Genomic DNA, 55,581 nt, shown 5'->3' with positions numbered 1-55,581 from the left:
TTCGCGCGCAACTTCCTCGATCAGGCCGCGCCGCTGGCCGAAGGCAGTCATGCGGATTCGGTCAGCTACCGTGTGCAGAATGGCGAGCTCAAGGTCACCCTGGAAAACGGCAGTGTCACCGCGCTTAAACAACCCGAGAAGTTTGTTGGCTTCCAGGGCGAAGCAGTCGAGCCGACTGCGATTCTGCTGAAGAACAACGGGCTGCACGTCGAAATCCAGATCGATCCGAACAGCTCCATCGGCCAGACCGATGCCGCTGGGGTTAAGGATCTGCTGCTGGAAGCCGCCGTCACCACCATCATGGATTGCGAAGACTCAACCGCCGCGGTCGATGCCGACGACAAGGTTTTGGTCTACCGCAACTGGCTGGGCCTGATGAAGGGTGATCTGGTCGAAGATATGGAGAAGGGCGGCAAGCGCATCACCCGCCGCCTGAACGAAGATCGCGAGTACACCGCCGCTGATGGCTCCAACCTGAAGCTGCATGGCCGCTCGCTGCTGTTCATCCGTAACGTCGGTCACCTGATGACCAACCCGGCGATCATCGATGGCGAAGGTCACGAGATCCCCGAAGGCATCATGGACGGTGTGGTCACCAGCCTGATCGCCAAACATGACCAGCAGCGCAAGGGCAACTCGCGCACCGGCTCGATGTACATCGTCAAACCGAAGATGCACGGCCCCGCTGAAGTCGCGTTCACCGATGAGTTGTTCGGCCGCGTCGAAGACCTCATCGGTCTGCCGCGTCATACGCTGAAGGTCGGCATCATGGACGAGGAGCGCCGTACCAGCGTCAACCTCAAGGCCTGTATCGGCGCGGCGAAAAACCGTGTGGCCTTCATTAACACCGGCTTCCTTGATCGCACTGGCGACGAGATGCACACCATCATGGAAGCCGGCGCCGTGCTGCGTAAGGGCGACATGAAGAGCACCGCCTGGATCCAGGCCTACGAGCGCAACAACGTGCTGGTCGGTCTGAACTGCGGGCTGCGTGGCAAGGCGCAGATTGGCAAGGGAATGTGGGCCATGCCGGACCTGATGGCCGCCATGCTCGAGCAGAAGATTGGTCATCCCAAGGCCGGTGCCAACACCGCCTGGGTGCCGTCGCCGACGGGTGCGACGCTGCATGCGCTGCACTACCACCAGGTCGATGTGCAAGCCGTTCAGGCTGACTTGGAAAAGGTCGATCTCGCCGCCGAGCGCGACAAGCTAACCAACGATCTGCTGACCATCCCGGTCGCGCCCCAGCGCAACTGGTCGACCGACGAGATTCAGCAGGAACTGGACAACAACTGCCAGGGCATCCTCGGCTACGTGGTGCGTTGGGTCGAGCAGGGCGTCGGTTGCTCCAAGGTGCCGGACATCCATGACGTCGGCCTGATGGAAGACCGCGCCACGCTGCGTATCTCCAGCCAGCACCTGGCCAACTGGCTGCATCACGGTGTGGTCGATGAAGCGCAGGTGCGCGAGACCCTGGAACGCATGGCCAAGGTGGTCGATCAGCAGAACGCCGGCGATCCGGCCTATCGCTCGATGGCTGCCGACTATGCGGGTTCGGCTGCTTTCCAGGCGGCCTGTGACTTGGTGTTCAAGGGCCGCGAGCAGCCCAGCGGTTATACCGAGCCGCTGCTGCATGCCTGGCGTCAGCGCTTCAAGCAGCAGGTCGGTTGAACGGCATCAGCAAGACGGTCGGCGGTCAGCATGAGCTGATCGCCGACGCGATTTGATGAGCCCCGGGCGCTTTCAGCGTCCGGGGCTTTCGAGCAAGAGGGGCGGGCTAACATGACTTGCTAGTCAGCTTCTCGGACTGAGGTGATTCTTCATTTCAGCCATGCGTGGGACCGGGCTTTCCCGGATGTAAGCGGTTCACAACAAAAAACAAGGAACCCAACAATGAGTCAGACACTGCTGTCCATTCTGGCCTTCGTGCCGCTGGTGCTGGCGGGGGTACTGCTGATCGGCTTTCGCTGGCCGGCCAAGTACGCAATGCCGCTGGTTTTCGTGCTCACTGCGTTGATCGGCCTGCTGGCCTGGGACATGACCTTCAACCGGGTCCTGGCTTCCACGCTGCAAGGCTTGATTCTCACCGCCGCGATCCTCTGGATCATCTTTGGCGCCATCCTTCTTCTGAACACGCTTAAACACTCCGGGGGTATCGCGTCGATTCGTCGGGGCTTCGCCAATGTGAGCCCGGACAAGCGCGTCCAGGTGTTGATCGTGGCCTGGCTGTTCGGCTGCTTCATCGAGGGCGCCTCGGGCTTTGGTACCCCAGCAGCGGTCGCTGCGCCGCTGCTCGTCGCACTGGGCTTTCCGGCGCTGACGGCGGTGGTGCTTGGGATGATGGTGCAATCCACACCGGTGTCCTTCGGTGCGGTGGGTACGCCAATTCTGGTGGGTGTCGCGGGTGGTCTGGACCAGGCCACGCTCGGCGGTCAGCTGGCAACCGTGGGCAGCAACTGGGAAGTGTTCTTCCAGCTGATCTACTCCCGTGTGGCGATCATCCATGCGCTGTGCGGCATCCTCATGCCGCTGATCATGATCTGCATCATGACGCGCTTCTTCGGTCGCAACCGCTCCTGGGGCGAAGGGCTGGCGATGGCGCCGTTTGCCATTTTCACCGGTCTTGCGTTCGTGATTCCGTACGCTGCGGCGGGTGTGTTCCTCGGTCCGGAATTCCCTTCGATGATCGGCGCCCTGGTCGGTCTGGCTATTGTGGTTCCGGCGGCGAAGGCGGGCTTCCTGCTGCCCAAGACCAGCTGGGATTTCGCCCCGGCCAGCGAGTGGCCGGTTGAGTGGATGGGCAAGATCGAGATGAAGATCGATGACGTTGCCGGACGCACACCGATCTCCGTGCCGATGGCCTGGGCGCCTTACCTGCTGTTGGCGATCTTCCTGGTGATGTCGCGGATCTTCCCGGACCTCAAGGCGGCGTTGATGTCGGTGAGCTTCGGTTGGCGGGACATCCTCGGTGAAACCGGTGTGTCCGGCACGCTGGAGCCGCTGTATCTGCCAGGCGGGATTCTCTGCATGGTAGTGCTGGTGACCTTCTTCCTGCATCGGATGAAAGCCGCTCAGCTGGGCGCTGCCATCGCCGAATCGAGCAAGACGCTACTGGGCGCTGGCTTCGTGCTGATCTTCACCATTCCGATGGTGCGGATCCTGATCAACTCCGGCGTCAACGGTTCGGATCTGGTCTCCATGCCAGTGGCCATGGCACAACTGGTGGCCAACAGCGTAGGCGGGGTCTACCCGTTCTTCTCGCCTGCGGTTGGCGCACTGGGTGCTTTCATTGCCGGCTCCAACACAGTGTCCAACCTGATGCTGTCGCAGTTCCAGTACAACACCGCTGGGCTGCTGGGTATCTCCGGCGCGTTGATGGTAGCGCTGCAATCAGTAGGCGCTGCGGCTGGCAACATGATCGCTATCCACAACGTTGTCGCGGCTTCGGCCACGGTCGGCCTGCTGGGACGTGAGGGCATCACGCTGCGCAAGACCATGCTGCCGACGCTGTACTACCTCGTACTGGCTGGCACTATCGGCCTGATTGGCTTCTATGTGATGGGTATCAGCGATCCGCTGGTGGGCATCGCGACCGCTAGCTGACAGCTGCGTACGTGAACCCGGACGGGCGGCCTAGGCCGCCCGTTTTGTTTTGCCCTGAAATCTTTCGCAGGTGCGGGGTCTATCACCGAGGCGCCAGGGTTTGGCGCTCATCGCGTTCTGGTATAGCGTGCAGCGCAACCGAGACTGATCGAGGTGAATAATGAAAAAGTGGCAATGCGTGGTGTGTGGGCTCATCTATGACGAAGCCGAAGGCTGGCCGGACGACGGCATCGCGCCAGGCACTGCCTGGGAAGACGTGCCCGAGGACTGGCTGTGCCCTGACTGTGGCGTCGGCAAGATGGACTTTGAAATGATCGCGATCGGCTGATATGAACGACTCGAACCCAAACGCACCGCTGGTCATCATTGGCACCGGGCTGGCGGGCTACAACCTCGCCCGGGAATTCCGCAAGCTGGACAGTGAAACGCCGCTGTTGCTGATTACCGCTGACGACGGCCGCTCCTATTCCAAACCCATGCTCTCGACCGGCTTCGCCATGAACAAGGATGCCGATGCGCTCGGCATGACGGTGGCGGGCCCGATGGCCATTCAGCTCAACGCCGAGATTCGCACCCATACTCGAGTGACGCGTCTCGATCCGGCCAACCGTCGCGTTTGGATCGGCAACGAGCCCGTTCCCTACCGCGATCTGGTGATCGCCTGGGGGGCGCAGACCATTCAGGTGCCGGTCGACGGCGGTGCACAGGACGCCGTCTTCCCGATCAACGATCTGCTCGATTACGGGCGCTTCCGCGAGGCCGCACACGGTAAGCGGCGCGTATTGATCCTCGGGGCCGGGTTGATCGGCTGCGAATTTGCAAATGACTTGCTGCAAGGCGGCTATGAGGTCGATCTGGTCGCGCCGTGCGAGCAGCTCATGCCGTCACTGCTTCCGCCCGAACCCGCGGCTGCGGTCCGCCGAGGGCTTGAGTCTCTGGGTGCGCGGTTTCACCTGGGGCCGGTGCTCGAGCGGCTGGAACGTAACGGTGACGTCCTGCAGGCGCAGCTGTCAGACGGCCAGCGCCTGGAGTGCGATCTGGTGGTCAGCGCGGTGGGATTGCGTCCCCGTATCGAGCTGGCCGAGGCGGCAGGCTTGAAGGTCAATCGCGGCATTGAAGTGGACCGCCTGCTGCAGACTTCGACCGAGCATGTGTATGCATTGGGCGATTGTGCAGAGGTCGACGGGCTCAACCTGCTCTATGTAATGCCGTTGATGAGCGGCGTCCGTGCACTGGCCAGAACGCTCGTTGGCCAACCGACGCCGGTCACCTACGGACCGATGCCTATCACTGTGAAAACACCGGTATGCCCCCTTGTGGTGTCCCCTCCAGCTGCCGGTAGTCACGGCAGCTGGAACGTTGAAGGCGAGGGCAACAACCTCAAGGCAACCTTCCGTGGCCCTGACGGCAAGCTGCTCGGCTACGCACTCACCGGAACGGCTGTGCAAGAGCGTCTGGCGCTGAACAAGCAGTTGCCACCTGTGTTGGCGGAACTGCCTCAGGTTCTGTCGTTAAAGTCTTCGTAATGATTCGGCAAAGCGCTGGCGAGGACTGGCGCGAGTGCTAGCAGCGTGCCATGCTCCCAGAGGCCGCTGCCGCAGCCTAGAGCTGTTGCAGCGCTTCGGACGCTGTTCGGAGAACAGCGGATCACAACAACAAGAAAGTCTTAGAGGCTACCTATGCGCAAACCGGAACTCGCAGCCGCTATCGCCGATAAGGCCGATCTAACCAAGGATCAGGCCAATCGTGTACTCAACGCCGTGCTGGATGAAATTACCAGCGCACTCAACCGAAAGGACAGCGTGACCCTGGTGGGTTTCGGCACCTTCGTACAACGTCACCGCGGGGCCCGTACGGGCAAGAACCCGCAAACGGGCGAACCCGTCACCATCAAGGCCAGCAACACCGTGGCTTTCAAGCCGGGAAAGATGCTGAAAGACGCGATCAATTAAAATCGCGCCGCCCGGGGCCGCCCAGGCTCCGGGTCAGCCTGACTGAACAGTCCACTCCAGACCCTTCTGTTCTCCTGCTTTCCCCGCTCAGACCAGCCGCTACAATGCCGCTTTTCTTGCCAATGGTCGGCCAATCATGAAATTTCGCTTTCTTCTCTGGATGCTGGGTCGCCTGATGACCAAGGCCAGCCGCAACAACCCCGATTTCCAGAAGCAACTCGGTGACAAAGACCTGACCTTCCAGCTGCACACACTGGACGGCAAGGTGGCTCGGCATTACAGGGTCAAGGATCAGCGCGTCACCAGTCACGGCGGTCCAGCAAACGAGTCAGCATTCGCCATCGGCTTCAAGGACAGCGCCTACGGCTTCGCCACCATGAACGCGAAGAACAAGCAGCTTGCGTTCATGCAAGGTATTCAGAACAAAGACATCCAGATCCAGGGCAATCCAGCGCTGGTGATGTGGTTTCAGGGCCTGACCAAATACCTCAAGCCTCGGAAGAAAAAGCCGGAAGCGGCGTGAGGTGGGGTGGCTTTTATTGCCTATAGCCAAAAGGCCTTGTGCCGCCTCAGCGCGGCGTGACGCGGGTAATATCGCCGCATCTGCTGTGGCTCCGCTCACCAACTGCCGTAGGGTACGCCGAACTTTTCGACGTATCGTTTAGATGCCTTAGGTTGTGGATAGTAATTGCCGCCGGATTTCCCAAGGTGCGGCCCAAGTGGCTCTATTTCGGCTTGCCCGCGAGCGATCTTTACTGGAGATCCGCAACTGTCTATCGCCCATGCCTGTACAACCCCTCCAGGAGCTAGCCCAAGATACAGGGCCGCCATATAACGCGCGGTGCGCTCGGGTGTCTCTTCGCAGCGTCGATGCGTGGAGTCGTACATGATCTGCCTGGCTTCTTCGCCTATATCGATCCAGGCTCGGTAGGTTTGTGGCTCAACCGCAGATTGCCAGCGTACATAGATCCGTTTCGGTAGGTCTGCACCTGCGACTGCCCTACTGTTTCCTCCTACGCCGCCGACCCAACCCCGAGCAGTCTCCGTCGCATCTCCAGGGTTCCCATTCCCTATAACGCCGCCGCTTCCGTGGTCGAAGGTCCGACCGTTGACGTCTTCGACCAAGCTGGCTTCGACCCAGCCGGTCATGTAATTGGGCCCAAAGAACTCCAGGCTCCACCATCTGGCTTTGGGGTCGTTCTCCCCGGGCGAGGTATTGCTGGTTTGGCAACCGAAAGTAAGCGTCGCCGATAGTGCGACGAGGAGAATTTTTTTCAAAATAAGGACCACTCAGATACGTGAGAATGGTGACGACGAATCCCATCAGTAGTTGGAGCATTGATGTAAACCAAGCTTGCCCCGGTATGGGTGCGTTTACCGAGAGGGTTGTTCCAGTGTGCGGATATATGGATGTAACGGTTTCTCAGCATTGCCTCTTCAGCGGCGGTCGTTTGGTAATCACCAACTGAGAAGCGCGCGTAGAGCGGATCAAGTTCGGTTGGCAGAGCGTAGTAAGGATCGTGCTGATCGATCTCATCGAACTGAACTCCACCCCGCTTAGCCAGTTCATACATGACACGTAGATACACTCGCGATAGCTCTCCCCTGACTTGGCGTCTGAGTTGCAGTCCGGCATAGATTCGCTGTTGGCGAGGCGCCAGGCGATCCTGCGAGTCGATGGGAAGCAGTTGAGCTTCTGGCGTAACGATCTCGAGCATAGAAGCTGGCCAGCCATCGCTAATCAGTCGCTGTTTGGCTAACTCAGCGTCCCGGTAAATTGATGATGCTGTAACATCAACGCCTTGTGCAGTTGTCAGTGCCTGCATCGGGGCGATGAGCACACGCTCTTCAGTTTCGGTCAGATACCCTCCGCCGATGTCGGAGTGCGCGCCGGGCAAGACGATTTCGGTGTGATCCGGTTTTACGGTACTCAGCGGAAAGTTCGCGCGTATCTCATCACGGGCTACTAGGTGCACCACGTTGCTGAAGTGCTTAGGAGAGAGGTAAAGGTTCAGCCATGGAGTTATCGAACTTCGAATGTAACCGAGGTTGGTCAGTCCTCCGACTGACGCAACGGTATCAAAAAGGCCGATGAACCCCATGTTTATGTCTTGCTGATAGCGAGCCCTGAACGTTGAGCTAAACGCTTTGGTGTTATCAAGTGCTGTTCGCAGCGGACCTTGGTTGCCTCGAACTATTTCGTTGGCGAAGTGGCGCGCCGCCGCTGCGCCGCGGCTAAAGCCGAAGCTATCGAAAGTTAAGCCGCTGATCTCGCAATTTGGGTTCTGGCCGATTATCTCGTCAACTAGGCCCCGAATTCGACTAAAGGCTTCCTGCACTTTCCCGGACACGCCTGTAGCCCCTCTCCCAGCGCCAGCACCTATGAGACTGTCATCCTTTCCTACATCGGTGCCGATGCCCTCGATATATAGCTTTCGATAGGCCTGTTTCTGCGGTCCGGTTCCTACAAGTGATGGTGGAGCGGAGTAAAGCTCGCTGAGCTTTTTGATATTCGTTATGTCATTCCCATAACTGCTATCCGGGTTGGCCATGTACGGCTTGCAGCTGGTGTCCAGGTCTTCCTTCTGGATCGGATGCTGCGCGCCGCAGGCCAGGCCGAGGGCAGTGTTGGTGGCGTTGTTGCCTGTGCCGTCGAAGAACACGCCGATGCGTAGAGCCAGCTTGATCTTCTCGGCAGGCTTGACGGGTTCCCTGGCGTGGCGTTCGTATTCGGACCAGCGCTCGGCGTGTATATCGACCGGTTCGATGTTGCGCAGCTCGGCTTCGCGCTTGGCTTGAGGAATGTTTGGGACGTAACCGCTCATGCTTCTACCTTCCCTGGCAAGTGAGGCTGGATGATCTGGGTTGACACGCCGTTGAGCTACATCCTGTTGGTCACGGCGCGGGCGTCAGTAGGAACCACCGTTAGGGATGATTCAAGCAGCCGGTTCACAAAGCGCACGGTCGGCCTGGTGGTTTCGGGGTGGCAATGGCATTTCAGTGCGATGCAATCGGACCCTGCTGCGCCAGCCATGCGCGGGCTTCGTCGAGCAGCCAGTCACGAAAGGCGTTCAAGGCCGCCGACTCTACGCGACGTTCCGGGATCATCAGGTGGTAGGCCTGGTTCTCACGCCGGAACGAGTGTGGGTGCGCAATCACCAGGCGTCCCTCGGCCAGTTCGCGCTGGATCAGGAACGGCGGAATCAGCGCCACGCCCATCTGGTGCTCGGCGGCCTGGGCGAGCATCGAGAACAGCTCCAGGCGGGGGCCAGTCATATCCCGGGCGACTTTCATGCCCAGCGAATCGAACCACTGGCGCCAGGCATAGGGGCGTGTGGTCTGTTGCAGCAATGGCATCTCGCCAATGGTCTGTGGCGCCAGCGCATTCGCACCGTCCAGCAGGGCCGGGCTGCACACTGGCACCGACTGCTCCGGCATCAGGGAATAGGCGACCGTACCGGACCAGTCGCCGTCACCGAAGTAGATCGCCGCATCGAATTCGGTATCGGCGAATAGGAAGGGGCGGGTGCGGTTGGTCAGGTTGACGGTGATTTCCGGGTGCAACGCCTGAAACTGCCGCAGCCGTGGCAGCAGCCATTGCGTGCCAAAGGTCGGCACCAGCGCCAGCTCGATGGTCTGCGCGCCTTGCTGGCCCATTACCGAAAGCGTATCGCGCTCCACCGCATCGAGCTGCGTGGCGACCCGCCGTGCATAGGACTGCCCGGCCTCGGTCAGTTTCACGCCGCGGCGGGAACGGCGAAACAGCTCCAGCCCGAGGAATTCTTCCAGCCCGCCGATCTGTCGGCAGATTGCACTCTGGGTCAGGGCCAGCTCTTCGGCAGCACGGGTAAAGCTCTGGTGGCGCGCGGCCGCTTCGAAGGCGACAAGCGCGGCTGTGCTGGGAATCTTGCGACGCATTATGCGGCTGTCTCACTAATGGGCGGGTATTCAGTACATTTAGCATAGCCTGTAGTGAGTAAATCGCACAGATCATTGCGAATTACTCGTTTGCCGGCTGGCGCCATAGCTTCTAGGATCAATGCATTCGAATGCTGCACCGGGCGCTGAGTCCGGTTCACCGTCTACGACAAGAGGACCACCCATGGCTGGCAAAGCAAGCTTCAACTGGATCGACCCACTGCTGCTCGATCAGCAGCTCACCGATGAAGAGCGCATGGTGCGCGACAGCGCTCAGCAGTTCGCCGCCGACAAGCTGGCGCCACGGGTGCTTGAAGCCTTCCGTCACGAGCGCACCGATGCGGCAATCTTCCGTGAGATGGGCGACACCGGCTTGCTCGGCGCGACCATTCCTGAAGCGTACGGTGGCAGTGGTTTGAGCTACGTGTGCTACGGCCTGATCGCTCGTGAGGTCGAGCGCATCGATTCCGGTTACCGCTCGATGATGAGCGTGCAGTCGTCGCTGGTGATGGTGCCGATCAACGAGTTCGGCAACGAGGAAACCAAGCAGAAGTATCTGCCCAAACTGGCCAGCGGCGAGTACATCGGCTGCTTCGGTCTGACCGAACCGAACCACGGCTCCGATCCGGGTTCGATGGTCACTCGCGCAAAGAAGGTCGACGGTGGCTACCGCCTGTCCGGGGCGAAGATGTGGATCACCAACAGCCCGATCGCCGACGTCTTCGTGGTCTGGGCGAAGGACGACGAGGGCGCGATCCGCGGGTTCGTGCTGGAGAAGGGCTGGGAAGGGCTGAGCGCTCCGGCGATTCACGGCAAGGTCGGCCTGCGCGCTTCGATCACCGGCGAGATCGTCATGGACAACGTGTTCTGTCCGGAAGAGAACGCCTTCCCCGATGTGCGCGGCCTGCGCGGTCCGTTCACCTGCCTGGATTCGGCCCGTTACGGCATCAGCTGGGGCGCGCTGGGCGCCGCCGAGTTCTGCTGGCACACCGCCCGCCAATACACGCTGGACCGCCAGCAATTCGGCCGCCCGCTTGCGGCCAACCAGCTGATCCAGAAGAAGCTGGCCGACATGCAGACCGAGATCACCCTGGCCCTGCAAGGCTGCCTGCGCCTTGGCCGGATGAAGGACGAAGGCACCGCTGCGGTGGAAATTACCTCGATCATGAAGCGCAACAGCTGCGGCAAGGCGCTGGACGTAGCCCGCCTGGCTCGGGACATGCTCGGCGGCAACGGCATCAGCGACGAGTTCGGCGTGGCGCGGCATCTGGTCAACCTCGAAGTGGTCAACACTTACGAAGGCACCCACGACGTGCATGCGCTGATCCTCGGCCGCGCGCAGACCGGCATTCAGGCGTTCTTCTAAGCGGTGCCGTAGGGTGGATGGCGCTACTTCATCCACCTTCGGCTACGCCGACAACTTCAGCTCCGCTTGGTGGATGGGTAACGCGTCAGCTACGCGCCCCGATCCACCCTACGTTTTCCTCGCACAGCTGCAGGCCCATTTCCCGCGGTGGCGATAATCTCTTGAGGCTTCATCATGCCCGGCGCCCTTTCCCATATCCGCGTCCTCGACCTGTCGCGTGTGCTCGCTGGCCCGTGGAGCGGGCAGATTCTTGGTGATCTTGGCGCCGAGGTGATCAAGGTCGAGCGGCCCGGCACCGGAGACGACACCCGTCATTGGGGCCCGCCGTACCTGAAAGATCAGGAGGGCGAGAATACTTCGGAAGCGGCGTATTACCTGTCTGCCAACCGCAACAAGCAGTCTCTGACCCTGGATTTCACCCAGCCTGAGGGTCAGCGGATTATCCGTGAGTTGGTATCGCGGTGTGATGTGCTGCTGGAGAACTTCAAGGTGGGAGGGTTGGCGGCCTACGGACTCGATTACGAAAGCCTCAAAGCAATCAACCCCAAGCTCATCTATTGCTCGATCACCGGTTTCGGCAGCGATGGTCCCTATGCCCAGCGTGCCGGTTACGACTTCATGATCCAGGGGCTTGGCGGCCTGATGAGCCTGACCGGTCGCGCCGAAGACGAAGAGGGCGCCGGTCCGGTCAAGGTCGGCGTGGCGCTGACGGACATCCTCACCGGTCTCTACGCCACGGTTGGCGTGCTGGCCGCGCTCAATCATCGTGAGCAGAGCGGCGTCGGCCAGCACGTGGAGCTGGCGCTGCTGGACGTACAGGTGGCCTGTCTGGCTAACCAGGCGATGAACTACTTGACCACAGGCGTCGCGCCCAAGCGCATGGGCAACGCACACCCCAATATCGTGCCCTATCAGGATTTCCCCACCGCCGACGGCGACATCATCCTCACCATCGGCAACGACGGGCAATTCCGCAAATTCGCCGAGGTGGCCGGCCACCCCGAGTGGGCGACTGATCCCCGTTTCGCCAGCAACAAGGCGCGCGTGGCGCATCGCAAGGAGCTGGTGCCGATGATCCGCCAGGTCACGGTCTTCCGCACTACGCCTGAGTGGGTCGCCGTGCTGGAGGAGGCCGGAGTGCCTTGCGGCCCCATCAATGATCTTGCCCAGGTCTTTGCAGATCCGCATGTTCAGGCGCGAGGGCTGCGCGTGGACATGTCGCATCCCTTGGCCGGCAGCGTGCCGCAGGTCGCCAGCCCGATCCGGCTTTCCGAAACGCCAGTCGAATACCGCAAGGCGCCTCCCCTGCTTGGCGAACACAGTGAGGCCGTGCTGCAGCAACTGGTGGGGCTGAGTTTCGAAAAGATCCTTTCCCTGCGGCAGTCCGGGGTGGTCTGAGCTGGGAGTGGCCTGAACTCTCGAGCCGCTTGGCTATCCTTATTCCTGTACCCTGGTTTTTTGGATGGACGAGCACATCATGCAGACGCAGCGTTTACGTATCACCTGGCAGCTTTCGGTTGTCTTGTTCATGTCCTGGCTGCTGGCCGGTTGCGGTATCAACAACATTCCCCAATACGACGAGCAGGTAAAGTCCGCCTGGTCTCAGGTGGAAAACCAGTACCAGCGCCGTGCCGATCTCATTCCTAACCTGGTCGAGACGGTCAAAGGCTTCGCCCGCCAGGAGCAGGAAACCCTGACCGCTGTCACTGAGGCTCGCTCAAAGGCCACCTCCATTCAGATCAGCGCAGAGGATTTGGACGATCCCGAAAAAATGCAGCGCTTCCAGCAGGCACAGAATCAGCTGACGGGCGCTTTGAGCCGATTGATGGCCGTCTCCGAGCGCTATCCGGATCTGAAGTCCAACCAGAACTTCCTCGCGTTGCAATCCCAGCTTGAGGGCACCGAGAACCGCATCGCCGTTGCGCGCCGCGACTTCATCACGTCGGTCGAGCGTTACAACACCGAGATCCGCACCTTTCCTGGCCGCATCTGGCACACCCTGATGTACAGCGACATGCCGATCCGCGAGAACTTCGAGGCGACCACTGAGAACGCCGATCAGGCGCCACAAGTGCAGTTTCAATGACTCGTCCGCTCTCACTGATCCTGGCGCTGCTTTTCTGGGCGAGCGGCGTTGTCGCCCAGGAAGTCGAGTTGCCGGCGTTGACCGGCAGGGTGGTTGATCAGGCCGAGTTGCTCGACACCCAGGCCGAAGCACGCCTGACCAGCATGCTCGCCGCCCATGAGCAAGCGAGCGGGGAGCAGGTTGTCGTCGTCACCGTGCCGGACCTTCAGGGGCGAAGCATTGAGGAATATGGCGTCGACCTTGGCCGCGAGTGGGGCATCGGGCAGAAAGACGAAGACACCGGCGCGCTGCTGATCGTCGCTCGCGACGATCGCCTGGTGCGTATTGAGGTTGGCTACGGCTTGGAAGGCCGGCTAACCGATGCGCAATCGTCGGTCATCATCAATCGAATCATCACGCCTGCCTTCCGTGAAGGTGACTTCACTCGCGGGATCACCGAAGGCACCGCCGCGATAATCCAGGTGCTTGGCGGAGACCCCTTGCGTACCGCCGGCATGCAGCCGGCGATGCCCATGGGTGCGCAGGAACCCGGCGGCCTCGGCATTCTCGGCTTCTTCCTGATGCTGGTCGCCATCTTCGTGATCGGCGGGGGGCGAGGCGGTCGTGGCGGCGGTCGTGGCGCCGGGCGAGCGCTGCTGCTGGGCGCATTGCTCGGTGGCATGGGTCGCGGCGGCGGTGGCGGCGGATTTGGTGGCGGTGGTTTCGGCGGTGGCGGTGGCGGCTTCGGCGGCGGTGGTGCTTCCGGTGGCTGGTAACCGATTGATCACATCGCCATTTGGGTGGAGCAGTCCGAGCCTCCAGCCGATCCAATCAGCACAACGAGAGCCTTCAGCGAAGATGAGTACGCAATGACCCTACTGTCCGAAAACGAGCTGAAACAGGTATCCGATGCGATCGACCTAATCGAGCGGGATACCGATGCTGAGCTGGTGACCGTCCTTGCCGCCCAGGCAGACGACTACCGCTACATTCCGCTGCTCTGGGCGAGCCTGCTGGCGCTGATATTGCCTGGCGCGTTGCTGTTCTTCACCGGATGGCTGGCTGCTTGGCAATTGCTGCTGGTGCAGTGGCTGACCTTTGTCGTGCTGGCGGTGGTGTTTCGCATTCCGAGCGTGACCAGTCGGCTGATTCCACGCTCGGTTCGGCACTGGCGCGCCTGCAATCTGGCGCGGCGTCAGTTCATCGAGCTGAATTTGCACCACACCGTCGGTGGGACGGGCATGCTGATCTTCGTCTCCGAAGCCGAGCGCTATGTGGAGATCCTGGTGGATCAGGGGATTTCCAGCCGCATCGATGACAGTGTCTGGCAGTCGATCGTCGATACCTTTACCGAAGACGTGCGCAGCGGTCAGGTGCTGGAAGGCTTTCTAAGCTGTATCGAAACCTGCGGTTCGCTGCTCAAGCAGCATGTGCCGGCAACCCATGAGCGCAACGAGTTGCCGAACCATCTCGTAGTTCTTGAGTGACCATGGGAAGAGCGCATAAGGCTGGGCGGCTGAACCCAGAAAGGGATGGAGCCTGGCGTGGGTGTAAACCGACACAGCGTTAGCCACGGACGGCAAGGGTTGTGCCCACCCTATGTGGCTGCAGTAGCAAAGCCAGCTGAAACCGCGACCACCCTAGTATGCGTTTTTCAGCTCGATCACGATCTCAGTGCCGCGGCCTTGGGCTGCAGAAAACAGAACGGCGGGGCAACGCGATTCACCATCGCACTGCCTCCGCCGTTTTGCGTCATGGCCTGGGTCAGGCCATTCCGGGGCCTTCGTCCTCGGGTTGCTCCACCGGAGCCAGTTCGAGGAACGGCGCGTTTTCCATGGCGCTGGCGGCCACCCGGTCGATGGTGCTCATGGCATGGCCGATGATCGAGCTGACGCTGGCCTGGTGATGATGCTCAGGCAAGCGCTCGATGGCTGCGAGGACGTCCTCTCCGGGCACGGTTTCCTCGGCCAGCAGCTGGTCAGCGATCTCATCCAGTGCCGGTTTGAGCCGCTGCAGCAGGGCCATGCATTCACGGTCGAGCTGCTTGAGCAGAGTGTCGGCCGCACGGATGGATTCGCCGGAATCGAACTCGATGTGCGCGTCGCGTACCGCCTGCAAACTCAGCAGCGAACCGTTCGGGCCCATCCCCAGTGCGCCAACCATCGACAGCGCGATCTTCGAGGCTTCCTGCAGGTCCTGACCGGCACCGGAGGAGACTTCATGGAAGTACAGCTGCTCGGCACCACGGCCGGCCAGCAGCATCTGGATGCGGTTGCGCAGCTCGGACTCCATGTGTAGACGCTTGTCTTCTACCGGCGTTACCAGCGTCACGCCCAGGGCCTGGCCGCGCGGCAGGATGGTGACTTTCTCTACCCGACCGGTTTTCAGCGCGGCGGCGACCAGCGCGTGGCCGGCCTCGTGCACGGCGATGCGTTTGCGGTCAGTGGGCGACATGGGCGTCACACCCGACGGCTGCTCGCCGATGCGGCAGGTTTCCACCGCGTCGACGAAATGCGCCATGGTCACCGTCTTCGCTGCGCCACGTGCAGCAAGCAGGGCGGCATGGTTGGCGATATAGGCAATAGCGGCGGGCGTCAGGCCCACGGTGTTACGCGCCAGCTGGGCGAAATCCAGATCCTGCTCGGACCGGACTTTGTCGGCGTACAGGCGGAACAGCGCCTCGCGGTCGTTCAGCCCCGGCAGGCCGACGGCGATCGAGCGATCGAAGCGGCCCTCACGGACCAGAGCGGGGTCCAGCGAGTTTGGGAAGTTGGTGGCACCCAGTACCAGCACGCCGCTTGCACCGTCGAAGCCATCCATTTCAGCGAGGAACTGGTTGATGATGCGGTTGCTTTCGGCATCGCTGGAGCGCTGCTGTTCGGCGCGCTTGCCGATGCCATCGATCTCGTCGATGAAGATGATGCACGGCGCCTGTTTACGCGCGGTACGGAACAGCGCCTTGACCTTCTGGATGCCGACGCCGAAGTACATCGATGAGAAGTCGCTACCGGTGACCTGAATGAAGCTGGCGTTGGACTCGGTAGCCAGGGCCTTCGCCAGCTGGGTCTTACCGGTGCCGGGCTCGCCGGTGAGCAGCACGCCCTTGGGAGGACGGGCACCCAAGGCGGCATAGGCGGAGGGGTCACGCAGATAGGCAGTGACGTCGCTCAAGGCCTGCTTGGCTTCGCTGGCACCGATGACGTCGGCAAAGCTGATGCCGCTGCCCTTGCGATGCACCTGAAACGCCTGGCTCTTGATTGCCAGGTAGGTCAAGGCACCCACCAGCAGCAGTATGAATGGCGCGTAGGGCAACGCACTCTTGTACCAGGGCGCCTCGGCGTCTGTCTCGAACAATGTCAGCGGGAAAAGCTGACCTTCGCTGCTGGCGTACTGATCGAGCAGGAGCTGGGCAACGCGCCCGGACTGATCGGGCACCCAATATCGCAGCCCGTCGTGCAGGCTGATGTAGACCGCATCTTTGCCCAGCGCGGCGCTGACGATGGCGTCGCCACGTAAGTCGCCCATCAGCACAGAAAGATCACGGCGATTGGCTTGCCAGGGGGCGGTCGACTCCTGCAGGGCTTCGAGCATGCTGGCCGCCGCACCCGTCGCGGGCGTTGACGGTGCGGCTGGCCACAACTGCCAGAACGCAACGCAAGCGGCAACCAGCAGCAGGAAAACGGAGAGCACAGGGCCGCGGCGACCTTGTAGCAGACGTGGTGTTTTCATTTCACATCCAATCGGGAAGCCCGATGTTCGACAAACAACCGCCGAAGGGCGGACCACAGTTGTTCGCGGGGAAGCCCCGCGGCGCCAATCACATGGCGCGACACAGTACGGGCTCGTTGGATGCGATTTATATGCCGGACTGCGAATCGGGTTGCTGAACTCCGATAGCCGGCGAGAATACGGCAAGTGCCACCATACAAGTGGCAACACGACGAATGGCGGGGCGGTTTGCGACGAATGACCGTTTGGTCGTGGAACCGAAACGGCGTACGACGTTCGTGATTTCGAGCCTTGACGCAGCATCGCTTCGACGCAGGATACGAATGGGCTGGCGCCGCGACGGTTCAACGCTGCCCATCAACGCCCTTCGCCTATGCGAAGGGCGTCGCGGCTCAGCCCGCCCTTAGGTCAGTGCCCGCCGTTACGTCGCTCGGCGATGGTCTCCGGCGTCAGTTCGCCACGCTGCGAGCCGAAATGGCTGAGCATGAAGTTACCCAGAGCCGACACCTCACGGTTATTGAAGTGGCGGTTGAAGGCTGGCATCAGGTGATGTCCGTTTGGTCCGTGCAAGGCATCACCGTTGAGGATCACCTGGACCAGATTCAGCCCTTGCGGATCGTTCAACGTGCGCAGGCCGCGCAGCGAGGCATAGTCACTCTGACGACCGCTGCCGTCCCACTGATGGCAGCTGGCACAGGTTTCCGCAAACAGCTTTTGCCCCAGCGGATAGGCGCTGTCGGTCGGTGGCCCGCTCGCCAGTTGCTGCGCCGATGGCCGAATCACGTCGGCCGGGCGCGCCGGAACCGATTCGAGGTAGGTCACCATGGCCTGGATATCCTCGGGCGTCAGGTGCCGCAGGCTGTAATTGACGACTTCGGCCATTGGCCCGCCGGCGACGCCGTAGCCGGGCGCTACGCCTTGGGCGAGGTAGCGCGCCAAGGCGTCATCCGGCCAGCCACCGATCCCAGCCTGCTCGTCGGACGTGATATTCCAGGCACTCCAGCCCTGGATCGTCGCGCCCGCCAAGTGCTCGGAGCCGTTCTTCGCCTGCATCAGATTTCGCGGTGTGTGGCACTCACCGCAGTGCCCTGGCCCCTGAACGAGATAGGCGCCACGATTCCACTGCTCGGACTGCTCCGGGTCGGGCTCGAATCGTTCGTCATCAAGGAACAGCAGGTTCCACAGAGCAATGCCCCAGCGTTGGTTGAACGGGAAACCGATGTCGTTCTCCTTGTTCGGCTGGTTCACCGGCTCCAGGCTGAACAGATAGGCCTTGATCGCCAGGATGTCCTCACGTGGCATCAGCGTGTAGGAGGTGTAGGGGAACGCCGGATAGTAATGCTTGCCATCTGGCCCTACGCCCTGCTGCATGGCCTCGACGAAGTCATCGTCGCTCCAGGTGCCGATGCCGGTCTCGTTGTCCGGTGTGATGTTGGTGGAATACAGCGTGCCGAACGGCATTTTCACCGGAAGGCCGCCTGCGTAAGGCTTGCCGCCTTCGGCTACGTGGCACGCCAGGCAGTCGGCCGCATGGGTCAGGTATTCGCCGCGTTCGAGCAGTGCGCTATCGGCAGGTTGCGCGGGGGTTGCGCCAGCGTAAAGCGCAAGCGCAGCGCCCAGCAGGCTGCCGAGAGAAAGTCGAGTCATCATGCTGGGCTCCTCAAATCACGTAATAACCGGCACGTGCCAGCGGCAGACGGCGGATTCGCGTGCCATTGGCTGAAGCCAGGGCGTTGACCAACGCGGGGGCGATCATCGCCGTCCCGGCCTCACCTACCCCACCAGGCGCCTCGCGACTTTCGACGATGAAGGTCTCCACCGGCGGCGCTTCGCTGATCCGTAGCTGGCGGTAATCGTGGAAGTTGCTCTGCTCGACACGGCCTTTGCTGACGGTGATCTCGTTGAACAGTGCAGCCGAAAGGCCGAATAGCGTGCCGCCTTCGATCTGCGATTTGACGGACACCGGGTTCATCACCTGACCGCAATCGATGGCCACGACCAGCCGCTTGAGCTTGATGCCCTTGTCTTCGCTGACCTGCAGCTCGACCACGGTCGCGAGGAAACTGCCAAACACCTCCTGCACCGCGACGCCGCGGCCATGCCCGGCCTCAAGCGGCCCGCTCCAGCCAGCCTGCTCAGCGGCGAGGCGCAGCACCGCCTGGGCACGCGGGTGGCTGCCGAGCAACTCCATGCGGTACTCCACCGGGTCGCGGTCGACGCTACGTGCCACTTCGTCAATGAAGCTTTCGAGCATGTAGGTACTGCGCAGTGGTCCCACTCCGCGCCACCAGGATTGACGCAGGGCTTTGGGTGGCACCGGTACATAATTCACCCGCAGATTCTGCATCGCATAGATCGGATGAATCGCGACCTCTACCGCGTCACCATCCAGCCCGCTATCGGGGACCGCGGCTGGAGCAAAGCGGGCCAGCACCGACGCACCGGCAATGGTGTGACGCCATCCTAGAAGACGGCCCTCGGCATCCATCGCCGCGGCGAAGCGGTCGATGTAATGCGGGCGGTACATGTCATGAGTGGTGTCTTCCTCGCGCAGCCAGGTCAGCTTGATCGGGTAATCGACCTTCGCTGCGATGGCCGCGGCTTGATGGATGAAATCCACCTCCAGCCGACGTCCAAAGGCGCCGCCAATGAGCTGATTGTTGACGATGATCTGCTCTGCCGGGCGGCCCGAGGCTTCGGCAGCAGCCGTCTGCGCGCGTACCGGCACCTGCGTTCCGACCCAGAGCTCCACAGCGTCAGGGCGGACCTGGGCGACGCAGGTCATGGGCTCCAGCGCGGCGTGGGCCAGGAAGGGCATCTGGTATTCGGCTTCGAAGGTCTTGGCGGCATCCTTCAGCGCCTTGTCAATGTCGCCCTGTTCGTTGGCGAGGGCGCCGGGTTTGTCCAGTGCTTCTTTGATCTCACGCTCCATCTGCGCGGAGTCGATATTGGCGTTGTCGCCGTAGTCCCATTCGATTTCCAGCGCGCGCACACCGGCAAACGTAGCCCAGGTGTGCTCGCCTATGACTGCAACGGCATCGCCAAGGCGAATCACGTCGATGACGCCGGGCACCTTCCGGGCAGCGCGGTCATCGACACTGCGAACGGTGCCGCCGATGACCGGGCAGGCGCGTGCTGATGCGTACTTCATGCCGGGCACCACGAGGTCGATGGTGAATCGCGCCGTGCCGTTGACCTTCGCCGGTGTGTCCAACCGCCGGGTGGGTTTGCCGATCAGCTTGAACTGCTCGGCAGGCTTGAGCGCAATATTTTCCGGCACCGGCAGCTTGGAGGCGTCATCGACCAGCTCGCCATAGCCGAAACTCTGACCATTGGGGCCCAGCACGCGGCCGTTCTCGGCACGCAACTGATCGGCGCCGACCTGCCAGCGTTGGGCGGCCGCCTGTATCAGCAGCAATCGTGCGGCCGCGCCGGCCTGGCGCAACGGCTCCCAATTACTGCGGATAGAGGTCGAGCCGCCGGTCGCCTGGAAATTCAGCAGTTTATCGTTGTAGATCGCCTCGTTCGGCGGCGCCTCCTTGAGGGTGATCTGATCGAGGCCAATTTCCAGCTCCTCGGCAATCATCACCGCCAGGCCGCTCTGCGCGCCCTGGCCCATTTCGATCTTCGGCACGGTGAAGATCACCTTTCCATCGCGATCGATGCCGATAAAAGCGTCCAGTGCCGTGGCGTTGGACATCGGCTGGTCTTCCGGTCCTTCGCTGAGCACCTGTTCGGCGAAGCTGCGACCCGGGAAGGGCAGCGAAAAGCCGATCACCAGCCCACCAAGGGCCAAGCTGCCAACCTTCAACAGGTTGCGCCGTGAGCGGGATTCAAGAGTCGTGTCTGGGTGGGCCATTTCGCGACTCCTCATGCTTGGGCGACGCGCTTGATGGCGCTCCGAATGCGGGTGTACGTGCAGCAGCGGCAGAGGTTGCCGGCCATGCCCTGATCAATGGTCTGGTCATCGGGCTGCGGGTTTTTCTCCAACAGCGCGACGGCTGACATGATCTGCCCGCACTGGCAGTAACCACACTGCACCACTTCGTCTTCCAGCCAGGCCTGTTGTACCTGCTGGCCGAGGTCGGTGTTGCCGATGCTCTCGATGGTCACGACCTTGCGACCCTTCACTTCGCCGACCGGCAACACGCACGAGCGCGCCGCCTCGCCGTCGAGATGGACGGTGCAGGCGCCGCACTGGGCGATGCCGCAACCGTATTTGCTGCCCGTCAGCGCCAGCACGTCGCGTAGAACCCAGAGCAGGGGCATGTCCTCGGGAACGTCGACCTCAAGGTCGGCGCCGTTGATTGAGAGTGTCAGCATGGAACAAGAACCTCACGTCAGGCGTTAAAGCGGCGCGCTTATGGTTGGTTTGATGCGCGCTCTAGAACGAGACAACAGGCGGGACGAAAGTTGCCAAACAAGCCTGAAATTCACCGATCCGATGAGCGGCCTGCTAAGCGTCGGCCGCTTCGCGCAATGAGCGCCTATTCGTAGTAAATAGCCTGGCTTTTCGCACCCAGAGCATTACCCGCACCATGTCCACCTTGACCGAGTTGGCGCAGCAGATTGCCGCGCTCTATCCATTGCAAGACAAGACCGCAGGCAAGCGTTACCGCATCGTCAGCCAGCTCGCAGGCATGACGGAGCTGGAGGAGATCGGCGGCATGCCGCGTTACGTGGAATCCTGCCAGCTCGACGACAAGGATCTATGGGATGGTCGCGTCGCTAGTTGATAAAACGCTGGCGGCTGTCAGGTCCCGGTTGCAATCGGGCGCTGCAGAAATTCGGTGATATCTACTTGGTCGAGTTGCTCGGGCCTGAGATGTCGGTCGCCATAGCTGAGGTGCAGTCCTGATGAGAGGAACAGCGCGAAAAGGTCGGCATCGATATGGCCACGGTCGCGCAGCCGCGCCAGGATGCGGATCGACTCGCTCAGCGGTTTGGCCTTCTTGTAGGGGCGATCACACGCGGTCAGCGCCTCGAAGATGTCGGCGATAGCCATGATTCGCGCGGGTATCGACAGCTGATCTGGCCCCAGTTGTCGCGGATAGCCGGTGCCAAGCAAGGTTTCATGATGGGTTCCGGCGTATTCCGGAACGCGCTGAAGGTTCTTGGGAAACGGCAAATTCTCCAGCATGACGATGGTCTGCACGATGTGTTCGTTGACCTTGAACCGCTCCTCGGCAGTTAGCGTGCCGCGGCTGACGCTGAGGTTGTAAAGCTCGCCAAAGTTGAACTGATGCTCGGGCACGCTCATCTTGAAGCCGTACTTGGGATCCAGTGCCTTGGTCTCGACGCGCGGCATCAGGTGTTCGGGCTTGTCGTCCAACAGTTTCTCGGACACCGGCAAGTGTCTGGCCGGGAAGCCTTCCAGGCGTGTCACTTCCTCGTGAGACAAGCCCAATCGGTCATCGAAGTGGCGCATCCAGCGTTGCTCGGAGACGCGCTGCAAACGTTCGATCCGCTCTGGTGCCATCAGTTCGCCGCCAATGTTGCACTCAGCGACAAAGGCAAATTCTTCGTGCAAACGCGCCACAGTAGCGGCATGGCGAGCCTCGACGGCTGCCGATGGCGCACCGGCAGTCAGGGCTTCGAGACGCTCGATCATGGCGTCGCGGAGCAGTACCTCGAAACGCATGCGGATCTCATGGATGCGGTTGTAGACCGTTTCCAGCTTGGTCGCCTTGTCGACGATGTGCTCGGGTGTGGTGATCTTGCCGCAATCGTGCAGCCAGGCGCCGATGCGAAACTCCCGCCACTGCTCCTCCGTTTCGAAACTGAAGTCCGCCAGCGGTCCTTCTACCGCTGCACTGGCTTGTTCGGCCAGCATCAGCGCAAGTTCGGGGACGCGGGCACAATGCCCACCTGTATAAGCGCTCTTGGCGTCGATGGCCCCGGCCAGAATCTCAATCATCGAGTCGATCAATGCGGTTTGCGAGTCGATCAGGTTGTGATTCTCCAGCGCAACGGCCGACTGGGATGCCAGCGCTTCGACGAAGCGGAGGTTCTGCCTGCTGAAACTGGTGACGTCGCCGCTAGCGGGGTCGGTCGCGTTCATGAATTGCAGGACGCCGAGGACTTCGCCGCTGTGTGCTACTAGCGGCACGCAGAGCATCGAGACCGTGCGGTAGCCGGACTCCATATCGAAGCGCCGTGTTCCCGAGAGGTCGAAGCGCGTCTCGCGGTAGACGTCATCGATGATCACGGTTTCCCTGCGCAGGGCCACATAGGTCGACACGTGCCGTTCGTTGGGCGTGCCGGTTTCCGGATCATGCAACGGCAGTTCGAATGCCGGTAATTGGTCAGCCTTCGAGCGCAGGGTGAAGCGCAGGCTGTCGTGATCGGTCATCAGGTAGAGCGTGGCGGCATCTGCGTTACAGATCCGCTTGCCTTGCATCAGGATGTGCTGGAGCAGGCGGTGCTTATCGCGCTCGGAAGACAACAGCATGCCGTTTTCGACCAGACCCGCCAGTTTCTCTTGGGCCGTTTCCAGTGCCTGGTTCTGTGCGCGTATTGACCGTCGCATGATGTCATGCTGACGGTGCAGGTCGTCGAGCTCGCGGATGGGCGAGCGGGGGCTGTTGCGTGGGCTGAAATCGAGCTCCCGGATGCGACGGGTGTCTTCTGCCAGAGCGCCTAATGAGCGACGAATGCTCGTTAGGCATACGAAGAGCAGGGGTAGGCAGACAAACATGAACAGCAGCTCAGCGAGCAAGATTTCGCGCAGGCCGAGCCACTCGAATCCGGCCAGGAGGAGTACCGGTACGGTGGGTACGAGAATGAACATCGTCACCAGTGCTGCGGCCCAGGTCTCGTAGCTGAGCTTGTATTTGCTAGAGGTCATACTGCATCCTGCGGCGATTACTTGACGGGAATGCCAGGAAAACATCGGTGGCCGAAGCCAGAGGCGCTGTGCACCGATCCGCAGGCCATTGGCCAGCCACGGAGGTTACATTGATCATGGTGACTAGAATCGCCCCAGTAGCAAAAATTGCCCGAACTGTGCTGGTCCTTGGCTTTTTGACGGCCTCAGGATTGGTAGCCGCAGCCGAAATCAGCGAGCCCATTGGTTACATCATGAAAGTGCAGGGCGAGGCGACTATGACCAGCCGTGGACAGACCATCGATGCGCGGGTGGGCCAGGCAGTGATCATCGGAGCGACGCTGCGCACCGGTGCCCAGGGTTCGATGGGGGTCACGCTGAGCGACAATACGGTGATCTCGTTCGGTCCCAACAGCGAGTTCACCTTGGACGAGTATCAGTTCGAGCCGGCCCACGAGGAGCTGAAACTGAGCGCCCGCATCAGTCGAGGCACGCTGAACTTCATCTCGGGCGTGATTGCCAAGCTCAAGCCCGAGGCGGTCGAACTGAAAACCCCAACCGGTACGATCGGTGTGCGCGGTACGCATTTTCTGGTGAAGGTTAGCGAGTGAGGCGAATGCTACAAAAAACCTTTGCGCTGTTGTGTTTCGCCCTGCTGACCGGGTGTGCGACGGGTAATTACGTCGTGCTATTGGAAAGCCCCGATGGCACCACGGGTGCGGTGGTCATCGAAGATGCACAGGGCCAGACGCGTCTTGATCGCAAACATCAGGGCGCCGTGATCGGTTCAAGGGGCTTCGGCTCGGGGCCGTTCGAGGTTGGCAACCTGCGCATCGCACGTGACTTCTCGGCCGCCCTGGCCGCGCAGCCAGCGCTGCCGCAACGTTTCCAGCTGTATTTCAGGATTGGCAGTGCCGAACTCACCGAGGAGTCGGAGCAGGCTATCGAGGATGCATTCGAAACGATCCGCCAACGTGGCCCTTCGGCGGTATCGGTTATAGGTCACACCGACACACTCAGTGGCCAACGCTGGAACGAGCAGCTGGGGCTAATCCGAGCCAAGGCTGTGGCCGAGATGTTGCGAAAGCGCCATATCGAGGTGATTGATCTAAGAGTCTCGTCGCATGGCGAGCGCAACCTGCTGATCAAGACGCCTGACGGCGTGTCTGAGCCCCGCAATCGGCGAGTCGAGATCAGCGTGCGCTGAGACGCCTTATTTATCAGTCATCACGATATGCTCACCGCGCTGTCCGCTGCGCAGCCGCGTTAACTGAAAGCGCACCAGCTCATCGCCAGGCCGTTGCGCGTGCAACTGTTCGAAACTCGCGAGAGCGCCTTCGTCGCCATCGGTCATCAATGTATAAGCCGCCTCATACGAATCATCCGCCTCCGTTTCGCAGGGCTCGTAGAGCCGGATAGCCCGTTCCTTGCCTTTGAGCAGTACATTGCCGACAGGGCGCATTGGGGTGTGCGGGTTGGCTTCGCGTATCGTCTCCGACACGCAAAGCTCGGTACCCAGATAGCGGTTCAGGCCTTCGAGCCGCGCGGCGACATTGACCGCGTCTCCCAGGGCGCGGTAGTCAAACAGTGTGGAGCCGCCAAAGTTACCCACTACCACTTCGCCGCTATGCACACCGATGCGGGTCCGTCCAAAGGCGACGCCTGCCGCTCGCTGGGTGTTCGCATGCTGGCGCGTAAACTGGCGAATTTCCAGGGCGCAGGCGAGGGCGCGGTTCTGGTGGTCGCTTTGAATCAGCGGTGCAGAGAATAAAATGGCCAGGCCATCGCCCATGATCCGCTCGAGCGTCCCTTCATGGCGAAAAGCGATCTGGATGATGCCCTCCAGGTACTGGTTGAACATGCTGACTAGCTGTTCGGGTGATTGCGCCTCCATTAGCGCAGTAGAGTCGGTGAGGTCGGTGAACACAAAACTGCAGTGCCGACGTTCGCCTCCCAGCCGCAACTGCGCGGGGTTGCGGACCAGGTGTTCGACCAGATTCGGTGAGATGTAGCGAGAAAAAGCCGCGCGCACCCAACGCTGCTGCCGTTCACTGGCGCGATGGCGCGCAACGCTGGCGCCCAGGTAGGTAATGGCCAGGCCAATACTGGGGCTGATCGCATCGAACAGCAATCCGTGGCGCGAAAAGGCCCACCAGGCAATCAGATTCAGGGCGAGCAACAATCCGCCGGAAACCAGAGCGCCCGTAAGGGCACCGGTGCTAAGCGTTACGCCGCACAGCAACAGCGCAGCGAGCAGAAGCGTCAGCGCCTCGAGCGGGCTGGCCCAGTATGGGCGCTGCAGCGGTGTGCCGAACAGCGCTTGCTCGACTGCCTGCGCATGCACCTCGACACCGGGCATCATGCCGCCAAGCGGGCTGAAGCGCAGGTCCTGCAGCCCTTGCGCCGAGCTTCCGACCAACACGATCGCGTCTTGCAACCTGGCGTCCGGCCGTTCCTCGAACAGCTGCCAGGCGGGCAGGCTTTGTGCGCTCATGTCTGATCGGTAGTGCACCCAGAATTCGCCGTGGCGATTTGTTGGAAGGCTTATACGGCCAATATGGAGCTGCTCAACGGCGCTGCGCGCATTGGTATCGATGCGGTAGAGCGGTTGCTTCAGGTAAACACGTATGGCTTCGGCTGTCAGCGATGGCAGCAGGTGGTCGCCCACCCTGATCATCAGCGGCACGCGCCTTACCACGCCATCCCCGTCCGGCTGGAAGGTCATCGCGCCGCTCCCCGCCGCAGCGCTGTCGAGCAGCGGCAGCGCGGTGGAGGTCCCGGCATAGGCGGGAAACTCAGGCGTTTGGGTATCGGCACGCAGCTGCACGGCAAAGCGGCTCACGGGAGTGTTTTGGCTTGGTTCGCGGGTTGCTGCAAAACCAAGGACGCTGGGCTGGCCCTCTAGCGCGTTGGCGAACAGCTGGTCGTGGTCAGGTAACGGCTGCAGTTGCGCTGCCAGCTCGGGGGCAAGCTGGCCGAGCAGTTGCGTCGGAGAGTTGCGGTCCGGTTCGGCGAACAACACATCGAACACCACAACAGCGGCACCGGCCTCACGCAGTCGATCCGTCAGCTGCGCCAACAGATCGCGAGGCCAGGGCCACTGTCCGATACGCGTGAGGCTGTCCTCGTCGATATCAACCACCAGCACTTTGGTCTGTGCCGGTTCGGGCCGCGGCTGCCAGCGCTGGTACTGGTCGAACAGGCTGTTGCGCAGCGTCTGCAGCAGCATTGGCTCGGTGAGGTAGAGCGCACATGCTGCCAGCAGGCCGCTGCAGGCAAGGAGGAGGCGTAGTGCCACGCGCCCGGGCGGAGTCATCAGTAGCGTTCCCTGCGACCGCTGATTGGCTAGCTGGGTATCACTCGAGCACCATGATGGCGTCCATTTCAACTTGTGCAGCCTTGGGTAGCGCGGCGATGCCAATGGCTGCACGGGCGGGGTAGGGCTGCTCGAAATAGCGGCTCATGACCTCGTTGACGGTGGCAAAGTTGCCGAGGTCGGTGAGGAAGATGTTCAGCTTGACGATGTCCTTGAGCGAACCGCCAGTAGCTTCGGCGACGGCCTTGAGGTTTTCGAAGACCTGTACGGTCTGTGCTTCGAAGCCTTCCACCAGTTCCATGGTCTTGGGGTCCAACGGAATCTGACCGGACATGTAGACGGTATTGCCAGCCTTGATCGCTTGGGAATAGGTGCCAATGGCGGCGGGTGCGTTGTCGCTGTGGATCACGGTCTTGCTCATGGGGTGCTCCGATAGAAGAGTGCGGCCCCAGAGGATACGGGCAGAAGCGAGCGGGCAAAAGCCCCGGTGCGTTGCCGTGTGGACCTAGGCTTTCATGCGCGTGATGCGCATGACGCCCTTGATCGCACGAAGCTTCTTGATCACGCGCGCCAGATGTACGCGGTCATGCACACTGACCACCAGCTGAACGACGCTAATGCGGCCGTCGCGCTCGTCCATGCCGATCTTTTCGATGTTGCCGTCCGCCGCATTGACGCTGCCAGCCAACAGGGCGATCAGGCCGCGCTGGTGCTCCAACTCAACGCGTAGCTCGACGTTGAACTCACCAGTGACGTCCTTGGACCAGGACAGCTGGATACATTTATCCGGGTTGTGCCGCACGTCCGCGATGTTGCGACAGGTGTCGAGGTGCACCACCATACCCTTGCCCGCGGACAGGTGGCCGACGATAGGATCGCCAGGAATCGGCGTGCAACACTTGGCGTAGTTGAGCACCAGACCTTCGGTGCCACGGATAGCCAGTGGCCCTTCAGCGCTTGGTGCCTGTTCGCCTTCACTGGCCAGCAGACGTCGGGCAATGACATAGGCCATGCGATTGCCAAGGCCGATATCCTCGAGCAAATCTTCGATGACCTCCATGTGGTACTCATTGAGCACCGTGCGGATGCGCTCCGGGGCAACGCCTTCCAGGCTGGTTTCGAAACCAGCCAATGCCTTGTTTAGCAGGCGCTCGCCGAGGTTGATCGACTCCGAGCGACGCTGCAATTTCAGTGCATGGCGGATGTGCGTTCGCGCCTTTCCTGTGACCACGAAGTTCAGCCAGGCCGGGTTGGGGCGCGCGCCCGGAGCGGTTACGATCTCAACGGTACAACCGCTTTCCAGCGCCTGCGAGAGCGGCGCCAGGCGCCTATTGACGCGGCAGGCAATGCAAGTGTTGCCGACGTCGGTGTGCACGGCGTAGGCGAAGTCCACCGCGGTGGAGCCCTTCGGCAGTTCCATGATGCTGCCCTTGGGCGTGAAGACATAGACCTCGTCCGGGAACAGATCGATCTTCACGCTTTCGATGAACTCAAGGGAATTGCCAGCGCGTTCCTGCAGTTCCAGCACGCCTTTGAGCCACTGCCGTGCGCGGGCGTGGGTGCCTTTCGCGGTTTCTTCCCCGTTGGACTTGTACAACCAGTGCGCCGCGATACCGTTGTTAGCCATCTCTTCCATCTCGCGGGTGCGGATCTGGATCTCGATGGGCACCCCGTGCATGCCGAACAGCGTGGTATGCAGGGACTGGTAACCGTTGGCCTTGGGGATCGCGATGTAATCCTTGAAGCGGCCGGGCAGGGGCTTGTAGAGACTGTGTACCGCGCCGAGTACGCGATAGCAGGTATCGACTTTGTCGACGACGATCCGGAACGCATAGACGTCCATGATCTCGTTGAACGCCTTTCGCTTGCCGCGCATCTTTTTGTAGATGCTATAGAGGTGCTTCTCGCGGCCTACTACTTCGCCTTCCAGGCCGTCGCGTTCGAGGCAGTGAATCAGCGACTGCTCGATCTTTTCGACGATTTCGTTGCGATTGCCGCGCGCGCGACGTACCGCAGCGCGTATCCGCTCCGAGCGCATCGGGTGCATGGCCTTGAAGCCCAGATCTTCGAATTCCACGCGCATCGCGTGCATGCCCAGCCGGTTGGCAATGGGGGCGTAGATTTCCAGGGTTTCCTTGGCGATGCGCCGGCGCTTTTCACCGGCCAAGACCTCGAGCGTGCGCATGTTGTGCAAGCGGTCAGCGAGCTTGACCAGAATCACGCGAATGTCGCGCGCCATGGCCATGGCCATCTTCTGAAAGTTTTCCGCCTGGGCTTCGGCCTTGGTTTCGAACTTCATCTGGGTCAGTTTGCTGACCCCATCCACCAACTCAGCGACGGTTTCGCCAAATTGCGCGGTGAGTGCCTCCTTGGCGATACCGGTGTCCTCGATGACGTCATGCAACATGGCGGCCATCAGGCTCTGATGGTCCATGTGCATATCAGCGAGAATGTTGGCTACCGCGAGGGGGTGGGTGACGTAAGCTTCACCGCTGCGCCGACGCTGGCCGTCATGGGCCTGCTCGGCGTAGAAATAGGCACGACGGACCAGATTGACCTGGTCAGCGCCGAGATAGGTCGACAGGCGATCAGCAAGAGCGTCTATGGCTGGCAAGGGATTGCTCCTTGCCGGCGGGGCGCTATGGCTGCGGTTCGACTTCGACCTGGCATTTAATCAGAGGGCCTCGTTGGGCTCTTCCTCGTACTGAACGAACAGTGGCTCGTCATCGACAATTTCGTCCTGAGCGATTACATCGTAATCCACCAGGCCGGAGGCGATTTCACGCAGGGCCACGACGGTCGGCTTGTCATTTTCCCAGGCTACCTTGGGCTCTTTGCCACCGGTGGCAAGTTGGCGCGAACGCTTGGTAGCGAGCATGACCAGCTCGAAGCGGTTATCTACGTTGTCCAGGCAGTCTTCAACGGTAACGCGGGCCATGGTGTTCCTCATCAATAACGGTAAAGCGTGCCCGAATGGGCGAGCGGACGGGATAGTCTAAAAAATCACCAGCCAATAGGGAAGCGGTAAAACAGGAAAGCAGCTTCAGGCTACCAACCCGGAAGTAGACGCAGCAAAGCTTTCTTGCGTTTCGGTGCCAGCCGTCCCGTCCATCGAGGGAGGCTTCGCAGCTGTTTCAGGCCAGCAATTGCCCGAGCAACCCTTCGAAGCGTTGTTGCTGAGCGGCCTGCAGAAGCTGGTTAGCACGGAAGATTGCCTGCAGGTCAATCAACGCGTGGGCGAAGTCGTCGTTGATCACCAGATAATCATATTCGACATAATGGGTCATTTCGCTGACCGCTTCACGCATGCGTGTTTCGATCACATCGTCGCTGTCCTGGCCGCGGTTGGTCAGGCGCTGGCGCAGGGCTTCCTGGGTTGGCGGCAGAATGAAGATCGACTTGGCCTGCGGCATCAGGCGGCGAACCTGCTGTGCGCCTTGCCAGTCGATCTCGAGGATTAGATCGAAGCCTTCGTTCAGGGTCTGCTCAAGCCAGCGCTGCGAGGTGCCGTACAGGTTGCCGAAGACCTCGGCGTGCTCGAGGAATTCGTCATGCTCCAGGCGTTGCAGAAACTCCTCACGGCTGACGAAGTGGTAGTTCACGCCATCCACCTCGCCTGGGCGCATCGGCCGGGTCGTGTGTGAAACCGAAACCCGAACCTGCGGTTGCGCATCGAGCAGGGCCTTGACCAGGCTGGTCTTGCCGGCCCCGGAAGGCGCGGAAACGATGTAGAGCGTACCGGTGGAGGCTGCCATGTAATTCTCTTAGCGGATTGCTGACTTAGGATCTGGCGGATTGGCCCGTCAAGTCAGGCCAAGCTTAGTTGCTATTCGATGTTCTGGACCTGTTCGCGCATCTGTTCGATCAGCACCTTCAGATTGACCGCCGCCTGGGTGCTGCGCGTGTCGAACGCCTTGGAGCCAAGCGTGTTGGCCTCGCGGTTTAGTTCCTGCATGAGAAAATCCAGGCGCCGCCCGGCCGCTCCGCCGGACTTCAACACCCGGCGCACCTCGGTGACATGGGTTCCAAGACGATCGAGCTCTTCGGCGACATCGCTCTTCTGCGCCAGCATTACCAGCTCCTGCTCGAGGCGCTGAGGGTCCAGTTCGACACGCATCTCAGCGCAGCGGTCGATGAGTTTCTGGCGCTGTGCCGCGAGCATCTGCGGCACCTGACTGCGAAGCGTGGCAGTTTCCGTACCGATGGCATCAAGGCGTTCGTTGATCAGGTGGGCAAGCTCTTCGCCTTCGCGTAGACGGCCAGCCTTCATCTGTTCCAAGGCCTGATGAAACAACTGCAGTGCGGCGTTGTTGAGTGCTTGCGGGTCCGTCGAGTCGCTGACCAGAACGCCTGGCCAGGCGAGAATCTCCAGCGGGTTGAGCGGTGCGGGCTGCTTAATCAATGCCGCAACCTTTTCAGCCGCGCTGATCAGCTGGCGAGCCCGCTCCGGGTCGACTTGCATCGATCGTCCAGCGGTCTCTTCAGCGAAGCGCAGGGTGCACTCAACCTTGCCGCGCGACAGCCCCTTGCGCAGCGCCTCCCTGACCGCGCCTTCGAGATCGCGGAAAGCTTCGGGTAAGCGCAGGTGCGGTTCAAGGTAGCGATGGTTGACCGAGCGGATCTCCCAGATGAGGGTGCCGTGCTCGCCGGCCTGCTCGGCGCGGGCGAAAGCGGTCATGCTGTGAATCATGGGGAAACCTCTCGGTGCGATGACGAAAGGCGGAGGATTGTAAAGGAAAATGCAGCCAGTGACGGCGGTGCGTCGTCTTCTATAGTGGCGTCGTTTGGCGAATCAGGTGCTCGATTGGCATGGCTGACTACTGATCCGAGTGGCTCGACGGTGGCCCTTAGCGTAGGTCAGGCCTCTATAATGGCCGTCAATTCACTCAGACCAGGATAAGCCTCATGAAGCGTCCCAGTGGCCGCGCCGCCGATCAGCTGCGATCGATCCGCATCACTCGCAATTACACCAAGCACGCCGAGGGCTCAGTTTTGGTGGAGTTCGGCGACACCAAGGTGATCTGCACCGCCAGTATCGAAAATGGCGTGCCGCGCTTCCTCAAAGGACAAGGGCAGGGCTGGTTGACCGCCGAGTACGGCATGCTGCCGCGAGCGACCGGCGATCGTAACCAGCGCGAAGCCAGTCGGGGCAAGCAGGGTGGACGTACGCTGGAAATCCAGCGGTTGATAGGTCGTTCGTTGCGTGCCTCGCTGGACATGAGCAAGTTGGGCGAAAACACTATTTACATCGATTGTGATGTGATCCAGGCCGATGGCGGTACTCGCACTGCGTCGATCACCGGGGCGATGGTGGCCCTGGTCGATGCGCTGAAATTGCTGAAGAAACGCGGCGGGTTGAAGAGCGGCGATCCACTCAAGCAAATGGTCGCGGCTGTGTCGGTAGGTATGTACCAGGGCGAACCGGTCCTCGATCTCGATTATCTCGAAGACTCGGCGGCCGAGACCGACCTGAACGTGGTGATGACCAGTGCTGGCGGCTTCATTGAAGTGCAAGGCACCGCAGAAGGTGCGCCGTTCCAACCAGATGAGTTGAATGCCATGCTTGCGTTGGCGCAGGCCGGTATGCAGGAGCTATTCGCTCTGCAGGTTGCCTCGCTGGCTGATTAATCCGGAGGAGAGCGTCATGTCTGATCAGGAATTGGTTCCGCAGCCCTCTCCGCAAGCGCGGCAGTGGGCCATGTTCTGTCATTACTCGGCGTTCTTCTGGTTTCTGGTGCCAATGATCGGGAATGTACTGGGCCCGTTGATCGTCTGGCAGTTGAAAAAGGATATGGATCCCTTCGTCGACGAGCAGGGCAAGGAAGCGCTGAACTTCCAGATCACCTTTAGCATCCTGCTGATGATTTGCGGGGTGCTTGCCTGGGTTCTGATCGGCTTTCCCTTAATGGCGCTTATCAGCGTGGTGGCATTGGTGCTGGTGGTGATCGCCGGCATCCGTGCCAACGAGGGGAAACCCTATCGCTATCCGTTTTGCTGGCGCATTGTTAAGTAGCGTCTAGCTCAGGTCGGCACGGCAAGAACATGCCCGCTTAGGGCTGTTCTAGCGGATAGCTCAGAGGCTCAGCGTCCAGTCGTAATCCACGACCAGTGGGGCATGTTGGGAGAAACGTGGCTGGCGCGGCAGGCGCGCGTTGCGGACAAAGCGACGCATGCCGGACGTGAGGATCTGATAGTCGAATCGCCAGCCCAGGTTCAGCATCTGGGCCTGTTCGGTGTCGGGCCACCAGCTGTACAGATCGCCCTCACGAGTAACTTCGCGTAGGGCATCGATGTAGCCCATGTTGCCGAAGATCTCATCGAGCCAGGCGCGCTCCGGGGCCAGAAAGCCGGTCGTCTGCTGGCAATCGCGCCAGTTTTTGACGTCCAGTTTTTGGTGAGCCACATATAGCGAGCCGCAGTAGATGTATTCGCGACGCTTGCGGCGCTGCTTATCAAGATAATGAGCGAAATCGTCCATGAACTTGAATTTCTGGTTCAGGTCTTCGTCCCCGCCGCGCCCGGTTGGCAGCAGCAGCGTGGCAATGCTGACCTTGTCGAAATCCGCTTGCAAATAACGGCCGTAGCGGTCGGCAGTTTCGAACCCAAGACCCATGATGACAGCCTTTGGCTGCAGCCTGGAGTACAGGGCAACACCGCCTTGTTCGGGAAGTTCGGCATCAACGGTATAAAGGAAATAGCCGTCGAGCTGGTAGGCCGGATCGTCGAGTTCTACTACGGAGGCGCGGGTATCCTGCAGGCAGATGACATCGGCATTCTGCGCTTGCAGCCAGCTGAGCAAACCCCGCTGCGCCGCCGCTTGAATGCCATTCACGTTGACGCTGATGATCCGCATAAATGGCCCCTAAAAACACGTGCGTGTATGATAACCCAAGCTCTTCGCAATTAGCTAAGTCAGTGTCTTCCGGGAATATCCTTCATGCAGGCGTACCAGCGCGAGTTCATTCGCTTCGCCATCGAGCGCGGGGTTTTGCGCTTCGGTGAGTTCACTCTGAAGTCTGGGCGCATCAGCCCCTACTTCTTCAATGCCGGGTTGTTCAACAGTGGATCGGCGCTGGCTCAGTTGGGGCGCTTCTACGCGGCCGCAGTCGCCGATAGTGGTATCGATTTCGACGTGATTTTCGGCCCCGCCTACAAGGGCATTCCTCTCGCTGCTGCGACGGCGATCTCTCTGGCCGAACACCATCAGCGTGACCTGCCCTGGTGCTTCAACCGCAAGGAAGCGAAGGACCATGGCGAAGGCGGTACGTTGGTCGGTGCGCCGCTCAGCGGTCGCGTGCTGATTGTCGATGACGTGATCACTGCCGGAACCGCGATCCGCGAAGTCATGCAGATCATCCGGGCACAGGGCGCGCAAGCTGCCGGTGTGCTGATTGCGCTGAATAGGCAGGAGCGGGGTCAGGGTCAGCTGTCCGCCATTCAAGAAGTGGAACAGGACTACGGCATGCCCGTGGTGAGCATCGTTTCACTGGCTCAGGTATTGGAGTTCCTTGGCCAGGATGAGCAGCTCAAGTGCCACTTGCCCGCTGTCGAGGCCTACCGGGATCAATATGGCATCTAAGGCCGGCTCGTCTGGCGACTCATCGGCCGGTGCAGGTCTCGCGATAATTCACCGCTGACTATGGCTGCGCCAGCTGTTGTGCGTTTTGTCAGCAACTGACGAATTGTGACGGTTTCAGCGTTAGGAGGGCCGTCGGTGGCGTGCTGCTACCGGCAGCCGTCCGGTTCTTCTGAACTCCGCTATCCGGGTTGTTTCGCTCGGGCGCTGCCAATCTAAACCCTTGCGAGTCGCGGCGTGTCGCTTGAATCAGTCATGATCAAGCGGTTCATTCTCGCAGTTGGTGTACTTATTGCTGCACAACTGTGATGGGGTTTGTATAAGCTGAGACCCTTCGGGCAAGAACAATCAGGCATTTCGACGGGCAGTGCCGCAAGCACCGAATACGGAAGAGGCTGAAGTATGCGAATAGGGAGCAGCGCACTGTTGCTGTTGGGTTTACTGGGCGCGACGGTAGCGCAAGCTGAGCTGTATCGGTATGTCGATGACAAGGGTGTAGTGGTCCTCGACCGGCACGGTGTGCCACCGCAGTTCATTGGACGCGGTTATGAAGTCCTCAACGACCAAGGCCGTGTGACGCAAGTAGTGCCGCCTGCGCCAACTGCGCAAGAGCGCCAACTTCTGCTGGAAGCCAAGGCCCGAGCTGAGACCGATGCTCAACTGCTGCGGCTGTATGCCAGTGTTGCTGATGTCGAGCGCGCCAAGGCGCGCAGGCTATCAGAGCTCGACAGCATTATCGGTATCACTCGCGGCAACCTGCAATCGTTGCGGACACAGCAGGCGAATCTTCAGAGCCAGGCGGCAAACCATGAGCGCGCCGGACGGACGGTGCCTGAGCAGCTGCTGGTACAGATCGACAATCTGGCCAAAGAGCAGGCCAGCCTGAAACGGGACGTCGAGCGTTACAGGCAGACCCGCAAACAGGCCGAAGTCAGCTATGGCCGAGAGCGTGAGCGAGTGGCCGAGTTGCTTGGTCAGTCCGAATAGCGCTTTGAACAAGGCGAAAAAAAGCCCGGCTCTCATTATAGAGGCCGGGCTTTTTCATGACCGTATCAGTGAGAAACGGACGTTTTGCGATTGGTGATCAGCGTGCCGACGCCGATGTCGGTAAAGATTTCCAGCAACACGGCATTCGGTACACGGCCGTCAATGATATGCGCGCTGTGCACGCCGCCCTGGACGGCTTCGAGGGCGCAGCGAATCTTCGGCAGCATGCCGCCATAGATGGTGCCATCGGCGATCAGTTCGTCGACCTGTGAGGTGGTCAGCCCGGTCAGTACCTGGCCCTGCTTGTCCATGAGGCCGGCGATGTTGGTCAGCAGCATCAGCTTTTCTGACTTCAGCGCCTCGGCGACCTTGCCTGCGACCAGATCAGCGTTGATGTTGTAGGATTCGCCGTCCGGGCCTACGCCGATTGGCGCAATGACCGGGATGAAGTTGCCGCGCACCAGCATTTCCAGCAGCTCGGTATTGACGCCGGTGACCTCGCCAACCTGGCCGATGTCGATGATTTCGGGAGATGTCATCTCTGGCGTTTGGCGTGTGGCTTTGAGCTTTTTCGCCCGGATCAGATTGGCATCTTTGCCGGTCAGGCCAATGGCCGCGCCGCCGTGCTGGTTGATTAGGCTCACGATGCTTTTGTTGACCTGGCCGCCAAGGACCATTTCCACCACGTCCATTGTCTGGCTGTCGGTGACCCGCATGCCATCGATGAAGTGGCTTTCGATGTTCAGGCGCTTGAGCAGGTCGCCAATCTGCGGGCCGCCACCGTGGACCACCACCGGATTGATACCCACAGCCTTCATCAGCACAATGTCGCGAGCGAAGCCGGTTTTCAGCTCCTCGCTTTCCATCGCATTACCGCCGTATTTGATGACCAGCGTCTTACCGACGAACCGGCGGATATAGGGCAGTGCCTCGGACAGAACCTGGGCGAATTGTGTGGCGGCTTCACGGCTGAGGGTCATGCAAGGCTCCGCAAGTCAGAACGGCAGGGTGAGGTCAGGCGCGACAGTATAAAGCTGCGCGCGGAAGACTTCCTGTATGCGCTTGAGCTCTTCCTCGGTTTCGGCTTCGAAACGCAGCACCAGCACCGGTGTGGTATTCGAGGCGCGTACCAGGCCCCAGCCTTTCGGGTAATCGACCCGCACACCATCGAGGGTGGTGATGTTGGCGTCGCCCCAATGGGCGTCGCGATGCAGCGACTCGATGATGGTGAACTTGCTCTCCTCGGTGACCTGAATATTGATTTCGGGCGTCGAGATGTCGTTAGGGAAAGCCGAGAAGACCTGTTCCACGTTGCGCTTGTCCTGGCTGAGGATCTCCAGCAGGCGCACGGCGCTGTAGATGCCGTCATCGAAGCCGTACCAGCGCTCCTTGAAAAAGATGTGGCCACTCATCTCGCCAGCGAGCAGCGCGCCGGTCTCTTTCATTTTTTTCTTGATCAGCGAATGACCCGTCTTCCACATCACCGGACGGCCACCGTAGCCACTGATCAACGGTGTCAGGCGTCGGGTACATTTGACGTCGAAGATGATGTCGGCGCCTGGGTTGCGCGAGACTACGTCCTTCGCGAACAGCATGAGCAGACGGTCTGGATAGACCACAGTTCCCGCATTGGTCACCACGCCGACGCGGTCGCCGTCGCCGTCGAACGCCAAGCCCAGGTCGGCATTTTCGGATTTGACCTTGGCGATCAGGTCCTCGAGGTTTTCCAGCTTGCCCGGGTCGGGGTGATGGTTGGGGAAGTTGCCATCAACGTCGCAGAACAATGGTATGACCTTGCAGCCCAGTGCTTCGATCAGTTGCGGCGCGATCACGCCAGCGACGCCGTTGCCGCAGTCCACCACCACCTTCATCGGCTTGGCCAGGGCGATGTCGTCACGGATGCGCTTGAAGTAGCTCTCCAGCACGTCGACCTGCTCCGCTTGGCCAACGCCTTCGCTGAGATTGCCGGTTTCGATGCGCTGGCGTAGCGCTTGGATCTGCTCGTTGGCGAGGGTGTCGCCCGCGATCACGATTTTGAAGCCATTGTAGTCCGGCGGGTTGTGGCTACCGGTGAGCATCACGCCGGATTTGCCTGCCAGGACGTTGGCGGCGTAGTAGAGCACCGGGGTCGGCACCATGCCGACGTCGCTGACGCTGCAACCGCTGTCCACCAATCCTTGGATCAGATGCTGGACCAATTCAGGTCCGGACAGTCGGCCATCGCGGCCGACCGACACGTTCGGCTCACCTTGGGCCAGGCTTTCGGAGCCTACTGCTCGGCCTATCCAATAAGCGGTTTCGGTGGTCAGGCTGTCGCCGACAACGCCGCGGATGTCATAGGCGCGAAAGATGCTCGCGGGCAGTTGCGGGGCTTTAGGGGCGCTCATTGCGTTTTCTCGCTCCTTGGTATCGAGGCCAAGCCAATCCTGGTCCTCGTCGAGAATGTCGATGTCGAGAATGTCGGTGTCCTGGAAAAGAGGGTCGACATATTCGGTAGATGGGGGTTGCCGAACCGCGGGCTGCTCTGCAGTCGGGGCTTTGGTCGATGACATCCCGGCGGTGCGGAGCGGCAGTCGGACCAGACTCTTGGCCAGTGCGTCGAGCGCCGGCAGGCTCAAGGTCGGTGTTTTGATGGTCTTGCCGTTGGAGAGTTCCTGAACCATCTGGCCCAGATGCAAGACATCTTCACGGAGCCTTCTTTGCTGTGCGCTAAGCACTGCCTGCAGGCCGAGCAGCAGCCCGCAGAGGGCCGCCAGGGCCGCCCCCAGTATCGGTAATGGCGAGTGGCCCGCGGTGCCAAGCTCCGATGCAGGCAAGAAACTGATCTTCCAGTTCGGGTTGTTGCTTGGCAGCTCTATTGACGCCTGATCCAGGCCGGCCCCGCCACGCTGAACCAACAGCTGTGTCGGAGCTCCGTTGAATTGTTGCACCAGCCGCAATTGCCCGGCTTCGGTCGGCAACTGCGGCAGGGTCGCCAGGAAGCGCTCCAGGCTGGTTACCAATAGGAGGGTGCCCTGAATCGGCTGCTCGGGAGCCATGCGCAACGGCGCCGCGCTGTAGAGCAACCAGCGGTTGCCGACCTTGAACGCTTCGGTTGCAGGCGTTTGCCCGTTCTCGGCGCGCTGCAGCATATCCAATGCGGAAAAATTCAGCGGTCCGGGCCGGCTGGCATCCGTTCGCGCCTGGCCGCGCAGACTGAGATGCGCATCGATGACGCCGTCCCGGTAGCCGAGCTCACGTTCGACGGCACGTATCTGTTGCGGCTGCTCGCTACGCAGTGCTTCGAGCAGTTGCGGATCGCTGGCGGCAGCGCGCGTGTCTTCGGCCAGTTGGCGGAGCGCCTGATTGATCGCCGAAGCTTGGCTCTGACCCCACGCGTGGGCGAGTTCGCCGGCTTGCTGCTGTTGACTGCTCTGCTGGGCGGTCCAGAGCAACGCGCCAGCGACCACGAGCCCCAGCAGCCCAGGGATCAGTCCGGGTGTGAGCGTCTTCAAGCCAACGCTACGGCGCGGGCGGGAGGGGGCGGTATCGGCGGGGTTGAGAACGCCGTCGTCCTTGGCGGTGCGCTTGAAGAGTTTCATGGAGCTCCTCGGTTCGTCCTGAAAAAGGCGAGAAATATCTCAGTGACTGCCAGAGTGGCCGAAGCCGCCGGCGCCACGCTCACTGCTGTCGAACTCGTTCACCAGTTCGAACTGCGCTTGGATCACCGGGACAAGCATCAGCTGGGCGATGCGCTCCCCTATGGCGATGTTGAAGCTGGTCTGGCCGCGGTTCCAGCAGGACACCATCAACTCGCCCTGATAATCCGAGTCGATCAGCCCGACCAGGTTGCCCAGCACGATGCCGTGCTTGTGCCCCAAGCCAGAGCGCGGCAGGACTAGCGCCGCCAGGTTCGGGTCGGCGATATGGATGGACAGGCCGGTAGGTATCAACAGTGTCTGCCCCGGTTCCAGCGTCGTATCGGCTTGCAGCATGGCGCGCAGGTCGAGCCCGGCGGAGCCGCTGGTGGCGTACGCGGGCAGCGGGAAATCCGTGCCAAGACGGGGGTCGAGAATTTTTGCTTGAAGTTTGTGCATGGTCAGGCCTGATGGTAACGGTCGGCGATGAAGGCAATCAGCTGACGAGCGATGTGCCCTTTGCTGGCCTGGCTGAAACGGGTTTCGTGCTGCTGGCGGTCGATCACCGTGACGGCGTTTTCTTCGCTGTTGAAGCCAATGCTCGGGTTGGCGACGTCATTGGCCACGATCAGGTCGAGATTTTTGTCCCGCAGCTTGCGCGTGGCGTACTCCAGCAGGTTTTCGGTTTCGGCGGCGAAGCCGACGCTGAACGGCCGATCCGGCCGTCCGGCTAGCGTGGCGAGGATGTCGGGGTTGCGAACCATCTGCAGCAGCAGGCCGTCGCCCTTGGCGGGGTCCTTCTTCAATTTATGCGGCGCAACCACTTCAGGGCGGTAGTCGGCAACCGCTGCAGCGGCAATGAACAGGTCGCAAGGCATCGCCGCTTCACACGCAGCGAGCATATCGCGGGCGCTGACCACATCGATGCGCTGAACGCGGTCGGGCGTAGGCAGGAACACCGGCCCGGCGACCAGGGTCACGCGCGCGCCGGCCTCGGCGGCGGCTTCGGCAAGGGCAAATCCCATCTTCCCGGAACTGTGATTGGTGATGTACCGCACCGGATCGATGTTTTCCTGGGTCGGCCCCGCGGTGATCAACAGGTGCTTTCCGGTTAACAGGCTGCGTTCGAAACAGTCAGCAGCGGCCTGAGCCAGGTCATCCGCTTCGAGCATACGGCCAAGCCCCACATCGCCACAGGCCTGGCTACCGGAAGCCGGGCCGAACAGGCGGATCCCTCGCTGCTCCAGTAGCGCGCGGTTGGCTTGGGTGGCGGGATCTGCCCACATGGCCTGATTCATCGCTGGGGCCAGCGCAACCGGTGCGTTGGTCGCCAGTACGAGCGTGGTCAACAGGTCGTTGGCGACGCCCTGGGCCAGGCGTGCCATCAAATCGGCCGTAGCTGGCGCGACCAGTACCAAGTCGGCCCACCGTGCCAGCTCGATATGGCCCATCGCGGCTTCTGCCGCGGGATCCAGCAGGTCGAGGTGAACCGGATGGCCGGATAGGGCCTGGAGGGTTAGCGGCGTGATGAATTCACGGCCGCCGCTGGTCATCACGACGCGCACTTCGGCGCCCTGGTCGCGTAGCCGGCGCACCAGCTCCGCGCTCTTGTAAGCGGCGATGCCGCCGCCGACGCCCAGGACGATGCGTTTACGATAAAGCCGCTGCATAGGCCTGCCTTGTTACGGGGTGAGAACTGGTTCCGATGAGGACCGGTTGCCGTGGATAAAAGGCCGCTAAGATAGCACAGCGCCCTCAGAGGACGAGGGGCACGCTCGACATGGAGGTGGCATGAGCATTCGTGACTGGCCGGCGGCGGAACGGCCGCGGGAAAAGCTATTGGAGCAGGGCGCATCGGCGCTGTCCGATGCGGAGCTGTTGGCGATTTTTTTGCGCACCGGCGTGGCCGGGAAAAGCGCGGTGGATCTGGCGCGCTACCTGCTCAATGAATTCGGCAGTCTGCGTGCGCTGCTGGAAAGCGACCGCGAACAATTCAGCGCACACCTGGGGCTAGGGCCGGCCAAGTTTGCTCAACTGCAAGCCGTGTTGGAAATGGCAAGACGGCATCTGGCTGAGCGCATCCGCCGTGACTCAGCGCTGGAAAGCCCGCAGGCAGTGCGTGACTATCTCAAGGCGCGTCTGCGACACGAGCCGCACGAGCTCTTTGCCTGTCTCTTCCTTGATTCCAAACACCGGGTGTTGGCCTTCGAGGTGCTGTTCCACGGCACTATCGACGGAGCCAGCGTCTACCCCCGCCAAGTGGTCAAGCGCGCGCTGGCGCAGAATGCCGCAGCCGTCATCCTGACCCACAATCATCCATCCGGTGTCGCCGAGCCGAGTCAGGCTGACCGTCAGCTGACCCGCAGGCTCAGCGATGCCCTGGCACTGATCGATGTGCGGGTGCTCGATCATTTCATCGTCGGGGATGGCGAACCATTGTCGATGGCCGAATACGGCTGGATGTGAGCCAAGGTTGCTCATGCCAGTAGGGGTATTAACAGCAGTGGGATCAATACGCTGAGGACGAAACGCCCATTCCAGCCGACAGCGATGCGCCAGGGTGACAGCTGGGCGTGGCGGGCCAAGAGTACGGCTGAGGGGCCGTAGGGCGAGAGCAGCATGGCCAGTGAAAACCCGAACAACAGCGCCACAGCCGGTTGCGTCACCGTCAGGCCCTGGCTCGCCAGTTGCGCCAGTAGCGCGGCGCAGAGATTCAACGAGATCAGCGGCGCGACGCCAAGCAACGCCAATGCCATGACCGCCAACGCGCCGACCGCACCCAGCCCGAACAGTGCCATCGGCGTGCTTCCGAGCTGATCCGCAAGATGATGCACCGGCAAGACGGCTGCAACCAACCCAGCCAGTAATGCCGAGCTGGCAAAAATGAATGTCTCGTTGCGCATGCCGATCAATGTTTCGCTGACCTCACTGAGCACCTGGCGCGGCGCGGTCCGCTGCCAGAGCAGGACAGCGATCACGGCGGTCGGCACCGTCAGCATCGCGGCCTGGGTGGCGGAGAGCCAGGTAAAGGCGGCCAGCAGGGCGATCAGCGCGATGCCGATCAGGCTGCCTAACAACAGGCCATTCAGGCGGCCACCGGCTTGCTGGGTGTCCAAGCCGGCATCGACGACCGGGTAGTCCGCCAGCTGCTGCAAGCGACGGTTCTCTACCGGCCAGCCGAACAACAGCAGGATCAAACCGCCTAGCAGGCCGAAGGGTAGTAACGTGCTCCAGCTAATGCCGAGCTCGCGGGTGAGGATCGCCACCGCAACGCTCGTCGGCGCCAGCAAAGGCACCAGGGCGAACCCTCGCAGAGCGGTAACCATCACGCCGCGGCGGCCTTCGCGGCGCTGATGATCGCTGTATGGACGGCGTGCAAGATGATTTTCCAGTGAGCCACATATCAGGTTGAGCATGCCGAAACTGAGCACCGAGCTGATCGCAAATGTGCTCAGCAGATAGCCCGGGTAGAGCCATGTGCGAGGGCCGGCCAGCAGGAGGCGATGCAGCTCGCTGAGTTGCTGCAGACGCTTGACCAGGCAGTGCATCAGACCCAGCGCGCCAATAAAGGCTGCGTAATAGGCGGCTGACGACAACATTCGCGCGCCTTGCTGCCAGGTTGCTTCGCCAGACAGCAGCCAGTAGCCGAGGAGTGCAGCGGTGACGATCCCGAGTCGCCGTGGATAGGGCATCAGCGAGCGCCAATGCCAGATGAAGAACAGGCTCAGCAGGGCGCCGCTGATAACGCTCATCGGCTGAATTCGGGTGATTAGAGCCAGAAGCTCAAAGAACAGCGCCAGTGGCAGCAGCGCGGTCATCTAGGCCGGGAGCTCCCGTCGAAGCGAGCCGCGCTTGAACACGCCCTCGCCGAACGCGATTAATCGATCCTGCTCATCCAGCAAGTCGCAGCTGGCCATAAACACCTTGTGCCCGGACGAGCGGCAACGAGCCTGCGCTCTGATGCGACTTCCCGCTGCAGCAACTGCGCTGAAGTTGATATTCATCGACAGCGTCATCGCGACACGACGGTCTGCCGGGTCGGCTTCCCAGGTGCCGCATAGGCCCATCGCAACATCCATCAAGGTCGCCATGACGCCGCCGTGCATGTTGCTAGCATTGTTCAGATGGCGCGGCAGCAGCGTCAGGGCGAGCGTGGCGTGCTCCGGACCGTAGGCGAGCAGCTCGCTGCCGATGTCTTGAAAGAAACCGGTAACGGAGGCGTGGACTTGCTGGAGTTGGGCGGAAGAATAGTCGGAAGCGGACATGGCGCTCGATCACGGATGGCTTGCTATGGAGTCTGGCAGTCTTTAGGCTCAGGTTCAAATAGATGGAACATGGTTTCGCACTGCGGAATATTGGTTGATCATATTTCAGAATCGCAACGCCATCCACTGAGGAGGTTCCCATGTTTTCCCGTATCGGCATTATCGGCGCCGGCGCCATGGGGCGCGGTATCGCACAGCTATTTGCCAGCGCCGGTCAGCAGGTCTGGTTGTATGACGCTCGGCCCGAAACCATCGATCAAGCCCTGCAGTTCAACCGTGAACTGCTTGAGCGCAGCGTGGCCAAGGGACGTTTGGGCGCCGATGAGCTACCGGCGATTCTGGAGCGCATGCAGCCAGCCCATCAGCTGGCCGAGCTGTCCGGCTGCGATCTGCTGATCGAAGCCATCGTCGAAAACCTGGAAGCCAAGCAGAGCCTGTTTGTCGAGCTTGAAGGTCTGGTTGCGGCCGACGCGGTCCTTGCGACCAACACTTCCTCGTTGTCCGTGACCCGCATTGCCAGTGCCTGCGCGCGGCCTGAGCGGGTGGCTGGGTATCACTTCTTCAATCCTGTGACGCTGATGAAACTTGTCGAAGTGGTGCGCGGCGAGCGCACCGCCCCGTCGGTCATTGAGCGGCTGGTGCAGCTAGCCGAGCACGCCGGGCACTTCCCTGCGATTACGCCGGATACTCCCGGGTTTCTGGTCAATCACGCCGGTCGTGCCTATGGCACCGAGGCGCAGCGCATCCTTAGCGAGGGCATCGCCACGCCGGAACAGATCGACCGAATTTTGCGGGACGGGCCCGGGTTTCGAATGGGCCCGTTCGAATTGTTCGATCTGACCGGGTTGGATATTTCCCACGCGGTGATGGAGTCGGTGCATGACCAGTTCTACTACGATCCGCGCTATACACCGTCTTACCTCGCCGCGCAGCGGGTGGCGGCCGGTTTGCTCGGTCGCAAAACCGGCCAGGGCTTCTATCGCTACGAAGACGGCCAGCAGATCCGCACGCCTGAGCCCCGCTTCGAGCCGGTAAGCATCGATCGGCCGTTTTGGCTCGACAGTATCGAGCCCGACCTGCGCAGCTCCATCAGATCGATATTGCAGCAGGCCGGTGCGATCCTCGAGGAGGGTGTTGAGCCTTCGGACCAAGCAATCTGTCTGATCACGCCGCTAGGAGAAGATGCGAGTAGCTGTATCGAGCGCCTGGCGCTGCCCGGCGCGCGTACTGTGGCGCTGGACCTCTTCAGTGACCTTGAAAAACGCCGCGTGCTGATGCGTCAACCAGCGCTCGACCCAGCATTGGAGGCTCAGGCACGCCAGGCGTTGGGCGCCGACGGCGTGCCGGTCGAGGTGATCAACGACTCTCCGGGGTTCGTCAGCCAGCGCATCGTGGCCAGCATCGTCAACCTTGGCTGTGAGATTGCCCAGAAGGGCATTGCCTCCCCAGAGACGCTCGACCGCGCGGTCATGGTGGCCCTCGGCTATCCAAGGGGGCCGCTGGGGTTCGCCGCGCATTACAACCCGGCTCGAATCCTGACTATCCTGGAGGGCATGCAGCGCTGCTATGGTCACGAACCGCGCTATCGTCCGAGCCCCTGGCTACGCCGCCGGGTACAGCTCGGTCTGCCGCTGACGGCTCCGGATCAGGCTCGCTAAAAAGCGGGGCCTGACGTACGTTCAGGCTTGAGGGCAGCTTAAGGTTGGCCGCGTCCAGCCGCTAACCCGGTAACTCGGCCATGCCGGGCGGCAACGGGTGTGTAATCGTTTCCAGTCCGGCAAGACCATGTGCCACCAAGGGACAATGTTCTTTGTTGGCAGAGGTGGTACAACGCCTTTTTACCGGACGAAAACAAGAGGCCACCGATGCGCCCTACCTTCCGCCTTCACCCCAAGGCCTGTCTGTTGCACGCAGCGGGCCTGCTGGGCCTGCTGTTGTTTCATGGCTGGATGGAGTTGCCGTTCTATCTGACCGCGATCTCGATCCTGTTGCTTGCCCTATGGCCTTGGTTCGGCCCTTGGCGCAGGAATACGGGCACCCCGGTTGCAGAGGACGCCGGCGAGCTGAGTTCCGCAGCCCTGAGCAAGAGCCTCTCCCGGCATACCTGTCATAACGCCCTGTCGGCAGCTCAAGTGTCGTTCAGCGCTGAGCAACTGGCGGCACGGTTGCAGTCACAGCTGGTTGCGGTCAGCGAGATCGCCAATGGCGCCGAGGCGATGACGGCGACCGAACAGGACAGCGCTGCCCGAGCACGGCAGGCGTTAGAAGCGGCCGAAGCCGTGCGGCGCAGCAGCGATAGTGGGCGTATCGAACTCCAGCACGCCATCGAACGCATGCAGCAGCTCAGCGCACAGACCAAGGCCAGCCGCGAACTGCTCGACGGACTCTCAGCGCGCACCGAAGAAATCCGCCAGATCACCGATGTGATTCAGTCCATTGCCAGCCAGACCAACCTGCTTGCACTCAACGCGGCGATCGAGGCGGCACGCGCCGGTGAGGCCGGGCGGGGCTTTGCCGTGGTGGCTGATGAGGTGCGAAACCTGGCCGGTCGCACCAGCAGTGCTACCGAAGAGGTAGGCCGGATGGTTAGCGATATTCGTGAGCAAAGTGGCGCAGTGGTCAGCCATATCCAAAAGCAAGCCAGCGAACTGGACGAAGCCGCCGCACAGATCGCAGGAACAGGCGTTCAGCTCAGTGGAATTGCCGAGTTGGCTGGCAATGTCGAAACCCAGGTGGCGGAAATCGCTGCCGGCACGGCAAGCAATCATGAGCGACTCGCGCAGTTGTTCGTCGCGGTAGAGCAGCTGCGTGGAGACGCTCTGGAGAGCGAGACCCAGACCCGCCAATTGGAGCAGGCCGCAGAGAAGCTAGTAGGGCAGGCGGAAACCGTCAGCGAACAGCTCGCCGAGGTACAGCTCGATGCCTACCACCAGGATGTATACGACCTCGCGCGCGAAGCGGCGGCCGCCATCGGGGCGCGTTTCGAGGCGGATCTGAAGGCCGGGCGCCTGGGTGTCGACGATCTGTTTGATCGCAATTACCGGGCGCAGCCGGGCACCAATCCGATCCGCTACAACACCCGTTTCGACCGTTACGCCGACGAGGTGCTGCCGGCGATCCAGGAACCCCTGCTCGCGCGCAACGATGCGTTGATTTATGCCATCGCGACTACGCCGGATGGCTACGTGCCGACCCACAACCGTGCCTTCAGCCAGCCCCCGGTCGGCGACCCGGAGATCGACAAGGTCAAGAGCCGCAGCAAGCGCTTGTTCAATGACCGTACCGGCGCGCGCTGTGGCAGCCACGAACGCAAGGTGCTGTTGCAGACCTACAGCCGCGATACCGGAGAGCTGATGCATGACCTGTCGGTGCCGATCATGGTGAACAGCCGTCACTGGGGTGGCCTGCGATTGGGCTATCGTCCGGAGCCCTAGCTGAGCCGCTGATTGGCGCAAGCGCCATGACCTTTGGCGCTCAACCACCACTCGACACCGCGCGGCACCTTGCCGAGCTGGCTAAGCTTGCCAGTCAGGCTATTCGGAGCTCGTCCCCATGAAAACACTCACCGATCACCTCGCCCAATACGCGGCCTATCACCGGGACCCGCGCAATCTGCTCAGCCATTTCATCGGCATTCCCATGATCGTGCTGGCTGTCGCAGTGCTGCTGTCGCGTCCAGGTGTGGAGGCGTTCGGGCTATGGCTGAGCCCGGTTGCGCTGGTCGCCTTGATCTCGACGCTGTTCTATTTTCGGCTGGATGTGCGCTTCGGCGTGCTCACGGGCGCGGTGCTGTTGCTCTGCGTCTGGGTCGGTGCAGCCCTTGCGCAGCAATCGACGGCGCTATGGCTGAGCGCCGGTGGCGGTTTGTTCGTAGTTGGCTGGATTATCCAGTTCATCGGTCACTACTTCGAAGGACGCAAGCCTGCGTTTGTCGACGATCTGACCGGACTGATCATCGGGCCACTGTTCGTTGCTGCTGAGCTTGGCTTCATCTTCGGTCTGCGCGAACCCCTGCGCCACGCGATCGAAGCGCGTGTCGGCCCGGTTCAGCTGCGCCAGCAGCCGGCCGATGCCTGACAGGAAGGTGCTCAGTCAGGGGCGAGCGCCATCCATTGATCGCTGAGGCTGCGCGCGTGGCGATCAACCATGATCGGGGCGAAAGCGCGGCCTGACGCAGTGTTGAAGCTGTTGTTGCCGCTGTTCATGTCTTCGAGCGCCACCTTGAGGAACTCCCAACGTGTTTTGAGCTTGGCAATGGCCACGTTCGATTTGCCATCCAGCGCAGCCAGTTGCTCGTCGATCGACGGTACGAGGCGGCGCTCGTCCTGGCCGAGGTAGGTATCCGGTTGTTCGCGGGCGGTTTCGAATGAGCCTACATAGGCGCGGCTGAGGTACTGCACAGTGAGGTATTCCACCTTGGCGGGCAGCTCGGCGCGAACGTTGGCGCCTTGCTGGCTGCGCACAGCCGTTAGGAAATCGCGCAGCGCTTTGCTCATCTGCAGCGGCCAGCCCCAAGGCATGTCGTCTTCCTCGCGGCCGAAGCTTGCGCCTTCGCGAAGCGTTGTCTGTAAGACTTGATGCAATGGGTGCAGATCGTTGCGGGCGCCGGGAAAGCTGTCGACCCTGTCGGCTAGCGCTTTGAGGTCGCTTTCCATTCGGGCCAGGTGCGCCTTCTGGAAACCTTCGCCTCGATAGAGCAATAGGCTGCTGGTCGCTCGGTTGGCGTGGATCTGCATGCTTTCCAGCGCAGTATAGGTTTGAGCATGGGCAGGATTGAGCAGAGCTGGAAACCAGCACGCCAGCAAAACCACCATCCATAGCCATTTGCGATGATTCATGTCGCGCTCCTTTTTATTTTTATAGAAGCAAAGTGCCAGGCGGTTGTACCAGCACGGCATCAGCTCGGCAGCCTAGCCAAGAGGTGGCGCTCTGGTATCACACAAAAGAGCTATTTTTAGATCGGCGGCCGTTTGCGCGGCAAGATTGGCCGAAGTGACACGAAACCCCTTGCGCTAGTTGAAGTCGCTCAGAGCATCCGTTCGAGGCCAATCACCCGGCTGAACCAGGCATTGAACCGTCGCCAAGCACCGCCCGGTTCGTGCAGCAAGACCTTTCGCTGCCCGTCATCCTCGGCGATCCAGATCAACCGCCGCACGCCGTTGCGCTCGATCAGTCGCACTTCATAGCTGACGGCGGGCGAAGTGCCCTCCTGCGAGAGTTTGTGCACCTCGCGAGCCAATTCTGGACTGTCGATAAGGATGCCGACTTCGGTGTTCCACAGGACTGAGCGAGGGTCGAAGTTCAGCGAGCCGAGAAAGACCCGCTCCTGGTCGAACACCGCTGCCTTGCTGTGCAGGCTGGATTCGGAATCGCCACTGATACTGAAGCGGGTCTCCTGGTCCGGTTGTCGGCGCAACTCGAACAATCTCACCCCCGCTTTCAGCAGATCGGCCCGATAGGGCGCATAGCCGCCATGCACGGCCGGCACGTCGGTGGCCTCCAGAGAATTGGTCAAGACCTGTACCGCAACGCCGTTCCTGGCGTGTCCGGCGAGGTATTCAGCACCTTGTTCAGTTGGCACGAAATAAGCGGAGATCAGCGTCAGGGATCGTCGCACGCGGTCCATGTTCGGCTGCAGTTGAGTGGTCAGCAGCAGGCTTTCATCTGGAATGCCGGCTGCTTCGATCTTGTCGGGGTGATCCCAAAGCGCTTCGCCAGGCGCCCAAATCAGGTCGGCCAGCCAGTCGCGCGGTGAAGGCTTCTGAGGCCCGCCCATCAAATGCTGATAGCGGCGCTCGTCCTTTTGTCGTTCGGCTTGGAGGTAGCGGGTGATATCGCGGCGCGCCAGTTCAAGCTCGTCCTTGTTGGGCGGGTGACGCAAGAACTGTTGGATTGGCACGCTCAGCGTGTGGTTCCAGTACTGGTCGAAGCTGACCGCCAATTGCTCGGCGACCGGGCCGGCGGCGAGTAGGTCGATGTCAGTGAAGTTGAAACTCTGATCGGCATCGAAGTATTCATCGCCCAGGTTGCGCCCGCCGACGATGGCCAGGCTGCTGTCAGCCAGCATCAGCTTGTTGTGCATGCGGCGGTGTTGTTGGGATAGGTTGAGCAGCCGCCCGAGCGAACGGGTAATCACAGTGCTACGGCCGATATGCAAGGGATTGAAGACGCGGATCAGGATGTTCGGGTGTGCCGCCAGAGTGGCGATCTGGTAGTCGCTGCCGTCGCTCGTGGTGTCATCAAGCAGCAGCCGTACCCTGACGCCGCGGTCCGCCGCACGCACCACCTCTTCTATGAGCGCGCGGGTGCTCAAGCCATCGTGGACGATGTAGTACTGCACGTCGAGGCTCGTCCTGGCCTGGCGAATCATCTGTGTACGCGCCGAAAAGGCTTCGGCACTGTCGGACAGCAGGCGAAATCCGGAGGTGCCCGCAGGCTGCTTTGCCGCCAGCGCCTCGACTTGCTGGGTCAGTGCCGAGTTCTGGTTGGGCAGCGCGTAAGACGTTGGGGCGGGTGTAATCTGGCCGGCACAGCCAACCAGGAATAGCACTGCCACAAGGAGCAGGTGCAGGCGCAAGGTCACTCCTGTCGATTGTTATGTTCCTCGACAGTTTGGACGCCAGCGCAACGGCGAAATTCAGAACTGGTCTTTAAGCCGGTGCCAGAGCATGCCGAGGGCCAGCAGCGGCGAGCGCAGACGCTGACCGCCAGGGAAGGTCGGGTGTGGCACACGGGAGAACAGGTCGAAGCGTCCCTCAAGCTGCCCGCTGATGGCCTCGCCGAGCAGGCGTCCTGCCAGGTGTGTGGCGTTCAGGCCGTGTCCGGCATAGGCCTGGGCGTAGTAGACGTTGGGCTGGTCTGGCAGTCGTCCAATTTGTGGCAGCCGGTTGGCGCCGATGCCAATCATGCCGCCCCATTGGTAATCGATTCGGGTGTTTCGTAGGCGGGGGAACACCTCGAGCATCTTCGGTTGCATGTAGGCGGCGATGTCCTTCGGGTCGCGTCCGGAGTAGTGGCAGGCACCGCCGAACAGCAGCCGGCCATCGGCCGACAGGCGGAAGTAGTCCAGCGCCACTCGCTGATCGCAGACCGCCATGTTCTGCGGCAGCAATTCCTGTCTGACGTCCTCGGGAAGCGGCTCGGTGGCAATGATGTAACTGCCGGCCGGTAGCACCTTGCCCGCCAGTGATTTGTTCAGAGAACCCAGGTAAGCATTGCCGGCCAGCACGAGCTGACGGGCACTCACGCAGCCCTGCGCGGTGTGCACTCGAACCTGCTGACCGTAATCGATCCGTTCGACAGCGGATCGCTCGTACAGCTGCACGCCCAGCGATAGGGCTGCTGCTGCTTCGCCCAATGCCAGGTTGAGTGGATGAAGATGGCCCGAGCCCATATCGATCAGGCCGCCCACGTAGCGATCAGAACCGATGACTTCGCCCATCGCGTCTCTTGGCAGGAGCCTCAATGGATGCGGATAGCCCAGACGCTGGAGATCGGCATAGTCTGCTTCGAAGCCTTCGACGTGCCGTTGTTTCGTTGCCAGATCGCAGTAACCCCAGGTCAGGTCGCAATCGATGGCGTAGCGCTCGATGCGCTCGCGCACGATGTCCACCGCTTCGAAACCCATACGTTTGAGGCCGTCCACGCCCTTGTTACCCAGCACCGGCTGAAACTGCTCGACGTCATGCCCCACTCCACGAATCAGCTGTCCGCCGTTGCGCCCGCTAGCACCCCAACCGATCAGGTGGGCTTCCAGCAGCACCACGGACAGGCCGCGCTCGGCCAGTTCGATAGCCGTGTTGAGGCCGCTGAAGCCGCCCCCGATGATGCAGACGTCCGCCTCCAGCTCGCCTTGCAAGTGCTTGAGATCAAGGGTGCGATTGGTGGTGGCCGCGTAGTAGGACGACGCGTGGTGCTGCGCGCGAGCAGCTGATTGCGGGGTGGTCATGGTCGAGCCTTGGACGGTTTGCATGGACCGAAGGGTAGACCGGATGTTTATTGCAGAGCAAAAGCCGCGCGAGGCTGAAGCAAAACCTTACGGTTCTCGGTTGGCTAACGGCTGACTCCAAAGACTCGTTCGGCTCTGCTTTTTGATGCACCGGGATTGGGGCTGATCTGGCAGCGAACTCTGCTTGGCTTCCGCTCCTACTCCGGCACCGGCAGTTCCAGCGATTCCTTCACTTCCTCCATCACGATGTAGCTTTTCGACTCACGTACATGCGGCAACTTGAGCAGAATGTCGCCGAGCAACTTGCGGTAGGAGGCCATTTCAGAGATCCGCGCCTTGATCAGGTAGTCAAAGTCCCCCGAAACCAGATGGCACTCCAGCACATGAGGCAGCTTGAGCACGGCACGGCGAAACTCTTCAAAGATATCGCCTGACTTGTAGGCCAGGCTGATCTCGACGAATACCAGCAACCCGCCTTTCAGATGCTGCGGGTTCAGCCTCGCCGTGTAACCCATGATGATGCCTTCGCGCTCCAGACGTCGAACGCGCTCCGTACACGGCGTGGTCGACAGGCCGATGCGCTCGCCCAGCTCGGTAAATGGCATGCGTCCTTCGGCCTGCAACAGGCGAAGGATCTGGCGGTCGATCTTGTCCAGCTCGCGGCGGGTTTGATGCTTAGTGCGCATAGGCGTATCGCCTCTATATATGCAGTTTAAGGCGTGAATAAATCGCAAATATAGCCTGTTATATAGCGAAAACCACTACAAGACGCTTTCTATACTCCGCATTAACAGTGACTCGGAAAAGCCCGGTAGCACGGGTGGGAGACGGCGATGCGTGTTCTGGTAATGGGAAGCGGCGTAATCGGTACCACCGGTGCCTACTATCTGGCGCGGGCTGGCTTCGAGGTCGTGGTGGTTGACCGTCAGCCAGCCGTGGCGATGGAGACGAGCTTCGCCAATGCCGGCCAGGTTTCCCCCGGTTACGCGTCGCCCTGGGCCGCGCCTGGCGTACCCTTGAAGGCCATGAAATGGCTGATGCAACGCCATGCGCCGCTTGCCATCAAGCTCACCGGCGACATTCAGCAATACCTGTGGATGGCTCAGATGCTGCGCAACTGCACGGCAGCGCGCTACGCGGTGAACAAGGAACGCATGGTGCGGCTGTCCGAATACAGTCGCGATTGCCTTGATGAGCTGCGCGCTGAAACTGGTATCGATTATGAAGGCCGGCAATGCGGCACGACCCAACTGTTCCGCACCCAGGCACAGCTCGATAACGCCGCCAAGGACATCGCCGTACTGGATGCTTCCGGCGTGCCCTATGAATTGCTCGATCGCGCCGGTATCGCACACGCCGAGCCGGCGCTGGCGAAGGTCTCGGACAAGCTTAGTGGCGCGCTTCGTTTGCCCAATGACCAGACCGGCGATTGCCAGATGTTCACCACCAAACTCGCTGACATGGCCCGCGAGCTGGGCGTCGAGTTCCGTTTCAACCAGGACATCCAGCGGCTGCAGTTAGCGGGTGACCAGCTCGAAGGCGTCTGGGTCAACGGCAAGCTGGAAAAGGCCGATCGCTACGTGCTGGCGCTGGGCAGCTACAGCCCGCAGATGCTCAAGCCGCTCGGCATCCGCGCGCCGGTGTACCCGCTCAAGGGCTATTCATTGACCGTGCCGATCAGCGACCCCGCGATGGCGCCGGTTTCCACCGTGCTCGACGAGACCTATAAGGTCGCCATTACCCGTTTCGATCAGCGCATCCGGGTGGGCGGCATGGCCGAAATCGCAGGCCATGACCTTTCGCTCAATCCGCGCCGGCGAGAAACGCTGGAAATGGTCGTCGGCGATCTGTTCCCGCAGGGTGGCGATCCGAGTACGGCCGAACTCTGGACCGGCCTGCGCCCGGCCACGCCGGATGGAACGCCGATCATTGGCGGCACACGCTATCGCAACCTGTACTTGAACACCGGGCACGGTACCCTGGGCTGGACCATGGCCTGTGGTTCTGGTCGCTTGCTGGCCGACATGCTGGCGAAAAAGCGCACGCAGATCAGTACCGACGGCCTCGATATTTCCCGCTATGGCACCCAAAAGGAATCGCACAAGCATGCCCATACAGCGCCTGCACACTAACGCTCGCATGAGCCAGATCGTCATCCACGGCAATACGGTTTATCTGGCCGGCCAGGTAGGCGAGGACATGAATGCGGGGATCGAACAACAGACCCGTGAGACGCTCGACAATATCGAACGCCTCCTGCGGCAGGCCGGTACCGATAAGCAGCACATCCTTTCGGTGACCATTTATCTGAAGGACATCGATGCCGATTTCGCCGGCATGAATGCGGTCTGGGATCAGTGGCTGCCGGAAGGCGTCGCGCCGGCGCGTGCCACGGTGGAGGCCAAGCTTTGCGAGCCTGAGATCCTGGTTGAACTGTCGGTTGTGGCCGCATTACCGGCGTAGCCCGATCGCCATCCGGGGCGATCTGTCATTTCGTCCCGTTGTGTTGAAAATACTGAACGCCCTCGCCATCATAGCGACCTCAGCAATCGCTCTTATTGGGGGCTCCCGTATTGGACGTTGGCGTTCGACTGCAAACCATCCGCAAACTCAAGGGCCTGTCCCAACGCGAACTCGCCAAACGTGCGGGCGTCACCAACAGCACGATCTCCATGATCGAGAAGAACAGCGTCAGCCCGTCGATCAGTTCGTTGAAGAAGGTGCTGAGCGGGATTCCAATGTCATTGGTCGAGTTTTTCTCGCCTGATTTCGAGCAGGACAGCGATACACAGGTGGTCTACAAGGCCGGCGAGCTGATCGATATTTCCGACGGTGCGGTGAGCATGAAGCTTGTCGGCAAAGCGCACCCGGGTCGCGCCATCGCATTTCTCGCCGAAACCTATCCGCCTGGCTCCGATACCGGCACCGACATGCTGGCGCACCAGGGCGAAGAGGCTGGCATGCTGGTCGAGGGACGCCTGGAGCTGACGGTGAGCGGCCAGACCTATTTGCTGGAAACAGGCGACAGTTACTACTTCGAGAGCAGCAAGCCGCATCGCTTTCGTAATCCGTTCGATGCGCCGGCCAAGCTGATCAGTGCGACCACGCCGGCCAACTTCTGACCTGTGCGGCTGGCCCAGGCGACGGACGGGTGCCGCTGCGACAAAGCGTCGCTGAGGATGACAGGGCCTTTCGTATTGTTTCGGCGGGCATGGCTTGCCGTTATACTGACCGCCGCTCGCGATACCGTGGCCGCGGGCGTGTCTAGCCACATGAGGGTATAAGGTGAACCTGATTAAGAAGATCCTGGTAGCACAGACTGCCGTATTGGCCCTGTGGGCAGTGAGCGCTCAGGCTGCGACCAACGACGACATCGCCGAGCGCCTCAAGCCGGTAGGCGAAGTTTGTATTCAAGGTGAAGAATGCGCCGCAGCCGGTCCGGCAGCTGCTGCCGCTGGTGGCGGCGCGCTTAGCGGTGAAGAAGTGGTCGGCAAGTTCTGCAACGCCTGCCACGGCACCGGTCTGCTGGATGCGCCGAAGGTCGGCGATACAGCTGCCTGGCAAGCGCGTGCTGATGAGAAGGGTGGTCTCGATGTGCTGTTGGCCAACGCCATCACTGGCATCAACGCCATGCCGCCGAAAGGCACTTGCGCCAGCTGCTCGGATGACGAGCTGATGGCTGCAATCAAGCAGATGTCCGGGCTCTAAGCCTCAGCCGGTCAGACAAAGCCGCCTTCGGGCGGCTTTGTCGTGTCTGGCGGGGAGAAAAGCGGCGCTGCATCGGGTCGAAACTTCAAACCCATTCCCGGGGCCTGCACCGACGTCAGGCCTCCGCACGAAGATGAGGTGCCCATGCCCAGTTCCGCCCCGCATCCCGAGCAATTGCATTTTTCCAGCGACGGTCGTACGCCAAACAGCTCGCATCCGGTGCTGGTGTACCGGCAGTTGCCGCTAGCCGGAAACGACTACGCCAGTGCGTTCGAGAACCTGTTCAATAGCCACCTGTGGCCGGCCCAATGGCGTGCGGGTGTGTACGACTATCACCACTTTCATTCGACCGCTCATGAGGTGCTCGGCGTTTCGCGGGGGGCGGCGCGGCTGATGCTCGGTGGCGAGCAGGGGCAGGAAGTTGAGGTGCGCGCTGGCGACGCGCTGGTGCTACCGGCCGGCACCGGTCATTGCCAGCTCAGCGCCAGCAATGATTTCCAAGTGGTGGGCGGTTACCCGGTCGAGCAGCAGTACGATCTGCTGCGCCCGGATGAAGCCAGCCATGATGAGGCACAGGCGCGCGCTCAGCGGGTCAGCGTACCGGTGAGCGATCCGGTTGCCGGCACGCAGGGCGCGTTGGTTGATCTGTGGCGTAAGGAATAAGCGCAGGGAGTGGCGCGGGGCGCTACTCGACGAACACCACCT

Annotated in this window: 53 protein-coding genes (2 of these 53 only partly in view); 27 read left to right on the top strand and 26 right to left on the bottom strand. The window is 61.3% G+C overall.

The annotated features are described in order from the left end of the window. The 6 genes from ACIGHL_RS13720 to ACIGHL_RS13695 all read left to right on the top strand — a co-directional run. Positions 1-1,671, top strand: the 3' portion of a protein-coding gene (locus ACIGHL_RS13720) for a malate synthase G (RefSeq protein WP_128120197.1). It extends 510 nt beyond the left edge of the window; only the last 1,671 of its 2,181 coding nucleotides appear in the window; its start codon lies off the left edge, out of view; the stop codon is at positions 1,669-1,671. Between the two features lie 222 nt (positions 1,672-1,893). Continuing rightward, positions 1,894-3,603, top strand: coding sequence for an L-lactate permease (locus tag ACIGHL_RS13715; protein ID WP_128120198.1), 1,710 nt, complete (start codon positions 1,894-1,896; stop codon positions 3,601-3,603). A 160-nt stretch (positions 3,604-3,763) separates the two neighbouring features. Next, entirely contained in the window at positions 3,764-3,931 is a 168-nt protein-coding gene (locus ACIGHL_RS13710) for a rubredoxin (protein WP_046162989.1), read from the top strand. A gap of 1 nt (position 3,932) precedes the next feature. Continuing rightward, entirely contained in the window at positions 3,933-5,129 is a 1,197-nt protein-coding gene (locus ACIGHL_RS13705; RefSeq protein ID WP_216706994.1) for an NAD(P)/FAD-dependent oxidoreductase, read from the top strand. A gap of 153 nt (positions 5,130-5,282) precedes the next feature. Further along, positions 5,283-5,555 carry an HU family DNA-binding protein gene (locus ACIGHL_RS13700; RefSeq protein ID WP_045431184.1) on the top strand — a complete coding sequence of 91 codons (273 nt, stop codon included), beginning with the start codon at positions 5,283-5,285 and terminating at the stop codon, positions 5,553-5,555. Between the two features lie 136 nt (positions 5,556-5,691). Then, entirely contained in the window at positions 5,692-6,078 is a 387-nt protein-coding gene (locus ACIGHL_RS13695; protein WP_128120199.1) for a helicase, read from the top strand. Positions 6,079-6,173: 95 nt separating this feature from the next. Here the strand turns inward: ACIGHL_RS13695 and ACIGHL_RS13690 are convergent, their stop codons facing one another. From ACIGHL_RS13690 to ACIGHL_RS13680, 3 genes are all read right to left on the bottom strand, one after another. Continuing rightward, positions 6,174-6,845 carry a DUF2931 family protein gene (locus ACIGHL_RS13690; RefSeq protein WP_342210444.1) on the bottom strand — a complete coding sequence of 224 codons (672 nt, stop codon included), beginning with the start codon at positions 6,843-6,845 and terminating at the stop codon, positions 6,174-6,176. Next, on the bottom strand, positions 6,830-8,380 hold the full coding sequence (locus ACIGHL_RS13685; protein ID WP_128120200.1) for a T6SS phospholipase effector Tle1-like catalytic domain-containing protein: 1,551 nt from the start codon (positions 8,378-8,380) through the stop codon (positions 6,830-6,832). The genes ACIGHL_RS13690 and ACIGHL_RS13685 overlap by 16 nt, the downstream gene beginning before the upstream one ends. A 172-nt stretch (positions 8,381-8,552) precedes the next feature. After that, complete coding sequence (locus ACIGHL_RS13680; protein ID WP_128120201.1) at positions 8,553-9,473, bottom strand: LysR family transcriptional regulator; 921 nt, start codon at positions 9,471-9,473, stop codon at positions 8,553-8,555. Positions 9,474-9,657: 184 nt separating this feature from the next. Between ACIGHL_RS13680 and ACIGHL_RS13675 the strand changes: the two genes are divergently transcribed. The 5 genes from ACIGHL_RS13675 to ACIGHL_RS13655 all read left to right on the top strand — a co-directional run bounded on the left by ACIGHL_RS13675 (position 9,658) and on the right by ACIGHL_RS13655 (position 14,391). Then, on the top strand, positions 9,658-10,839 hold the full coding sequence (locus ACIGHL_RS13675) for an acyl-CoA dehydrogenase (RefSeq protein ID WP_045431172.1): 1,182 nt from the start codon (positions 9,658-9,660) through the stop codon (positions 10,837-10,839). Positions 10,840-11,013: 174 nt separating this feature from the next. Beyond that, positions 11,014-12,237, top strand: a complete 1,224-nt coding sequence (locus tag ACIGHL_RS13670; protein ID WP_128120202.1) for a CaiB/BaiF CoA transferase family protein — start codon at positions 11,014-11,016, stop codon at positions 12,235-12,237. A gap of 64 nt (positions 12,238-12,301) precedes the next feature. Continuing rightward, a complete protein-coding gene (locus tag ACIGHL_RS13665; RefSeq protein ID WP_181689992.1) occupies positions 12,302-12,925 on the top strand; it encodes a LemA family protein in 624 nt (207 codons plus the stop codon). After that, positions 12,922-13,680: a TPM domain-containing protein gene (locus tag ACIGHL_RS13660; protein ID WP_128120204.1), complete on the top strand. Its 759-nt coding sequence runs from the start codon at positions 12,922-12,924 to the stop codon at positions 13,678-13,680. Before ACIGHL_RS13665 ends, ACIGHL_RS13660 begins: the two co-directional genes overlap by 4 nt. Positions 13,681-13,773: 93 nt before the next feature. Then, positions 13,774-14,391, top strand: a complete 618-nt coding sequence (locus ACIGHL_RS13655; RefSeq protein WP_128120205.1) for a TPM domain-containing protein — start codon at positions 13,774-13,776, stop codon at positions 14,389-14,391. Positions 14,392-14,668: 277 nt separating this feature from the next. Here ACIGHL_RS13655 and ACIGHL_RS13650 read toward each other — a convergent pair whose 3' ends face one another. The 4 genes from ACIGHL_RS13650 to ACIGHL_RS13635 all read right to left on the bottom strand — a co-directional run bounded on the left by ACIGHL_RS13650 (position 14,669) and on the right by ACIGHL_RS13635 (position 20,956). Continuing rightward, positions 14,669-16,633 (bottom strand): AAA family ATPase, encoded by a 1,965-nt coding sequence (locus tag ACIGHL_RS13650; RefSeq protein ID WP_128120206.1) that lies wholly within the window; start codon positions 16,631-16,633, stop codon positions 14,669-14,671. A 408-nt stretch (positions 16,634-17,041) separates the two neighbouring features. Continuing rightward, positions 17,042-18,280 carry a c-type cytochrome gene (locus ACIGHL_RS13645; protein ID WP_413818150.1) on the bottom strand — a complete coding sequence of 413 codons (1,239 nt, stop codon included), beginning with the start codon at positions 18,278-18,280 and terminating at the stop codon, positions 17,042-17,044. 13 nt (positions 18,281-18,293) lie between these two features. Beyond that, on the bottom strand, positions 18,294-20,492 hold the full coding sequence (locus ACIGHL_RS13640; RefSeq protein WP_128120208.1) for a xanthine dehydrogenase family protein molybdopterin-binding subunit: 2,199 nt from the start codon (positions 20,490-20,492) through the stop codon (positions 18,294-18,296). Positions 20,493-20,503: 11 nt separating this feature from the next. Continuing rightward, positions 20,504-20,956: a (2Fe-2S)-binding protein gene (locus ACIGHL_RS13635; protein ID WP_045431156.1), complete on the bottom strand. Its 453-nt coding sequence runs from the start codon at positions 20,954-20,956 to the stop codon at positions 20,504-20,506. 215 nt (positions 20,957-21,171) lie between these two features. On the opposite strand from ACIGHL_RS13635, the gene ACIGHL_RS13630 reads away from it, so the two are divergent. Then, positions 21,172-21,369 (top strand): hypothetical protein, encoded by a 198-nt coding sequence (locus ACIGHL_RS13630; RefSeq protein WP_128120209.1) that lies wholly within the window; start codon positions 21,172-21,174, stop codon positions 21,367-21,369. A gap of 17 nt (positions 21,370-21,386) precedes the next feature. Here ACIGHL_RS13630 and ACIGHL_RS13625 read toward each other — a convergent pair whose 3' ends face one another. After that, on the bottom strand, positions 21,387-23,480 hold the full coding sequence (locus tag ACIGHL_RS13625) for an HD family phosphohydrolase (RefSeq protein WP_128120210.1): 2,094 nt from the start codon (positions 23,478-23,480) through the stop codon (positions 21,387-21,389). 116 nt (positions 23,481-23,596) lie between these two features. Here ACIGHL_RS13625 and ACIGHL_RS13620 point away from each other — a divergent pair, with 116 nt between their 5' ends. After that, on the top strand, positions 23,597-24,070 hold the full coding sequence (locus ACIGHL_RS13620) for a FecR family protein (RefSeq protein ID WP_241509128.1): 474 nt from the start codon (positions 23,597-23,599) through the stop codon (positions 24,068-24,070). A gap of 5 nt (positions 24,071-24,075) precedes the next feature. After that, on the top strand, positions 24,076-24,666 hold the full coding sequence (locus ACIGHL_RS13615) for an OmpA family protein (RefSeq protein WP_128120212.1): 591 nt from the start codon (positions 24,076-24,078) through the stop codon (positions 24,664-24,666). 6 nt (positions 24,667-24,672) lie between these two features. On the opposite strand, the gene ACIGHL_RS13610 is transcribed toward ACIGHL_RS13615, so the two are convergent. The 6 genes from ACIGHL_RS13610 to ACIGHL_RS13585 all read right to left on the bottom strand — a co-directional run bounded on the left by ACIGHL_RS13610 (position 24,673) and on the right by ACIGHL_RS13585 (position 31,465). Continuing rightward, complete coding sequence (locus ACIGHL_RS13610; RefSeq protein ID WP_128120213.1) at positions 24,673-26,775, bottom strand: CHASE2 domain-containing protein; 2,103 nt, start codon at positions 26,773-26,775, stop codon at positions 24,673-24,675. A gap of 40 nt (positions 26,776-26,815) precedes the next feature. Then, entirely contained in the window at positions 26,816-27,196 is a 381-nt protein-coding gene (locus ACIGHL_RS13605) for a RidA family protein (RefSeq protein WP_128120214.1), read from the bottom strand. A gap of 84 nt (positions 27,197-27,280) precedes the next feature. Beyond that, on the bottom strand, positions 27,281-29,389 hold the full coding sequence (spoT, locus tag ACIGHL_RS13600) for a bifunctional GTP diphosphokinase/guanosine-3',5'-bis pyrophosphate 3'-pyrophosphohydrolase (RefSeq protein ID WP_128120215.1): 2,109 nt from the start codon (positions 29,387-29,389) through the stop codon (positions 27,281-27,283). 60 nt (positions 29,390-29,449) lie between these two features. Continuing rightward, complete coding sequence (gene rpoZ / locus ACIGHL_RS13595) at positions 29,450-29,713, bottom strand: DNA-directed RNA polymerase subunit omega (protein ID WP_045431137.1); 264 nt, start codon at positions 29,711-29,713, stop codon at positions 29,450-29,452. A 196-nt stretch (positions 29,714-29,909) separates the two neighbouring features. Next, the gene (gene gmk / locus ACIGHL_RS13590; RefSeq protein ID WP_045431134.1) at positions 29,910-30,530 is read right to left on the bottom strand and encodes a guanylate kinase; all 621 of its coding nucleotides are present in this window, start codon (positions 30,528-30,530) and stop codon (positions 29,910-29,912) included. A 71-nt stretch (positions 30,531-30,601) separates the two neighbouring features. Further along, a complete protein-coding gene (locus ACIGHL_RS13585; protein ID WP_128120216.1) occupies positions 30,602-31,465 on the bottom strand; it encodes a YicC/YloC family endoribonuclease in 864 nt (287 codons plus the stop codon). A gap of 215 nt (positions 31,466-31,680) precedes the next feature. On the opposite strand from ACIGHL_RS13585, the gene rph reads away from it, so the two are divergent. Together rph and ACIGHL_RS13575 are read left to right on the top strand one after the other, a co-directional pair. After that, on the top strand, positions 31,681-32,403 hold the full coding sequence (rph, locus tag ACIGHL_RS13580; protein ID WP_128120217.1) for a ribonuclease PH: 723 nt from the start codon (positions 31,681-31,683) through the stop codon (positions 32,401-32,403). A 16-nt stretch (positions 32,404-32,419) separates the two neighbouring features. Continuing rightward, positions 32,420-32,788, top strand: coding sequence for a DUF4870 domain-containing protein (locus ACIGHL_RS13575; protein ID WP_046162974.1), 369 nt, complete (start codon positions 32,420-32,422; stop codon positions 32,786-32,788). Positions 32,789-32,848: 60 nt separating this feature from the next. Here ACIGHL_RS13575 and crc read toward each other — a convergent pair whose 3' ends face one another. Next, positions 32,849-33,628, bottom strand: a complete 780-nt coding sequence (gene crc / locus ACIGHL_RS13570; RefSeq protein ID WP_045431125.1) for a catabolite repression control protein Crc — start codon at positions 33,626-33,628, stop codon at positions 32,849-32,851. An 84-nt stretch (positions 33,629-33,712) separates the two neighbouring features. Between crc and pyrE the strand changes: the two genes are divergently transcribed. Both pyrE and ACIGHL_RS13560 read left to right on the top strand, forming a co-directional pair. After that, entirely contained in the window at positions 33,713-34,354 is a 642-nt protein-coding gene (gene pyrE / locus ACIGHL_RS13565) for an orotate phosphoribosyltransferase (RefSeq protein WP_128120218.1), read from the top strand. Between the two features lie 399 nt (positions 34,355-34,753). Further along, entirely contained in the window at positions 34,754-35,338 is a 585-nt protein-coding gene (locus ACIGHL_RS13560) for a DUF4124 domain-containing protein (RefSeq protein ID WP_181689993.1), read from the top strand. A 65-nt stretch (positions 35,339-35,403) separates the two neighbouring features. On the opposite strand, the gene argB is transcribed toward ACIGHL_RS13560, so the two are convergent. The 4 genes from argB to coaBC form a co-directional block, all read right to left on the bottom strand. Further along, complete coding sequence (gene argB, locus ACIGHL_RS13555; protein ID WP_128120219.1) at positions 35,404-36,318, bottom strand: acetylglutamate kinase; 915 nt, start codon at positions 36,316-36,318, stop codon at positions 35,404-35,406. Between the two features lie 15 nt (positions 36,319-36,333). After that, the gene (gene algC, locus ACIGHL_RS13550) at positions 36,334-37,725 is read right to left on the bottom strand and encodes a phosphomannomutase/phosphoglucomutase (protein WP_216707241.1); all 1,392 of its coding nucleotides are present in this window, start codon (positions 37,723-37,725) and stop codon (positions 36,334-36,336) included. Positions 37,726-38,958: 1,233 nt separating this feature from the next. Then, entirely contained in the window at positions 38,959-39,414 is a 456-nt protein-coding gene (dut, locus tag ACIGHL_RS13545; RefSeq protein WP_128120220.1) for a dUTP diphosphatase, read from the bottom strand. Positions 39,415-39,416: 2 nt separating this feature from the next. Next, positions 39,417-40,625, bottom strand: coding sequence for a bifunctional phosphopantothenoylcysteine decarboxylase/phosphopantothenate--cysteine ligase CoaBC (coaBC, locus tag ACIGHL_RS13540; RefSeq protein ID WP_045431110.1), 1,209 nt, complete (start codon positions 40,623-40,625; stop codon positions 39,417-39,419). A gap of 121 nt (positions 40,626-40,746) precedes the next feature. Here coaBC and radC point away from each other — a divergent pair, with 121 nt between their 5' ends. Beyond that, positions 40,747-41,421, top strand: a complete 675-nt coding sequence (gene radC / locus ACIGHL_RS13535; protein ID WP_128120221.1) for a RadC family protein — start codon at positions 40,747-40,749, stop codon at positions 41,419-41,421. A gap of 11 nt (positions 41,422-41,432) precedes the next feature. Here radC and ACIGHL_RS13530 read toward each other — a convergent pair whose 3' ends face one another. Next, a complete protein-coding gene (locus tag ACIGHL_RS13530; protein WP_128120222.1) occupies positions 41,433-42,773 on the bottom strand; it encodes a hypothetical protein in 1,341 nt (446 codons plus the stop codon). Continuing rightward, a complete protein-coding gene (locus ACIGHL_RS13525; protein WP_216706993.1) occupies positions 42,774-43,220 on the bottom strand; it encodes a PaaI family thioesterase in 447 nt (148 codons plus the stop codon). Positions 43,221-43,360: 140 nt separating this feature from the next. Between ACIGHL_RS13525 and ACIGHL_RS13520 the strand changes: the two genes are divergently transcribed. From ACIGHL_RS13520 to ACIGHL_RS13510, 3 genes are all read left to right on the top strand, one after another. Beyond that, complete coding sequence (locus ACIGHL_RS13520) at positions 43,361-44,878, top strand: 3-hydroxyacyl-CoA dehydrogenase (protein ID WP_128120224.1); 1,518 nt, start codon at positions 43,361-43,363, stop codon at positions 44,876-44,878. Positions 44,879-45,085: 207 nt separating this feature from the next. Further along, positions 45,086-46,654 (top strand): methyl-accepting chemotaxis protein, encoded by a 1,569-nt coding sequence (locus ACIGHL_RS13515; RefSeq protein WP_128120225.1) that lies wholly within the window; start codon positions 45,086-45,088, stop codon positions 46,652-46,654. Between the two features lie 118 nt (positions 46,655-46,772). After that, positions 46,773-47,297 (top strand): Mpo1 family 2-hydroxy fatty acid dioxygenase, encoded by a 525-nt coding sequence (locus ACIGHL_RS13510; protein WP_128120226.1) that lies wholly within the window; start codon positions 46,773-46,775, stop codon positions 47,295-47,297. Between the two features lie 11 nt (positions 47,298-47,308). Here the strand turns inward: ACIGHL_RS13510 and ACIGHL_RS13505 are convergent, their stop codons facing one another. The 4 genes from ACIGHL_RS13505 to ACIGHL_RS13490 all read right to left on the bottom strand — a co-directional run bounded on the left by ACIGHL_RS13505 (position 47,309) and on the right by ACIGHL_RS13490 (position 51,854). After that, complete coding sequence (locus ACIGHL_RS13505; protein WP_181689994.1) at positions 47,309-48,058, bottom strand: hypothetical protein; 750 nt, start codon at positions 48,056-48,058, stop codon at positions 47,309-47,311. Between the two features lie 188 nt (positions 48,059-48,246). Further along, positions 48,247-49,797, bottom strand: a complete 1,551-nt coding sequence (locus ACIGHL_RS13500; RefSeq protein ID WP_181689995.1) for a phospholipase D family protein — start codon at positions 49,795-49,797, stop codon at positions 48,247-48,249. A 60-nt stretch (positions 49,798-49,857) separates the two neighbouring features. Continuing rightward, on the bottom strand, positions 49,858-51,168 hold the full coding sequence (locus tag ACIGHL_RS13495; protein WP_413818140.1) for an NAD(P)/FAD-dependent oxidoreductase: 1,311 nt from the start codon (positions 51,166-51,168) through the stop codon (positions 49,858-49,860). 197 nt (positions 51,169-51,365) lie between these two features. Then, positions 51,366-51,854, bottom strand: coding sequence for an Lrp/AsnC ligand binding domain-containing protein (locus ACIGHL_RS13490; protein ID WP_045431082.1), 489 nt, complete (start codon positions 51,852-51,854; stop codon positions 51,366-51,368). Positions 51,855-52,001: 147 nt separating this feature from the next. Here ACIGHL_RS13490 and dadA point away from each other — a divergent pair, with 147 nt between their 5' ends. The 5 genes from dadA (at position 52,002) to ACIGHL_RS13465 (ending at position 55,539) form a co-directional block, all read left to right on the top strand. Then, complete coding sequence (dadA, locus tag ACIGHL_RS13485; RefSeq protein ID WP_128120228.1) at positions 52,002-53,300, top strand: D-amino acid dehydrogenase; 1,299 nt, start codon at positions 52,002-52,004, stop codon at positions 53,298-53,300. Then, entirely contained in the window at positions 53,275-53,631 is a 357-nt protein-coding gene (locus ACIGHL_RS13480) for a RidA family protein (RefSeq protein ID WP_045431075.1), read from the top strand. Before dadA ends, ACIGHL_RS13480 begins: the two co-directional genes overlap by 26 nt. 110 nt (positions 53,632-53,741) lie before the next feature. Further along, positions 53,742-54,290, top strand: coding sequence for a cupin domain-containing protein (locus ACIGHL_RS13475; protein ID WP_046162958.1), 549 nt, complete (start codon positions 53,742-53,744; stop codon positions 54,288-54,290). Between the two features lie 163 nt (positions 54,291-54,453). Then, positions 54,454-54,876, top strand: a complete 423-nt coding sequence (locus ACIGHL_RS13470; protein ID WP_128120229.1) for a c-type cytochrome — start codon at positions 54,454-54,456, stop codon at positions 54,874-54,876. 144 nt (positions 54,877-55,020) lie between these two features. Next, entirely contained in the window at positions 55,021-55,539 is a 519-nt protein-coding gene (locus tag ACIGHL_RS13465) for a cupin domain-containing protein (RefSeq protein WP_128120230.1), read from the top strand. Between the two features lie 22 nt (positions 55,540-55,561). Here the strand turns inward: ACIGHL_RS13465 and ACIGHL_RS13460 are convergent, their stop codons facing one another. Then, on the bottom strand, positions 55,562-55,581 hold the 3' end of the coding sequence (locus ACIGHL_RS13460; protein ID WP_045431064.1) for a xanthine phosphoribosyltransferase. It continues 553 nt past the right edge of the window; the window shows 20 of its 573 coding nt (coding positions 554-573); its start codon lies off the right edge, out of view — the gene reads right to left on this strand; its stop codon occupies positions 55,562-55,564.

Origin of the sequence: Pseudomonas sp. NPDC077451 (assembly GCF_044543345.1) — a bacterium.
Taxonomy (GTDB): Bacteria; Pseudomonadota; Gammaproteobacteria; order Pseudomonadales; family Pseudomonadaceae; genus Stutzerimonas.
This window is presented reverse-complemented; position numbering and strand designations above follow the sequence as displayed.

Excerpts from the sequence above, each read along its gene's own strand:
- ACIGHL_RS13520 (WP_128120224.1), top strand. The coding sequence starts at position 43,361 with ATGTTTTCCCGTATCGGCATTATCGGCGCCGGCGCCATGGGGCGCGGT.
- ACIGHL_RS13655 (WP_128120205.1), top strand. The coding sequence starts at position 13,774 with ATGACCCTACTGTCCGAAAACGAGCTGAAACAGGTATCCGATGCGATC.
- algC (WP_216707241.1), bottom strand. The coding sequence starts at position 37,725 with ATGAGCGCCCCTAAAGCCCCGCAACTGCCCGCGAGCATCTTTCGCGCC.
- ACIGHL_RS13665 (WP_181689992.1), top strand. The coding sequence starts at position 12,302 with ATGGACGAGCACATCATGCAGACGCAGCGTTTACGTATCACCTGGCAG.
- rpoZ (WP_045431137.1), bottom strand. The coding sequence starts at position 29,713 with ATGGCCCGCGTTACCGTTGAAGACTGCCTGGACAACGTAGATAACCGC.
- coaBC (WP_045431110.1), bottom strand. The coding sequence starts at position 40,625 with ATGCAGCGGCTTTATCGTAAACGCATCGTCCTGGGCGTCGGCGGCGGC.
- ACIGHL_RS13525 (WP_216706993.1), bottom strand. The coding sequence starts at position 43,220 with ATGTCCGCTTCCGACTATTCTTCCGCCCAACTCCAGCAAGTCCACGCC.
- ACIGHL_RS13670 (WP_128120202.1), top strand. The coding sequence starts at position 11,014 with ATGCCCGGCGCCCTTTCCCATATCCGCGTCCTCGACCTGTCGCGTGTG.
- pyrE (WP_128120218.1), top strand. The coding sequence starts at position 33,713 with ATGCAGGCGTACCAGCGCGAGTTCATTCGCTTCGCCATCGAGCGCGGG.
- ACIGHL_RS13620 (WP_241509128.1), top strand. The coding sequence starts at position 23,597 with ATGGTGACTAGAATCGCCCCAGTAGCAAAAATTGCCCGAACTGTGCTG.
- ACIGHL_RS13650 (WP_128120206.1), bottom strand. The coding sequence starts at position 16,633 with ATGAAAACACCACGTCTGCTACAAGGTCGCCGCGGCCCTGTGCTCTCC.
- gmk (WP_045431134.1), bottom strand. The coding sequence starts at position 30,530 with ATGGCAGCCTCCACCGGTACGCTCTACATCGTTTCCGCGCCTTCCGGG.
- ACIGHL_RS13645 (WP_413818150.1), bottom strand. The coding sequence starts at position 18,280 with ATGACTCGACTTTCTCTCGGCAGCCTGCTGGGCGCTGCGCTTGCGCTT.
- ACIGHL_RS13560 (WP_181689993.1), top strand. The coding sequence starts at position 34,754 with ATGCGAATAGGGAGCAGCGCACTGTTGCTGTTGGGTTTACTGGGCGCG.
- crc (WP_045431125.1), bottom strand. The coding sequence starts at position 33,628 with ATGCGGATCATCAGCGTCAACGTGAATGGCATTCAAGCGGCGGCGCAG.
- rph (WP_128120217.1), top strand. The coding sequence starts at position 31,681 with ATGAAGCGTCCCAGTGGCCGCGCCGCCGATCAGCTGCGATCGATCCGC.
- ACIGHL_RS13465 (WP_128120230.1), top strand. The coding sequence starts at position 55,021 with ATGCCCAGTTCCGCCCCGCATCCCGAGCAATTGCATTTTTCCAGCGAC.
- ACIGHL_RS13610 (WP_128120213.1), bottom strand. The coding sequence starts at position 26,775 with ATGACTCCGCCCGGGCGCGTGGCACTACGCCTCCTCCTTGCCTGCAGC.
- ACIGHL_RS13505 (WP_181689994.1), bottom strand. The coding sequence starts at position 48,058 with ATGAATCATCGCAAATGGCTATGGATGGTGGTTTTGCTGGCGTGCTGG.
- ACIGHL_RS13680 (WP_128120201.1), bottom strand. The coding sequence starts at position 9,473 with ATGCGTCGCAAGATTCCCAGCACAGCCGCGCTTGTCGCCTTCGAAGCG.
- dut (WP_128120220.1), bottom strand. The coding sequence starts at position 39,414 with ATGCACAAACTTCAAGCAAAAATTCTCGACCCCCGTCTTGGCACGGAT.
- ACIGHL_RS13585 (WP_128120216.1), bottom strand. The coding sequence starts at position 31,465 with ATGATTCACAGCATGACCGCTTTCGCCCGCGCCGAGCAGGCCGGCGAG.
- ACIGHL_RS13660 (WP_128120204.1), top strand. The coding sequence starts at position 12,922 with ATGACTCGTCCGCTCTCACTGATCCTGGCGCTGCTTTTCTGGGCGAGC.
- ACIGHL_RS13635 (WP_045431156.1), bottom strand. The coding sequence starts at position 20,956 with ATGCTGACACTCTCAATCAACGGCGCCGACCTTGAGGTCGACGTTCCC.
- ACIGHL_RS13710 (WP_046162989.1), top strand. The coding sequence starts at position 3,764 with ATGAAAAAGTGGCAATGCGTGGTGTGTGGGCTCATCTATGACGAAGCC.
- ACIGHL_RS13675 (WP_045431172.1), top strand. The coding sequence starts at position 9,658 with ATGGCTGGCAAAGCAAGCTTCAACTGGATCGACCCACTGCTGCTCGAT.
- ACIGHL_RS13615 (WP_128120212.1), top strand. The coding sequence starts at position 24,076 with ATGCTACAAAAAACCTTTGCGCTGTTGTGTTTCGCCCTGCTGACCGGG.
- ACIGHL_RS13685 (WP_128120200.1), bottom strand. The coding sequence starts at position 8,380 with ATGAGCGGTTACGTCCCAAACATTCCTCAAGCCAAGCGCGAAGCCGAG.
- dadA (WP_128120228.1), top strand. The coding sequence starts at position 52,002 with ATGCGTGTTCTGGTAATGGGAAGCGGCGTAATCGGTACCACCGGTGCC.
- ACIGHL_RS13605 (WP_128120214.1), bottom strand. The coding sequence starts at position 27,196 with ATGAGCAAGACCGTGATCCACAGCGACAACGCACCCGCCGCCATTGGC.
- radC (WP_128120221.1), top strand. The coding sequence starts at position 40,747 with ATGAGCATTCGTGACTGGCCGGCGGCGGAACGGCCGCGGGAAAAGCTA.
- ACIGHL_RS13695 (WP_128120199.1), top strand. The coding sequence starts at position 5,692 with ATGAAATTTCGCTTTCTTCTCTGGATGCTGGGTCGCCTGATGACCAAG.
- ACIGHL_RS13705 (WP_216706994.1), top strand. The coding sequence starts at position 3,933 with ATGAACGACTCGAACCCAAACGCACCGCTGGTCATCATTGGCACCGGG.
- ACIGHL_RS13515 (WP_128120225.1), top strand. The coding sequence starts at position 45,086 with ATGCGCCCTACCTTCCGCCTTCACCCCAAGGCCTGTCTGTTGCACGCA.
- argB (WP_128120219.1), bottom strand. The coding sequence starts at position 36,318 with ATGACCCTCAGCCGTGAAGCCGCCACACAATTCGCCCAGGTTCTGTCC.
- ACIGHL_RS13715 (WP_128120198.1), top strand. The coding sequence starts at position 1,894 with ATGAGTCAGACACTGCTGTCCATTCTGGCCTTCGTGCCGCTGGTGCTG.
- ACIGHL_RS13630 (WP_128120209.1), top strand. The coding sequence starts at position 21,172 with ATGTCCACCTTGACCGAGTTGGCGCAGCAGATTGCCGCGCTCTATCCA.
- ACIGHL_RS13700 (WP_045431184.1), top strand. The coding sequence starts at position 5,283 with ATGCGCAAACCGGAACTCGCAGCCGCTATCGCCGATAAGGCCGATCTA.
- ACIGHL_RS13530 (WP_128120222.1), bottom strand. The coding sequence starts at position 42,773 with ATGACCGCGCTGCTGCCACTGGCGCTGTTCTTTGAGCTTCTGGCTCTA.
- ACIGHL_RS13640 (WP_128120208.1), bottom strand. The coding sequence starts at position 20,492 with ATGGCCCACCCAGACACGACTCTTGAATCCCGCTCACGGCGCAACCTG.
- ACIGHL_RS13480 (WP_045431075.1), top strand. The coding sequence starts at position 53,275 with ATGCCCATACAGCGCCTGCACACTAACGCTCGCATGAGCCAGATCGTC.
- ACIGHL_RS13625 (WP_128120210.1), bottom strand. The coding sequence starts at position 23,480 with ATGACCTCTAGCAAATACAAGCTCAGCTACGAGACCTGGGCCGCAGCA.
- ACIGHL_RS13495 (WP_413818140.1), bottom strand. The coding sequence starts at position 51,168 with ATGACCACCCCGCAATCAGCTGCTCGCGCGCAGCACCACGCGTCGTCC.
- ACIGHL_RS13490 (WP_045431082.1), bottom strand. The coding sequence starts at position 51,854 with ATGCGCACTAAGCATCAAACCCGCCGCGAGCTGGACAAGATCGACCGC.
- ACIGHL_RS13510 (WP_128120226.1), top strand. The coding sequence starts at position 46,773 with ATGAAAACACTCACCGATCACCTCGCCCAATACGCGGCCTATCACCGG.
- ACIGHL_RS13575 (WP_046162974.1), top strand. The coding sequence starts at position 32,420 with ATGTCTGATCAGGAATTGGTTCCGCAGCCCTCTCCGCAAGCGCGGCAG.